Source organism: Aureispira sp. CCB-QB1 (assembly GCF_000724545.1).
GTDB lineage: Bacteria > Bacteroidota > Bacteroidia > Chitinophagales > Saprospiraceae > Aureispira.
On sequence record NZ_JHBV01000027.1, the window covers coordinates 57,672 to 115,342 of the forward strand.

Sequence of the window (57,671 nt, forward strand, 5' to 3'; positions counted from 1 at the left end):
TAAACGTATTCGTTATAAAGGTATTGTATGTGATCGTTGTGGGGTTGAAGTAACAGAGAAAAAAGTACGTCGTGAACGTATGGGACACATCAAGTTGGTCGTTCCTGTTGTTCATATTTGGTACTTCAAATCATTACCAAATAAGATTGGTTACTTACTAGGCTATTCTTCTAAGAAATTAGAGACAATTATCTATTACGAGCGTTACGTGGTGATTCAACCAGGTATTGTTGCGGATAGAGAAATTAATGGTAGTGAAGTTAAAGACTTGATTACAGAAGAAGAGTATTTGGACATCATGGAATCTCTTCCTAAGGAGAACCACTTACTTCCTGATGATGATCCAAATAAATTTATCGCTAAAATGGGAGCAGATGCTGTAAGAGAATTGTTGAGCCGTATGGAGCTAGACAAGATCGCTTACGAGTTGCGTCACAAAGCAGCGACAGAAAATTCTCAACAACGTAAATCAGAAGCATTAAAGCGTTTGCGTGTTGTTGAGGCTTTTAGAGATGGACACACTCGTATGGAAAACAAACCTGAGTGGATGGTAATTGAATATTTACCTGTCATTCCACCAGAATTGCGTCCATTGGTACCTTTAGATGGTGGTCGTTTTGCAAGTTCGGATATGAACGATTTGTATCGTCGTGTTATTATTCGTAACAACCGTTTAAAGCGTTTATTAGAAATCAAAGCTCCTGAGGTAATCTTACGTAACGAAAAACGTATGTTGCAAGAAGCTGTCGATTCTCTATTTGATAACTCACGTAAGTCAAATGCTGTAAAAGCAGAAGGTGGACGTGCTTTGAAATCTTTGTCAGATGTTCTGAAAGGTAAGCAAGGGCGTTTCCGTCAAAACTTATTGGGTAAACGTGTGGATTACTCAGGACGTTCGGTAATTGTAGTAGGACCTACTTTAAAATTGCACGAATGTGGTATTCCTAAAGGAATGGCTGCTGAGTTGTTCAAACCATTTGTTATCCGTAAGTTGATTGAACGTGGTATTGTTAAGACTGTAAAATCGGCTAAGAAATTAGTTGATCGAAAAGACCCCATTATTTGGGATATTTTGGAGAATGTATTGAAGGGACACCCTGTTATGCTTAACCGTGCTCCTACGCTTCACCGTTTGTCAATTCAGGCTTTTCAGCCAACGTTGATTGAAGGGAAAGCAATTCAATTACATCCTTTGGTTTGTTCTGCATTTAACGCGGATTTTGATGGTGACCAGATGGCGGTACACGTTCCATTGGGGAACCAAGCAATCTTAGAGGCTCAAATGTTGATGCTTTCGGCACACAATATGTTGAATCCTCAAAATGGTACGCCAATCACACTTCCTTCACAGGATATGGTTTTGGGATTGTATTACCTAACCAAAGAAAAACGCAGTACTGACGATGTAAAAGTAAAAGGAGAAGGTCGTGCGTTTTATTCATCTGAAGAGGTCATCATTGCCTATAATGAGGGGAATGTTGATTTGCATGCTATTATCAAAGTTCGTGCAAGAACAGAAGACGAAAATGGTAACTTGACTTATGGTAAGCGTATAGAGACAACTGTTGGTCGTGTTATCTTCAATGAAAAAGTGCCAGAAACGGTACCTTTCATCAACCAAGAATTGTCAAAAAGAAATTTGAAGAAAGTTATCTCTAATATTCTAAAGAGAACCAATACTAGTACTACGGCACTTTTCTTGGATGATATTAAAGATATGGGATTCTATTGGGCTTACCGTGGTGGTTTGTCTTTCAACCTTCCAGATTTGATTACTCCTTCTATTCGTTCAAAACGATTGGAAACTGCGCATGACGAAATTGAAGATATTTGGAACAATTATAACATGGGACTTATTACGAATAATGAGCGTTATAACCAAATTATCGATGAATGGACGCAGGCGGATAACGAGATTACCAATGTCTTGATGGATGAAATGGCAGCACACAAACAAGGATTTAACTCGGTATATATGATGTTGGATTCTGGTGCTCGTGGATCTAAACAACAAATTAAGCAGTTGTGTGGATTGCGTGGATTGATGGCAAAACCTAGAAAATCTGGTGATACTGGGGGAGCAATTATCGAAAACCCCGTATTGGCGAACTTCGTACAAGGATTGTCGGTATTAGAGTACTTTATCTCTACGCATGGTGCTCGTAAAGGTTTGGCGGATACGGCATTAAAAACGGCAGATGCTGGATATTTGACACGTCGTTTGGTAGACGTTGCTCAAGATGTAGTGATTAACATTGATAGTTGTGGTACATTGAGAGGTATTGTACGTACTGCCTTGATTGAAAACGATAAGATTATTCAGTCTTTGAGTGATCGTATCGAAGGTCGTTATCCTTTGCATAATGTTTACCATCCAGAGACAGACGAACTATTGGTATCAACAGAGGAAGTTATTTCTCCTGAAATGGCATTGTTGATTGAAGAAGTAGGTATTGAAATGGTTATTGTACGTTCTGTCTTAACATGTGAAGCAAAACGTGGTGTTTGTCTAAAATGTTATGGTAAAAACTTAGCAACAGGTCGCTTGGCAGAGTTAGGAGATGCTGTTGGTATTATTGCTGCTCAGTCTATTGGTGAGCCGGGTACGCAGTTAACACTTCGTACGTTCCACGTAGGGGGTACGGCATCATATACGGTAGAAGAATCAAGCTTGGTTTCTAAGTTTGAAGGTCGTATCGAATTTGATGGTGTAAGAACGGTAACTTATAAAGACGAAGAGAAAGGCACAGAATTACCGATTGTTATTTCTCGTTCTGGTGAAGTACGTATTATTGATACAAAAACAAATCGCGTTTTATCTTCTAACTATATCATGTATGGTGCTGGACTATATGTCCAAGATGGTGCTATGATTACTAAAGGAGAAAAAATCTGTGATTGGGATCCATATAATGCAGCGATCATTACTGAGTTTGATGGTTCTATTGAATTTGAAAATATCGTTGAAGGTAAAACTTACCGTGTAGAACGTGATGAGCAAACAGGTCACGAGCAGTTTGTTGTTATTGAATCTAAAAACAAAAAGCAAGTACCTGCCATTAAAATTGTAGATGCTAGTGGTGAGACTCTTCGTTCTTATAACGTACCTGTAGGCGCATTCATTGATGTTAGCGACGAGCAAAAGGTAGTAAAAGGACAAGCAATTGTTAAGATTCCTCGTGTAATGGGTAAAATCCAGGATATCACGGGTGGTTTGCCTCGTGTAACAGAGTTGTTTGAGGCACGTAAACCATCTACTCCTGCTGTGGCTACTGAAATCGATGGTGTTGTTAGTTTTGGTCGTATCAAGCGTGGTAACCGTGAGTGTATCGTTACGGCTAGAGATGGTCAAAAACGCAAGTACTTAATTGGACTTTCTCGTCATATCTTGGTTCAAGAGGGAGATTTTGTTCGTGCTGGTATGCCATTATCAAATGGTAATATTGCACCACATGATATCTTATCAATCGAAGGACCGTTTGCGGTACAGCAGTATTTAGTGAATGGTGTTCAAGAAGTTTATCGTGCACAAGGTATTACAATTAATGACAAACATATTGAGGTAATTGTGCGTCAAATGATGCGCAAGGTTCAAATCTTGGATGCTGGTGATACTAAGTTCTTGGAAAAAGAGGCTGTACTAAAAAGCGATTTCTTAGAAGAGAACGAAGATATTTACGATAAGTTAATCGTTGAGGATGCTGGAGGTTCTAGCAAAATTGTAGCGGGTATGTTGATTACTGAGCGTCAATTCCAAGAAGAAAAGGCTTATTTGAAACGTAACGATCGTAAAGTTTTACAAGCACGTGCAGCTATTCCTGCTACCGCAAAACCATTGTTACAAGGGATTACAAAATCTTCTTTGGGTACGAAGAGCTGGATTTCAGCTGCATCGTTCCAAGAAACTACAAAAGTATTGAGTACAGCTTCTATTTCTGCTTCTGCTGATACTTTGCAAGGTCTAAAAGAAAATGTAATTGTTGGTAAGAAAATTCCAGCGGGTACAGGTCTTAGACATTTTGATAATCTTATTGTTGCAGACATGGAAAAAATGGAAGCAATTGAAGCGAAACGTAGAGCAGAAGCTGCTGCTGCGGAAGAAGAGGTTATTATTGGAGAATAACAATTTTCTCTGAAAGATAAATTAAAGGAGCTGTTCTTAGTTGAGCAGCTCCTTTTTGTTTACACTTAACTTAATCTTGTCTAAAAGGAAAAAGAAAACTTCAATTGTTGTTCTTTATTGTCAAAATCAAAAGATGCTATAAAGTCTTTAAGATAAGGTTGGAGCAACGCCTTTAAACTATCTCTATCTGGATAGAGCAACCCTAGTTGAAGGATAGCTTTATTATGCCTATATTCTATACTAGGGTAGGGGCGAATTATCAAATTAGAGACTTGTTCGAACGCAATAATAAGCCCTACCAAATGCCCTTCGACCCAACCACAAGCCTGGTTTAATTGCTCCAAACTTTTAGCTTTTATGTTTATCGTTAGATTTATTGTAGAGGAAGTATCAATAGCCATAAACAAAGATTTCCAAGAAATAGCTCCTTTCTTTTGATTTTTTAAAATTTCATTGCCTCTATTCAATTCTTGTTGCAATATACTAGCAGTAGATCGAGTCACATTTCTAGCACTGTTATAATAAGGTTTGATCGTTGTTAGAATTGGCATTCGATCTTGTTTCTCCCTCAGATGATAGCGAGGCTCTTTTATTAAAGTAATAGGTTGCGTCCAGTTGTATTGAGATAAGAGAGAGAAAAAATAAGGCATCAGTGTACTAATGTCCTCTAAATCTTCCTGCTTTGGAATACGATCGAGCACCCAAAGAGCTAAGATAGTCCATGAATAGGTTCCCAAAAAACCAAAGGCATTTCCCTTTATTTTCCTAGCGGTTGCCCATATTTTTATGGCTTTTACAAACCAGCGAAAACTATCTAGCGAAATTTTTCTTTGACTGTAGGTCAGAATGGAATTTGCTTCCAAAATTCCAGTTACTGCTTGCCAGTCTTGTGCACTGAAATAGTACCGATGTTTTTCCGATAGGTTATCCAATGATATGAATGCTGTAGGATAGGCTACACACAACAAATCGATAGAAATGCCCTCCATTTTTAGTTTTAAAATAGGAACTTGGGCATCTTGTATTAATCGAGCTGTTTCATACCAGCCTTTTAGTTGTGTTTGTACTCTTTCTAAAAAAGCTAGAGGGTCTAATTCGTTAGGAATTGCAGCCAAGATATCTAAATCGCTTGTGCTGGTATTGGTACCTAAAGCAGTTGAACCTAATTGATGTAGTTTGTACTCTTGACCTAATATGTTATCACAAGTAGTCTGAATTATGTCTAGTATTATTGACCTATTTTGTTGTTCTGGAAAAGATATTACAGCTTTTTTATTACTTAATAATTCAACTAAATTCTGTTCGTCTACTTTTGATGGTGCATTATTATTAATAATACCAGTTTCTAAATCAATTGTATATCTTATTTTAAATGCTTCTTGATGACAACGACTGATAAGTGCAAGACGCTTGACTTTAAAATTAGTCTTTTTCCAAGGAGGTAATGATTTCTTAGCTAGTTCAATTGACCTAAATTGACCAACACTTAAATGAGGAGTAAAGGATAGTTTTGTTTTGGGTAACCCATTTTGCCTTACAAATAAACGTTGCATCAAACGTTGTAATTTTTTCAAACGACCACCTTGATTGGTCTCAACAGGTTCTAGCCAAGCAATTATTTCTGTTTTTTGATTGAAAAATTGATATTGTTTTAATTCTAATTCAAATACTGAAAACGCTTTGAGTACAGTGCTTAATTCTTGTGCTGCTTGCTCGAAATATCGATCTGGTAAAAAGCCATACAATAATGTAATATGAGGCATCCATCGATTGTATTTTCGATCAAACTGTTGCCGTATTGTTTGGACTTTTTTCGAAGTATGCTCATCTGGAAGAATAACAATAGCACTGCGATAGGTCGAAGCAATCGTATTCCAAAAATTGCTTGGTGGCTCAATTTTTTCCGTCGCCTTTTGATGAATAATATTTAACGATAAACCATAGTGATCAGAAGGCAAAGACATAGGAGAGGACATTGTTGTCATTTGATTGGCGAATAAAGCTGCTTGCTCTATTTTCCAATATTGTTCTTGGCTCGTTCGAATATAAAAGCGATCAAAGCGTGCAGGCAGACCTGTTAGGGTAGATATTGCTGCTAGAGGATTATAACTTGGTTCAAAGGTATATCCATCTTTATGAGGATGTTGAGTGCTCCACGCATCCCAAAACTGTTCTTTGTCTAATAATTCTAATCCTTCTTGTCCTCGACTATTAAAATCACCTCCTATCAAAATAGTCCCTTCTAAGCGATTCAAATACTGTAATAGAATACGTAACTGTTCTTGCCGAACAGTTGTGGCATTGTTGGTGCGATTACTAGACAAATGTACGTTCGCAACGTGAAATGGCTGACCGTTAAATTTCCAACTAGCAATTGGAAACTTTTTATTCGTAGTATATTGAAATTCTACCCATGAAAAAGGGTATTTTGATAGAACAACTAGCTCTTGATAATAAGTAGCTGCTTTTCGTTTGATATCCGAAGTATAAATCGGCTGTTTCCAATTTGCTTTTAATAATTTTTCGAGCATTGGAGCATCTACTTCTTGCAATAAAATAATATCTGCGTCTTGTTCTTGCAGATATTGAACAATAGCAGTATGCCTTGCCTCACGGTTTGCAGATATAGAATGGTATTTATCCGTTAATAAATTATAACTCACTAATTTTAGAGATTCTACAAAACAGTTTTCTATGGTAAAAATACTGGTTCTATCTTGGAGTGTTGCAACATAGGTTGGTTGAGGGACAATAGGAATGTTATCAATCAAAATAGAAGCTTGAAGATGTTGACTATCAGTTCTAAATGCCTCTGCTGGTAGCTCATTGTCCTCAAACAAATCAATACGTTTGGTTCTATCCCAAACAATCGTATTGGCGCAGCGAATATATTGCACTCTATTCCAAGGAATATCATTGCTTGCCCAGTCAATTAATAATTTTTCACCAAGAGCATCTTTTATCATACGGTCCTCATAACCGATATAGAATGCTAAGGCATTAAGTTTGGGATCCCATAAGATACGGTCGTGTACCTCCCAACTTGGTTTTAGTTTTTGTTTTGGAGTTTTCATTACGTGCCAATTTTAGATCAATTCTACTGTACTATGGCTAGAATAGAGTGGTCGTTCTCCATATAGCAATGTTTTTCTTATTAAGAAGGGAAAAAGACCTTTCTAAAAGAAAGTTATAGTACAGCGTTAAAAAAGAAAAAGTTGATATCTAAAATTGAAAATTACACGATAGAAAAATTGAAAGGATTTAAGAATGATAACCTGAAATAGTGTGCAGAATGAGCACATACCAACCAACTCTCCTTAGAACAAGAAAGTTCCATGTGAATGGAAATTAATTTATTAGCAAGAAACAAAACTTTATCTTATCAGAAGCAGATATAACAATGGTGTATTATTATAGTAGTTCGTTGATTAGTTCGCTACGCTCATGAGGGCGCAAGCTTAGTTTTTTACTTTTTTACCAAAAAGATAAAAAAGCACATTTATATTAGTTTGATAATCAAAATTTTAACACAAAATGCAATAAAGATGTAACCTATTGATTATCAAACTAATAAAGTTTAGCTTCGCTGCTACTGCGTGGTTTCAACGAACTATTGTTATTAAAAAAGAGAAGTATTCTAAACAGAATACTCCTCTTACACTATTTCATTACAAAGACTTTAAATTACCCCTTTTTTACAAATTTAATCGGCATTGGTGCATATTGTGCACCTTCTGCTTTTATAAAGTACATACCACTATCTAGTTTCTGAATATCAATTTGTAATTGTCCTTCATGACCATTGATGGCATCTATTCTTTCTACTTCAATACCATTGGCATTAAAGACACTAATGGAGATTTGATCCGGTACATTTTCAGTACTCCATGTCAGTGTAAGTTTATCACTTGCTGGGTTCGGTGTGACACCAATACGAGCCATTCTACAAACTAAAGAAGAGTGCATTTGACGACAGAATCTATGTTGACAAACTTTTCCATCTGCTTGTGTTCTCGTTACTGTCATACAAACTTCGTAGTGTCCTGTAATATGTGGATTGGTGAATGGATTATTTCCAACCGTTGACACAATAGCTGTACCATCAATAGACCAAGTTACTCGGTCACAATCTAGCAAGCCGATTGGAGTAAATACATCATTAGGACAATCTAAAACCGCATTAAATCCTAAATTAACAGCATCAAAGAAACTTTCGTCACACAAACAATCGTCTTTACAAGGTGGCAACTGAATGAAAATTTCTTCTCTCCAACAATCTTGTTGATTGGCATCCAAAGACTGATATTCGAATTGGAAGGGACTACAAGTTCCGTTAGAAACAACCGTTAAATTATAAACTCCTGCTGTAGGAACAGACAAAGAAGATGGAGAAATAGTACCACAAGTTGTCAAGAAGTTAAGTATGCCAGGATTATCAACAAAAATTTCAATGTTATAATCTGGTACACCGTCTCCGTTGACATCATCAATACAAGTTGTTTTGGTACTGGTAATTTTAGGACAAGGTACTGTGTCTTGAGCCGATTGGAGACAGAAGTTATCAAAACCCATATAACGAGCACCATTGATACCACTATTGTCACTGTGCGTCACAAAGAAATGTGTCATACCTGAGGCTGGAAAACCACCCCCAGTACTAGAGCTAAATGTTAAGCTATGATTGACTTTGACATTACTAGTACAGGTAGTGTTATTGATACTAATGGTACCTAGTAATATCGTATTAGCAGCTCCAAATAAGGCTGTATTGGAAGGAGTAAAGGCGCCTGTTGGTGTCAAACCAGTTGTGTTGGATGGATTGTTAATCCCATAAACAGCCACTTCTGAATTTCCCCAACCACCAAGGCAAGCCATATCAAAGTTAAGTGTATAAGAACCTGTGTTAGGTAAAATGGTAGCGACCAATTTAGATTGAAATCCTTCTCTATAAGTTGTACCACCGCCAGCATAGTTGGCAATCCAACAACTGGCATAGTTTCCAGAAGGTGGAGTTGGAGGACTAAAAGGACCTGTTGTAGCGGTATAATAATCTGCCCAGCTTCCTGTTGCCCAAATACGACCAAAATCAGTTGCATTGTCAATATCTTGGTGAGATGCTGTTGGTGTTCCCGATTCTAAGTCACCATTGCTCACATAACTACCAGGACAATCACTGGAAACAGACAGACAGAAATTATCAAAGCCCATATAACGAGCCCCATTAATGCTGCTATTGTCGCTATGAGTAATAAAAATATGCGTCATTCCTCCTGCAGGATAGTTTGGATCATTAGTATCAATAATAACCGCTTGATTGGTTTTTACATTGGAGGAACAGGTGCTTGCATTAACAGGGATTGTATTCAGCAGAAAAGTAGTTCCTGTTGGGAACAAGCTCATATTGTCAGGCGTAAAAGCTCCTGTGGGTGAAAATGGAGCATCACCTCCCGATGGGTTGTGTAGTGCATAAACGGCTACTTCTGAATTTCCCCAACCACCAAGGCAAGCCATGTCAAAAGTGAGGGTATAGGTTCCTGTGTTGGGTGGTAGGGTAACATTGAGTTCTCCCTTAAAACCTTCTCGGTAAGTCGTGCCACCACCAGCATAGTTGGCAATCCAACAGCTGGCATAATTTCCTGTTGCAGGACTTGGAGGAGTAAAAGGACCTGTTGTAGCGGTATAATAATCAGCCCAACTACCAGGAGCCCAAATGCGGCTATAACCAACGGCATTGGCAATGTCTTGGTGTGAAGCGGTTGGTGTCCCATTTTCTAAATCTCCATTCACAAATATATTGTCTGGACATAAACTACTTTGGGAGGATGCTATTGGTATCAAAAAGAGGGAAAGAATAAATAGCAATAATAAGTTTTTCATAATAATAATTTGGTTAAAATTGTTGATGCCTCATAGGCAATTAATGATTGTTACACACTCAATGGGGTATCAAAAGAGTGCGTACAGAATCGTATGTAATGAAATTTTGTGCTATTAGAAGTGATAGCTATGCTTATCACATATTAGGAAACAAGCCCTAATAAGCTAGTAGAGAGGATTTGAAGAAGTATATTTCTATTGTTATACCTGTTATACCATCTTGAGGGGACGTAGCACGTAGTCGTACTAGATGTGGTACCAACGAATAATAATGTAACTAATCTTATTTAGTAATTTAGTTGGATACTAAGTTATTGATTTTTTTTGAATAATTTTAAACCATAAATTATTGGTTTTTTACAAGTGTAAGTACTTGTTTATACTAAGGGAACTTAGTATTGGTAGGTTGTTAGGTCAGGTTTTAACTTACAGTTGAGAGCAAGGTAATCTTTATTTTGTTCTAAGATTTGCTTTAAGAGATAAGTAGATAGAAAAGAAATACCTATTAATAAAAGAAGCCCTGCAAGCGATTTACTTACAGGGCTTTACTTTTTGTTGGTGTGGTCCCACCTGGACTCGAACCAGGGACCAGCGGGTTATGAGTCCGCTGCTCTAACCAACTGAGCTATAAGACCATTTACATCAAATTAATTGAAAGTTAATTTTTGGAATCCAAGAATTCATACTTTCTTCTTATCTTGTGCGACACAAAAATAAGCATTTGTATTTAATAAAACAATTTTTCTAAAAAATAATTCCATGGAGGCGATAAAAAATATAATTTTTGATTTGGGAGGTGTATTAATCCACTTACAACCACAGTGGACAGAGGCAGCTTTTTGTGCCTTAGCGGGCAGCAAAGCCGAATATGCTCGTATTTCTACTTTACTTCATCAGGAAAATATTTTTAATGATTTTGAAATTGGGGCAATTGATGCCACTAAATTTATAGGAGCGTTGCAACAATACAATCAAAATGCAGTGACTAAAGAACAGCTAGAAACGGCTTGGAACGCCATGTTATTGGATATTCCTGCTAAGGGATTGACACTAATTCAAGATCTAAAAGAACGAGGATACAACGTTTATTTATTGAGCAACACCAATAGCATTCATTTAACAGCGTTTACGGATATTGCCAAGCAGGAGCATGGTATTACAGATTTTGATGCTTTGTTTGATAAAGCGTATTATTCTCATTTGATTGGTGCTCGTAAGCCAAATGTAGAAGCTTTTGAGTATGTGTTGAAGGATGCACAGTTGAAGGCTAGTGAGACACTTTTTATAGACGACAATGCTCCTAATTTGGTTGGTGCTCGACAAGCAGGAATACACACTTTATGGCACCCAGCGAATACGGATATAACAAATCACCTGAAAGGGTTTTTAGCTTTGGTATAAATATAGTCTGAAAACATGTACCTAAAACCGAATATGAGTGTAAATAGGATAGTGGTCAGATGAAGTATTAGAAACGACTCGAAAGGCTTCAACGCTATTGATTGGACTGGTAAAAATGTAGTCGATACGCAAAAAGGGAAGCAAACCTGCGTAGGTGCTTCCTAAACCACTTCCTTTTTCTCGAAAAGCATCGGTCAAATTTTGAGCAAGTTGCCCATAAGCATAAGAACTTGGGGTGTCATTCATGTCACCGCAAACCAAAACAGGGTAGGGGCTATTGTGAATATGTTGTGCTATAAAATTGGCTTGTTCTTCTCGTTGCAAAAATGCTTCTTTTAATTTATTATTAATGCGTTGATATTTTTTTTGTGTAGCGTTTTGACCTAGTGTTGATAAGTTGTCTTCGTCAAAAAGCTCATGTTCATCACTCCCCAATCCAATAGATTGTAAGTGAAAACAATAGACCCGAATTGTTTTACCATGGTATTTTAAATCAGCATAAATAGCACCATTGTAACTATTGGGAAAGTCAATGGTTCCTTTTTTTAGAATTGGATATTTGGAGAAAATAGCTAAGCTGCTGCCTCCTCCTTGAAAATGGTACGTTAAGCCCATTTTGTCTTCCAAAAATTGTTTGGCGGTTTGGTTGTATCGAGCTGTTTTTCCTGAAAACTCTTGACCACAAAAAATATCAATCGCTTGGGCTTCTATGGTACGCAATATTTTTTGTTGCGCTTGTTCTAATTTCTTTTTATCGGATAAGGCGGTAGCATTAAAGTAACGCACATTATAACTCATGATTCGGACACTATTTTCTGATGGTGCTGTATTGGACCAATTGAACCCAATTAAATTAAATAAATGTGAACCACCTAAAAAGATAGCAATCAGAGAAAGGTAAAAATAGCGTTTGCGTCGATAGAGCCAAAGAAAAGCAAACAGCAGGTTGATTAACAGCAAAAAAGGATAACCATTTGCCAAAAGAGCAAACCAGTAAAAGGTAGAAGGAGGAATCCATATTGCCAAATAAGAACAAAGTAGGAGTAAACTAACAATAATATTTGCTCCAAATAATAACTTAGTAAAGGTATTCTTTAACCAACGAAACATGAATAAAGTAGGAGTTCTCAGTAATTTGAGTAGATTAGGAAATGGGATGGTACAAAAGAGTTAGCGATAGCGATCTAAGAATACTTTCTCATCTTCTGAAAGGCTGTCGTATCCAGAGCGTTTGATTTTATCCAGAATAGCATCTAGGCATTCTTCTCTAGACATTTCCTTATATTTTTGCATAAAAGAGCGACCGTACTCATTGCCATAATAATCTGATTTTTGGCTTCCTTTATAAACCTTCATTTTGGCTTTGTAAGGACTTTCGGCTCTTTGATGTGTTTTTTTCTTTTTAGATGTAGGCTGTCTTCTCTTTCTCAAAAACCAATCTCCTACATTGCGAATCGGTTTTGATAAGTCTACTCCTCGGCGTAATTGATAAATAAAAAACCATCCCATAAAAGCACCGCCCAAGTGTGCTAATGCGCCACCTGGATTATCACCAGGAATGACAATTAGATTATAAATAACCCAAGCTAAAGCAATGTATTGTAATTCAACGTCTCCAATCAGAAAAAAGCGCATGCGCCCTTTGGGATTGAGGGTAGCGGCGGCCAAAACAATGGCCATCACACTCGCCGATGCCCCTACTAGATTGCCAGTGGAATTCCAAAATGGAGGAAAAATATTATACCCAATGACAAAAAATAAGGCTCCTACAACACCGCCCCAAATATAGATGGGAAAAATTTTATCGTTTGAAATTAAACTATTGAGTTGACTACCAAACCAGAATAACACAAGCATATTCATCAGAATATGAAAAATACCCCGTAAGTCATGCAAAAACATATAGGTAAAAATACTCCAAAAGCGAAAAGGGATTTTTTCAATTTCTGAAGGGAAATAAAACCACTCTCTGATAAAGCTGAAATAAGGCTCTGTGGTTGCGGTTGCCAAATAAAATACCACGGAGACGAGCAGTATAATAACATGCACGGCAACATTGGCCATAATCAGACGAATTATGGTATTTCCTTGATAATAACGCAGCTTTAAATCTTCCCAGATGTTTGTTGCCATGGTTGCTGTTGAGTTCTTGTGTTATTTGCTAAATAGATATGTCTCAAAATACTTGTAAAAACAGTGACTTTTGGTACAACATACTAAGTTCTTGATAAAGTTGCAGACTTCCGAATATTCGAGCCTGTTTTTTTTGTTTTTAAGATTCTCTTAAAATCTAGCCCCTTGTTTTCGCCAGAACCAAACCAAAAGAACTGCAATAGCTGCTCCCGACAAGTGAACAAAGTGGCCAATATTGGTATTGATTCCATAAACTTGTTGATACAACTCCATACAGGCAAACCCAATGGCTAAATATTTGGCTTTGACAGGCATGGGAGGGATAATTAGGTAGAGAATCCTATTGGGATACAACATGGCAAAGGTAAACAATACGCCATACGTTGCACCCGATGCACCTAATGACGGAGTATACCAAATTTTGCCCGCTGTTGCTTGGATGCTATCTAATTCAGGACTGTACAAGGTGGTTGCAATTTGATTGATTTGTCCAGTTGCAAAGGCAAATTGTTCTGGAGACAAACCTTGTGTCAAATATTGAACATAGCCATAATTAGCTAGTAAATAGAGCAAATTGGCTCCGAAGCCTGCTGAAAGGTACAAAAATAAAAACTTTTTTGGTCCCAAGGTTCGCTCTGTATCTGCCCCAAACATAAATAAAACCAGCATATTAAAAAATATATGCATAATTCCACCGTGCATGAAAAAGGAAGTTACTAGTTGGAAGGGTTGAAACATGGGATTTTGCACATAATAAATCATTAGATGAGGAGCAATAGCATTGCCTAATGTTTGTGCCGCTAAGAACATCAAAAGGTTCAAGATGATGAGGTTCTTAGTAATAACGGGGATCGCACTAAATTGTGATTGCATGTTGTCGTGTCTTTTTAAATCGAGCCCAAATGAAGGTTCATTTGAGCTCGGTTTTGCATGAAAGCAAGTGAATAATTCTATATGGAAATTATACCTTAGCCCATGATTGCTTCTACTGATTTAACCTCGGGAACCATGCGTTTGAGCATTCCTTCGATGCCTACTTTTAGTGTCCCTGACGAAGATGGGCAGCCGCTACAAGATCCTTGTAAGACCACATTGACCACACCATTTTCAAAAGAATGAAATTTGATGTTCCCGCCATCCATTTCTACGGCTGGGCGAACGTATTTATCCAATAGTTGTTTGATTTTTCCAACCAATTCGGCATCGTCACCCGTATATTGTTCTTCTTCCTCAGCTTCCAATTGGGCTTTAATATCTTCAAAGCCTTCTTTCATGATCACATTTCCTTCTTCTACATAAGCTTTGATAAATGTTTTTAACTCCATCATGACTGTTGCCCACTCTGTTTCTGGAGATTTGGTGACCGTTACAAAGTTATTACAAATATAAACCCCTTGAACGTAGTCAAATTTGAACAAGGCTGTTGCTAATGGAGACCACTCGGCAGCCAACTCTTGTTGATCAGCAGGAAAATCAGCCATTTTGCGAGGGTACAACATTTGGTTGGTGACAAATTTTAATGTCTCAGGATTGGGTGTTTGCTCTGTATAAAGCATTACCGGTGGTTTAGTCATTTTTTTATCTTCCATTGTTGTTTGCTATTTTATGATATAAATTAATACTCCGTTGATTTTTTAGTTTTCCTACGAACCCGCAGGCTCACGAAGTAAAAACGTAAAAAAGCATCTTGCTGATAATCAAACTAATACGATTTAGCTGCGCTGCTACTACGTGGTTTCAACGGAGTAATGATAAATACTTCTAGAGTATTATTGGATAGAACAGAATTTTTTATCTAAAAATTCCATTTCTTTAGTCTTAAAAATTGATTGCACAAAAATAACAAAAAAAGCCCTTTTTTGTTGCTGTGTTTGAAATTTTAGTGTTTTTATGAGAATATTATGATAATTGAAATGAGCAAATAAAAAGCCCTTTCGGATTTCTTGTTTATAATCCCCTCAATAAATTTCCTTTATACGAAGAAAACACTATTTTTGTAGTTAGAGCCTGTTTAAATTCTATCTTCAAGTTACAAATACTTGATTTTGCCTTTATGGGCAGTTTTTTTGAGCCTTGATAGTGTTACTATCAGCCTAAAAAAGGATGAATTGGCAACCTCAAAACCATATTATACAGAATTAAAAGAATTTGTATAAGTAATGTTAGATGTGGTCGGTATGCATTCAGACGTTCCTCTACAAAACATTACCCAATACCAAGCCTCAAATTATTATGTACTTAGATTTAAGAGCCTTATAAGTATTCTACTTGGCGACTCAAATTTAAGTTTTAAAAATAGGATGTATAAATGTACAGGAGACAAATTCTTTTTAGTATGATTTTCTAACAAATTATTGTAAAATCAAACCATGCAATTTTCTATTTCTTCAGCAGACCTTAAGGAGCAACTTCAAATTATTAATGGGGCAATTAGCTCTAATCCTATCTTGCCAATATTGGAAGATTTTTTATTCAAAATAGAAGGAGATACCTTGACCATTACGGCTACCGATAACCAAACTTTTATGACGGCTGCTTTGCATGTAGATGCAGATGAAGACGGATGTGTCGCAATTCCTGCTCGAATTTTGTTGGATACTTTAAAGCAATTGCCTACACAACCTTTAAAATTTTCTATTGACTTAGAAACATTTGCTGTTGCTGTTACGTCTCAGTTTGGCCAATATAAGTTGGCAGGAGAAGATGGAAATGATTTTCCAAAAATCCCATCTCCTGATAAGGTGGATAATATTGATATTCCTGCAACGGTATTGTTAGAAGGAATCAACAAAACATTGTTTGCAACAAGTACGAATGAGTCGCAAGTGGCAATGACAGGGGTATTTGTTCAAATCAATAGCGAAGGGTTGACTTTTGTAGCAACGGATGCACACAAGCTGGTTAAATATAGCTTTACGGATATTGACACAGAACTTGATGGGGCTTTTATTTTGCCCAAAAAAGCATTAAATTTGTTGAAAAATGCCTTGTCTAATAGCAATCAAAGTGTGAATATCACTTATAATGATACCAATGCGATTTTCTATTTTGGAAACCAAGTATTGTCTTGTCGCCTTATTGATGAAAATTATCCTAATTATGGAGCGGTTATTCCTTCGGATAATCCCAATACAATGAGCATTACAAGAACGGATTTCTTAAATTCGTTGAAACGTATTGCAAACTATGCCAACAAAACAACCAATCAGGTCAAATTGGAAATATCGGACAGCAGCTTGACAATAGAGGCAGAAGATTTGGATTTTTCTAACCGAGCTACCGAACAATTGCCTTGTTTTTATGATGGCGATGCGATGACAATTGGTTTCAATGCAAAGTTTTTAATTGAAATGTTGAACACAATTGGTGGAGATAACGTGCGTATTGAGTTGTCTAGCCCCAATCGTGCTGGTATCCTTAGAACAGAAGAACAAGCCCCCAACGAAGATTTGTTGATGCTTGTGATGCCTGTTATGTTAAATGTATAAGACTTGCTCTTATAGAGAGAGAATAATAGAATGAGGCTGTTCCTTTGAGGAACAGCCTTTTTTGTTTGGGATAGTATTTTTATTAGAAAAATGGTATTTTGTAACAAAACAATAAAATATTTGCTTGAATTTTAGAAGCTTGAAAATAATTATTCTAATACCAATTGCCAATGAGAGAAAACCAAAATACAGAATGGAAACTTTTGTGGAAAGATGAATATCTAAAATGGATTTGTGGTTTTGCCAATGCACAAGGAGGGCGTATCTATTTGGGAATTGACGACGATGGCAAAGTGGTGGGGTTGCGTAAGTATCGACATCGGATGGAAAGCCTACCTGGCAAGATTCTTAGTAATCTAGGGATTTTGTGTGATGTTAACTTACTTTTGGAGCAGGATAAATATTATATCGAAATTGTTGTCGATGCTTATGATGTTCCAATTTCTTATCAAGGAAAATATTATTATCGTTCAGGGAGTACCAAACAAATTTTACAAGGAACAGCTTTGAATGATTTTTTGATGCGTAAGTCTGGAAAAACTTGGGATGCGATTTTAGAGCCTCAGGCTACTTTGGATGATTTGTCTGAAGAGACGATCCAATTGTTTAAGCAAGGAGCTATTTCTAGTCAACGACTTCCTTCTATTGGTTCGGATACGATGGAAGAGGTCTTAAAGAACCTTCGCTTACAAAAAAAAGGACGTTTAAAAAGAGCTGCTATTTTGTTATTTGGCGATGACCCGAGAGATTTTTACCCTACAGCGTATATCAAAATTGGAAAGTTTGGCACTTCCGATTCGGAATTATTATCACAAGAAACCGTAGAGGGCAACATCATAGAATTGGCAGATAAGGTAATGGCGATTTTGGATGCCAAATATATTACGGCTACGATTTCTTATAAGGGATTGCAACGACAGGAACGCCCAGAGTATCCTCCTTTGGCAATACGAGAAATTTTATTAAATGCCTTGGTACATCGAACTTACATTCAAGCCCCTATTCAGATTAGTTTGTACAAGGATAAAATGATGGTCTGGAACGAAGGTAGCTTGCCGTCGGGCTTGACAATAGAGAATCTAAAAGAGAAACATCCTTCTTTGCCCAAAAATCCTATCTTGGCAGAAGTGTGTTTTAAGGGAGGTTTGATTGAGGCTTGGGGAAGAGGAATCCCTAAGGTAATTGAGGAGTGTCAAAAGTGGGCATTGCCAGAACCTAAGATTGAACTATTGGGTGGAGGCATTGCCATTACCCTGTATAAAAATAAATACACGGAGGATTACTTGGATAGCCTTGATTTGAGTGAGCGGCAGCTGAAAGGACTCGAATACGTAAAAGAGCATGGGCAAATTACCAATAGTATCTATCAAGAGATTAATACGATAACAGACCGAACTGCCAGAAGAGATATTAATGAATTGGTAGAAGTACATCAGTTGTTAGTAAAACATGGTACTACGAAAGGCGCTTTTTATACTTTTCTTGGAGATAATAAGGTCAAGGATTCTAAGCTATAATTGGTCATAATTGTCCGAATAAAAAGTGCTTTGTCTGAATAATGTCCGAATAATTGGGTTTTTGTCCGAATAAAAGGCAACAAAACTAAAACGGTCTCATTTTTGATTTTTAGAGAAAATATATTGAGCTCTTAGATAAAAACTTACAATATGAAATACCTTACTTTATTCTTTGCAATGATTGTTGTTAATAATGTTTTTGGGCAAACCGCCAAAGCGTATTATCAAAAAGGGAATGTATTCTTTAAAGAAAAAAAATATGCTGAAGCAGTCGATAGCTATAATGCAGCTTTGGAAATAGATTCTCTATACGTATTTGCGTTGACAAATAAGGGGCGGGCTTTGTTTGAACAAAATAAACATGAAGCATCAAAAGAAGTTTTTGATAAGGTAGTAGAACTAAGTCCCGAAGATATGGATGCTTATTATAATCGAGCCAAGTGCTATCGAGCGATGGATTATTTTGAAAATGCCATTATGGATTATAGTACCGTACTGGAGTTAAGTCCTAAACATTTAGATGCTTATTACAATAGAGGATTGACATACCAAGAGGTTAACCGCAATCAAGAAGCGATCAAGGATTTTGAGAAAGTGTTGGAACTAAAGGAACTTCGAACGACTACTAGCGAACAGTATCGTGATATTTATACTTTGTTGGGCTTTTCGAAACGATTGTTGGGAGAGTTTGATGCTGCCTTGGTTGATTTGGAAAAGGCAATTTCCTTAAATTCTAAGGATGCAGCGGCTTACTACCATCGTGGTACCATTCGAGTAGGGACGGATGCCATAGAAGCTGGTTTGTTAGACCTAACCAAAGCAATTCAGTTGAAGCCCGATTTTGCAAAAGCTTATTATCAAAGGGGCTTGACTTATCGGATGCAAAAAGATTATAAAAATGCGATTAAAGATTTTTCTAAAGTAATAGAAATTAACCCAACAGCTAATATGGGGTATATTTCGAGAGGCTATACTTATGCCAATATGGGCAAGGCGAAAGAGGCCATTAAGGATTATGATAAAGCAATAGCAATTAACCCCAAAGATGCTGCAACGCATATCCGAAGAGGTTATGCCAATATTGATTTGAAAGCTTATGAAGATGCAGTGGTAGATTTTACAACCGCCGCAGATTTAAAAACACCTTTTTCAAGCTATGCCTATAACAATAGGGGAAATGCTAGGCGTCTTTTGAAAGATTATGATGGTGCCTTGGAAGATGTCAATTTATCGCTTCAAATGGATTCTTTAAATGCTTTTGGGTATAGTAATCGTGGCTTGATTTGGATGGATAAAGGAGTGACCAATAATGCCTTGGAAGATTTTAACCGAGCAATAGAATTGAATAATCAAATTGCAGAATTCTATTATAATCGTGGTACTTACTATCTGAATTTGAAAATATACGACAAGGCGACAGCAGACTTTAGTAAATCGGTAGAACTGGCTCCTGAATACAAACAAAAAGAAATTCCTAAATTGCTAAAAATTGCTAAAAGAGGTTTTTTATCTGGGGATTGATGAGGGGTGATGTTTAAGTGACTATTTTAATAGGATTATGCCAGCCTTATTAAAACTTTCCATTTGGTAGGAAGGAATAGTCAAGTTTTGGCATTGATAGCAGGATATAAACTTTAATTTGGGAAGATTTAGTAGCTCATTGGGTAGCTTTTTGATAGGATTTTCTTGAATAGAAAAATAATCTAAATGTTCAAATTGTTGAATGGATGGCGGAATTTTATGTAGGTTACAGTTTTCCAACTCTAATCTTTCGAGCCAATTCATTTCCCATATTGAACTCTTTTCAGATAAATCAGGACAATGCGTAATTTCTAAGGATTTTAATTTCTTTAAAGCCCATAAATTAGATGGTAGTGTAGAGGTATAGTTTTTAATTTGTAGAATAGTCAAATTCTCAAGCTTAGATAATGCATTGGATAAATGTCCTTCTTGGTTTTCAAAATCAAGGGATAACTTAATTAGATGTTTTAGTAGGTATACATTTTCAGGTATACATCCTAATTTTCCAGCTAATTCTATTGTTTTTTTAGTAGTAAATGCTGTGATAACTTTGGCATCAATTTCAAAATTGGTCGGAAGTGCTTCGAGCTTAAAGACGTGGCGTAGAATCCATTGAACAGTGGGAAGTTGTTCTATTGGCATGCCTTCATTCTTGGCTAGAATTAACGCTAATTCTACATTGTTAATATTAGGAGAGAATAAGAGTTTTTCAATTTTATCTTCCATATTTGAATAAAGCAATTTATCATCAGATTACTGCACAACCAACTTAGGACGTCTCAATATATGATGAATTTTGATAGAAACATCTAGGAATAAAATTCTAGGATTGCCATTGCGTTCTATATGGAACGCTGTTTCATCAAAAAGCGTAATCAGTTCTTGAAGTTGATCCACTCCAATTACTTTTAGCATATTTTGAGCGGTTGTCAGTTCTGCCTTTTGAAGGCGTACTTTTAATTGACCACCTCCTAGTTGTAAGCTCAAGAATTCTTTTAGAAAGTAAAGTGCATATTGCAAAAAAACGACCTGATCCTTGCGCCCCATTTTAGTGAAAAAGTCTTTTTGAGGATGTTTGCCACTCACAATACCTTCCACCCATTGTACCATCTCTTGTGGTTTGCCTTGGTAACAAACCCGTAGCCAATCGACAAATAGGGTTGCATTGTTATCATCCATATCTTCTACCAAAGCGCAAGCTTTGTTGTAGTTGCCTTCAACCAAATATGCGATTGTCTGTGCTTTTTGAGCACTTAAATTTTTGTTTTGTTCCAGCGCTTTGGCAATTTGCTCGTCTTCTAATCGAGGAATATTCACTAGTTGACAACGAGATAAAATGGTATTCAATATTTTACCTTCTTCTTCAGAAATCAATAAAAATACAGTATTGGGACGAGGCTCTTCGATGAGTTTTAGCAAGCGATTTCCTTCTTTACCTAAGTATTCAGGAAGCCATAAAATCATAATTTTGAAGCGCCCTTCTAGTGCTTTGTAACTTAGGCGTTGGACGATAGAAACACATTCATCTTTGGTAATGTTTCCTTGTTTATTTTCTGCTCCTAAGTATTCAAGCCATTGATTGGCATTGAGATAAGGATTTTCGGTGATAGCAGCACGCCATTCTTTTATAAAATTGGTACTAATTGCCTTTGAACCAACGGTTGGATAAGAAAAGTGTAAATCAGGGTGGACGTATTTATTGGTTTTGCGGCAAGCACCACAAGTGCCACATGCATCTTGGTCGGCGGGTTGTTCACACAGCAAAAACTGAGCATAAGCTAAAGCTAATGCCAGTGCTCCATTTCCTTCTTTACCTAAGAAAATTTGAGCGTGTGCTGTTCGTTCTGCACGATAACTCTCGACAAGGTGCTGCTTTATTTTTTCATGCCCAAATACTTCCTTAAATAGCATACTAATTGATTGGTCAACTTTGATAAATTATGTTTTGGTACTTTAAACTTCCACACAATTTATCAAAGTACCAAATTTATTTGGATTGAAAAGAAATAAATTTTGAGGAGACATTCAAACTAGCTTATGCCGAAACACCTAAAGCCGATAGTACCTCATCAGAAGCAGGTTCTGTTTGAGGATCGAAAACATGGGTCAAAAAACCTTGTTCATCAAAAACATATTTTTGAAAATTCCAGCTTACTTCAGAATCTTGAACACCGTTTTGTGCTTTTTCTGTTACAAAGGAGTACAAATAATGCTTATCGTCTCCCTTTACAGAAATTTTTGTTGTCATTGGAAAACTAATATGATAAGTAAATCTACAAAATTTTTCAATGTCTTCATTAGAGCCTGGTTCTTGTCCACCAAAGTTGTTGGCAGGACAACCAACAATGACAAATTTATCAGAAAACTCTCGATACATTTCTTCTAATTGTGCATATTGTGGTGTCAAACCACATTCTGAAGCTACATTTACGAGCAAGATTTTTTTTCCAGCATAGTCAGAAAAGTTAATTTCATTGCCTTTTAAACCTTTAAGGGTCAATTTATGGATGCTTTGAGGTGTGTTCATAATTTTATTTAGATATTATTAAGTAATAGTTAGCGACACGACTACTCGGTAGTTTGTAAGTTTAATAGTCCGTCAATTATTAGTTAATTTGGATATTACTTGCGTTCTTGTTGATAATATATTTACTTATTTAACAACATATTTCTAGCGTTTTAGTTATTAATAGTTCATGAATTTTTTGTTTTTTTTGTCAAAGGAAATGAAAAACAATCTTGTTTTGTATGGATTATTAGTTAAATATGGTTTTGATTGATGGTTAGGATGCTACTCGTTTTGGTAATGTTTAAGATTTTAGAATAGGAAGTGGCTAAAAACGAATAGTTTACGAATTAATAAAGAACCAAAATAAATTTTTTTTGAAAAGATATGTATATTTCAGTATTTCGAAAAGCACATTTTAATGCCGCTCATCGGTTGCACAATCCTAATTGGTCAGAAGAAAAGAATGAAGCTATTTTTGGATTGTGTAATAATAGTTATTACCATGGGCATAATTATGAATTAGAGGTCAAAGTAAGTGGAGAAGTAGATCCTGAAACGGGGTATTTGATCGACTTGAAGCTGTTGTCGGATATAATTAAGGAGCATGTAGAGGACAAACTGGATCATAAAAACCTAAATTTACAAGTAGAAGAATTCAAAAATTTAAACCCTACTGCAGAAAATATTGCGTTTGTAATTTGGCAAATTTTAAGAAACGAACTGGATGAAAAATACGATTTGATGGTTCGTTTGTACGAAACGCCACGGAATTATGTGGAGTATGAAGGTAAATAGGTATTGAAACTGTTGAAAAAAGATTATATTTGTTAAATGTGCCCCTCTATCCTGTAGTCAAAGGACTATGGACCAAAACTTGTTTTGTGCAAAAACTATGATTTGTTATCATTTGTTGTTAAATGGAAAATAATTAATGTAATCAATCCATACAAACTCGATAGCAAGATTTTACACAAATCAATGCCAAACAAAGCGCAATAGAATTGAGTTTAGGGTTGTTTTGCTGTCAACAAAACAAACAAAACTCACTCAATGCTTATACAATGTGCATTCACGAACAAAAAATAGAGCGTTCCTGTGGTGCCATAAGCAATATTTAGCGATCTAATGAAGATATCGCTTCGTAGAAAACACGCAGTAGCAGCGTAGTAAACTAAGCAAAGCGCGTTAGTTGACTAGGTGTGTGCTGCGCAGTTGATTATTAATAAAATTTGGTTTTATTATTTTGATTTTTAAAGTTTTGATAATCATCTTTTGGGTAAGGTGTCTTGTGAAAGCTAAAAGATCTACGAAGTATTAATGAAGAAAATACATCTTGCAAAAATAATTAGTATACTTTTCTGTAAATGAAAACTAAGTCCAAGTATCTGATAACAATATGTCTTATTTTGTCCAGTCAGATTACGATACTTATAGCACAACCTTCGTTTACACTAAATGGTTCTACCATAGTCATGTCGGAGAATTGTTATCGTTTAACATCTCACGAATCATCTAATGACGTTGGTAGCCTTTGGTGCGAATTTCCTATTGATTTAACGAATGCCATTAATTTGCGTTTTGCCATTAATTTGGGCTGTTCGAAATATGCTGGAGAAGGGATCGCTTTTGTTATGCATACGGATTCTAACAGCTATGATGCGCTAGGATGCAATGGTTCGGTAATGGGGTTCGGAAAATCAAGCAACTGTGAAGGGATCGCTCCTTCTTTGGCTTTGGAAATTGATACCCGCTTTAATAGAAACCACAAAGATTTGTACCAACCTCACTTAGCGTTGGTGAAAGATGGTAATTTAGGAAAACCATTGACTGCACCTATTCGAGCAAAAGAATACGGCAAAGATGTGCGAGATTGTGAATACCATGATGTTCAGATTACGTGGTTTCCATCCAAACAAGAACTTTGCATTTATTTTGACGGAGAAGTTCGAATCACGTACAAAAAAGACTTGATCAATGAGATTTTTGGTGGTACTCAAAGTGTCTATTTTGGTTTTACAGGAAGTACTAGTAGCCGAGCGAATATGCAGATGGTTTGTGTCCAATCTCTGGTCATTGAAGTTGATGGAGATTTTGAGCGAAAACGGAATTTTGAAGATGCAATAGGTATTTATCCAAATCCTTTAAAAGAGAAAATAACAATTGATGTTGATTTATCAGAAGAGCAAGATGTACAAATGCAGTTGTACGATAGCACGGGTAAATTGATTTATGAAATACCAACCCATGCTACTCAATCTAAAAAGTATTATTTTAATATGCCTGGTTTACCTTCAGGAGTCTATTATGTGACCGTTACCAATGGAACCAATCGGGTTAGTAAAAAAATTGTGCACATCTCTTCTATTCGTGCCTAGTGTGGTGTAGGGCTGAAATGAGCTTATTGAACCACTCGTTTGTATAGTCTAAATGACGTTAGATTTAAATCAATTTCTTCGTATTCTGTTGTATTTAATATTTTTCTTTTGGGAAGAATTAGGTAATCTTGATGGGTAAATACAGTGGATAAATCAATATAAAAATAGCGATACATATAAGCATGCAAATTCCAAATTTTGTATAAAGAAGGAGGAATATGTACAATTGTATTAGGTGGGATTACCTGACCAATTGCCATACTATCGGGCAAGACATCATAACTTCGAGCATATTTTCCCATATTTCTGATACTTAGACCAACACACAGTACTAACCCTAGCATAAGGCCTATTTTTAACAACTTATTGAGGGATTCAAATTTCACAAAATAGTGCATCAAAGCTTTAAAGGTAGGAAAAATAAAAGTTGCCATACTCAGACAGTAAAAAAGCATAGAAGGCACAATATAAAAACGTAGTTGTTTAGGGCTAATGAGCATAGGCAAAGAAGCCGAACAAGCAATAAGAAACCATAAAAAAAACAACCGCCAATTGATTTTTTCTTGAACAGGAATGGCGAAAATCTTAGTGAGTAAGTGCATACCAACTAATAAACTAACAACAATAAGGGATTCTTCTATAATTGCTTGAAGGAGAAAAAAACGGTGTTCTGCTAAGCTATCCATGCCCGATAAAGACCCTTTTAACTGAAGTTCTAAATAGACTTCGAAGAACGTTAGCGCTCTAGGGCTGGTTATAAAAAGCAACCAATAATAAAGAGCCATAAAAACCCCTGTAGCAGTAGTAGCTAAGATTGCTTTGCCTAGTAAATTTCGTTGATACAGCAAGGCATAAATAATATAGGTAGCCAAGGGATACAAGGCAACAGGACCTTTGACTAAAGTGCCTCCAAATATCAATAAACTGGAAAGGAAAACAGAACCAATCCAATGTTTATCAGTCGATATATTTTTCAGATGAATCCAAATGGCTGTAGTCGTGAATAAAGTTAAAGTATTTTCAAGCATATTGTTACCGTAACTCCATCCAATGATAGGAATACACGTCCAAAAAAAAATAGCTAAACTACTGCCCGATTTGTAAAATAATTGCCAACATTGGTGTATCAGAAAAATGGTCAAACAAGCCATGAGCAGAGAAAACGTACGCTCTAGCCAATAGACGTCTCCGAGTACCCAAAAGAACAAGCTTTGAATCCAGAAAGCCATAGGAGGGTGACCATTAAAACTATTATCTAATGTATTGGAAACTTTTAAATCCCAAATTGTTGCTTGAGCATCAAATACAAGGTTGCGGGAAATAGCAGAATAAAACATCCCATCGTCAAATACGCCATACATCCATAAAGGAACTACCCACCAAGCAAAAATCATCACTAAGTTAGACAATTTCATAATGCTTAAAGATTGGAGACGTTTGTTCAACATAATAAGTTTTATCCTATTTTTAGCGGACAATTGGTTGTTGATAAAAGAAAAAAACGAAGCTTGCCGAGTAGGCTTGTGCTAGTAGCACAAAAGCCCAAGGTCATGAGCCTAGCGAACTAATCCATAACCACATAGTAGTAGTGCAGCTAAATATTAAAATCTAAGGTACTCAATTTTTTTTACCAAACTTAATACGTACTAAAATTACGTAGTATGAATGGTAGATTAACAAGAAAGGGCTGAAACAAAGTAATTACCTCAACGTTTTATCTTTCTTTTTGTTCTCTTTAGTAGAACGGAAATTGCTAGAAAAGGAATCAATAAAAATGCCGAAAAAACGAAGCTTTTTCGGCATCTATGATTTAAGGAGAACTTGTTGCCAAGAGAATCTCAATACAACTACTTATTCTACAATAACTTGTTTGGTAATTTGTTGTTCTCCATGCATCAAGTTGATGAGATAAGTACCAGAAGGATATTTAGATAAGTCAATTTGATCATTGTAATTTCCTTCAAAATTTTGAATGTTTTTACTAAACATGGTTCGACCGTCTAAGCCAAGCACCTGAATTGTTAATGGGGCTTTTTCTCCTTCAAATCGAATGTTAACAATATCGGCAGTTGGGTTAGGGAACACCTCCATAACAGCTTTGGTTTCAAAAGTTGGAAGAACCAAGTCTTTCATATTTTGAGGCAAATCTTCTTTGGGTGCTTCTATTGGTGTTTCTTCTTGAATAAAAGTATTGGTTTCGCAGTATTCTTCTAGTTTCGTAATTTTAGCAGCAGTTCTAGGGTTATTTGCCCAAGAGCCGAGTGTTGCCTCAATCAGCATGGTTTTGTTGTTTCTGACAACTTGAATTTGAATTTGGTCACCAGGTTTTTTACTTTGAATAAATTGAATAGCTTCTTTAGTACTGCTAATAGGAGTTTGATCCATTTTAGTAATTTTATCCTCTGCTTTTAATACCGCAGCAGCGGCACCTGTTCCTTTGATGATAGAAGACAGCCGAGCACCACTACCGTCTTCATTGGAAGCATGATTAAGATAGACTCCCAAAAAAGGCTTGTTATACATTTCAGCTAATCTTTCGCAAGCACTTTCTTGCATTTCTTGTTCTTCTTGTTGATTTTCTGCGCAATATTCTTCTAATTTAGTGATTTTAGCAGCAGTTCTAGGGTTATTTGCCCAAGAGCCGAGTGTTGCTTCAATTAGCATGGTTTTGTTGTCTCTGACAACTTGAATTTGAATTTGGTCACCAGGTTTTTTACTTTGAATAAACTGAATGGCTTCTTTGCTGCTCTGAATAGGAGTTTGATCCATTTTAGTAATTTTATCTTCTGCTTTTAATACTGCAGCTTCAGCACCCGTTCCTTTGATAATAGAAGACAATCTAGCACCATCGCCTCCATCTGTATGAGGGCTACTAAGGTAAACTCCCAAGAACGGTTTGCCGTATAGTTTTTCTAACTTTTCGCAAGCATTTTCTTTTAAGTACCCATCAGAATTAGAACTCCAAGAGTAGGTATAATTGTAATTTTGACGGTGATTTAGATAATGATTTTGGGAAGTAGAGCGAAGAATAGAAGCAGCTGTATGCGTTGCTCCATCTCGTTCGTATTGGACTACAATAGCATCCCCAACTTGATGACCTTGAATTATCTCATGTAGATTCGCAATGTTAGCGGTCTTTTTTCCATCAATACTTATAATTTTATCATTTTCTTGTAGCCCAATTTCTGCGGCAGTAGTATTGGGGAATGTTTTTAATACCACAACTCCCGATTCGTTTCCTTTTAGCAAAACACCTAACTTCGGCTTGTTATCTATTACTTCTATTTCTTCTTCTTGGGAAGGTTCCCAGTGGTAAGCAATCTGCCCTTCATAACTTTCAGAAGGAGCATTATTTACAAAAACTCGAACATTTTTATTCAAATTTTTCTCAATGGTTGTAACTTTGTGGTCTGTACTAGTATTGCTATCTTGTGCAAAAATAGAGTTGGAAGAGCTAGAGGTGATCATAGTTAAACTCAATCCATAAATCCAAGCTTTTCGATTAAAAAAAGTTTTCATATTAGTATAATTTTTACAAGTGGTTGAACAGAATTATTAGCGGTAATTGGTTTGACCACTTTTGTTAAAATGATAAAAGGTTTAAACCATCCAAGTACAGAAGGAATGGAGTTATAAGTGGTGGTTTGTCAATCTCTTGTAAATTTAAGGAACGAATGGCGTTATTCTTCTTAAGGAAAGGTTAATAAGGCGTTAAGTATTAAAAACAAAATAAAATAAGGTAGTGCAAATGAAAATAGAAATTTTATTACTTGTCTGTGGCGGGCTTTTTCTCGGTACAAGTTGTGGAACAACAAAAAAAGTACAAAAGAACGACGACAAAGAAATAACAACAGTAACAACTACGGACACTATCCCTCCTCAAGTAATTTCTCACCCTCCTGTATATATTGAAGGTGGAACTAGAAAAAAGATCTTTTATGTAGGGATGCCGAGTACCGTCAAGGTTTATGCTGAAGGAGGGAATACTGCTCATTTAGATGTATCTGTAAGTGGAGGAGAGTTAATACCTGCTGATTTGACCAAAGGTTTGTACAGTTATACCGAAAAAATACCAGGAATCGCTGTAGAGGTCGTTGCCAAAGATACTTCTAAGGGAATTGTTGTTTCTGAAATTTTTGATGTTGTAGAGATACCTGCTCCCGATGCTTATGTCGGTAAATATCGAAAGCCAGTAGATACCAAACGAGTAGAATTTACGGTAGAGGAGTTTAAGCAACAAGACGTACTCATGTTAAAACACGATGAGAGGGTACCTGCTCGTTGCGATGCGGAAAGTTATACATTGATTCACATCAATAAAGAGGGTAAGAGGGCTGTCCATGCCAATCAAAATAAACGAGGAATGTTTGATGAAACAACGCAAGCAATGATTTCAAATGCTCAACAAGGAGATATTTTTATTTTTGAAAATATAAAATCAACCTGTTCGCCATACCCTGTTAAAAATATAGTCTATCTGCTAAAATAGAATTGTTTTTGAGGGCAATATGTAGAGTCCTCTAGGGGGCTTTTTTTTGAAAAAGAGGCGTTTTGAAGATTTTTTATAAAAAAAATAAAAAAAAAATCACATAATGTTCACACTTTTAATTAGGGCTGCATTAAGAAGTGTAGTTAAGAATAACAACAATGTTTTTCCAAACTATATTCAACTTCAATAACCATGAAGTTTCAACCTTGAATTAAGATGTGTGTTTTTATAGATTAGATAGTATGTTTTAAACCTAACTTGGCTCCCACCGAGTTAGGTTTCTTTTTTTTAGTAACTATCCCTAAATATCCCCCAATTGAGGACGCAATAAAATTTCTTCTACAACTGTTCGATCACTCAGATTATAAATGTCGAGTAGTGTTTGTGCAACGTCTTCTGCTTTCATAAAACGTTCCTCAGGTAAATCTGTTCCTTCCCAAGATGCTGTATAGGTAGCTCCTGGCATGACAGCCGTAACTCGAATGCCTTTATCTTTTACTTCTTCTCTCAAAACTTTAGAAAAACCCAACATAGCATGTTTAGAAACAGCATAGGCACCATAAGGCATGATACTAGCAATAGAACACATGTTAAAAATATGCCCTTTTTTTTGCGTAATCATACTAGGAAGTATGCTTTGAGTCATGTAATAAGTGCTATATAGGTTTAAATCCATCATCATTTCGAACGCAGATTCATTTTCAGATTGCGCTAACTCACAAGGAATAAATACGCCTGCATTGTTCACCAAAATATCAATGCTAGCCCATTGTTTAACAATAGCAGCAGCAAAGTTTTTGACAGCATCTTTTTTAGACATATCAACAACTTGACCAATAACCTCAATAGAGTAGGTGTCTTCTAAGTGTTTTTTTAACGCATCAACGTCGGTTTGTGTGCGAGAACAAATAGCAACATTAAAGCCATTTTGAGCAAATAATTCGGCTACAGCACGACCAATTCCTTTAGTAGCTCCTGTTATAATTGCATTCATTATATTCGTTTATTTAGTGAATGATATATTGCAGCCAATATATAAATTATTACAACAGCAACAAAAATAGCAACACTTAATCTAAACTAGTCATACCATGTTTAATGGCATACTTGACCAATTGAGCATTGTTGCTAATATCCAATTTTTTAAAAATGGTTTGTTTGTGACTTTCTACTGTTCTAGGAGAAATAAACAATTGTTCTCCAATTTGTTTGTATCCGAGTCCTTCACAAAGCAACTGAATGATAGAAACCTCTCGTTCGGATAGTTTTGAGTGTTGATTTTGTTGAGTATTGGCGACATAACCCTTAAAAATGGTTGATAAAATAGAAGAACCAAAGTAATTTTGATTTTTGACAACGGTTTCAATTGCTTCTACCAATTCTTCTTTGGTACAATCCTTAGGTAAAAAGCCCATAGCCCCTTTCTGTACTGCTTGTTGAATGCGTTGTTCTTCTGTTTCGGCAGAAAACATTAAAACAGGAATATCAGCATATTCTTTTCTTAGTTGTTCTAAGACTTCAAGACCGTTCCTATTAGGCATGATAATATCTAACAAAATTAAGTCGGGTTGTTGTGTTTTGAGGCGTTCAAAAAGTTCCAAAGATCCTGAAAAGTCTGCTAGAACCTGAATATTTGTTCCTAATAATAATGCACGAATTCCATCTCTTAAAATCTCGTGATCGTCAACAATGAAAATAGATATTTTACGCATTTTGAGGTGATTGTTGTAATGAAAAACTAAAAATGGTGCCTTTGCCTAGAGTGCTATTCACTTTGATAGTGCTACTAAGACGTTCGGCTAATTCTTTGCAAAGAAGCAGCCCAATTCCTGTTCCTTTTTGAGGGATATGATGCTCAACTGTTGGTACAGTCTGTTGGAATAAATTACTTTGCTCTATTTCAGACATACCTTTGCCAGTGTCTTTGACCAAAACTTCAATTGTGTTACCAATGGTTTTGGCTTGTACATATACTTTGCCACCTTTGGAAGTAAATTTGATCGCGTTATCAATTAAATTTCTAAGAATAGTTTGGGTTATTTTTAAATCGGCATACACGATACTATTGGGAGGGACTGCGTTAATTAACGCAATTTGTTCTCGATCTGCATTGATCTTAAATAAATTAAAGACATCTGCAACCAGCTGCTCTAAAGCAAAATGCTGTGGGGTATTACTTAATTTCCCGCTTTGATTAATAGCCCATTGCAATAAGTTTTGGATGAGCAAATACAACTCATTGGATGATTTTTCTAATTTTTGAATAAAATATAAAATAGAGCTTTTATCCATAGACTCTAAGTTGCTCGATAGAGATTGAGTGATAGAGCGAAAACCGATTAAAGGATTTTTGAGATCGTGTCCAATAATGGTAAATAATTTATCTTTAGTAGAATTGAGTATTTCTAGTTCTTTATTGGTTTTAGAACGATACCGATACAATGAAATAAGAACACTAATAATTATGACCAGTAAAAAAAGGACACTAAAAATCCACTTTCGTTGAGTTTGGATGCGCTCTAACTCTAAGCTAGAAATAATATTTTGTTGCTTGAGCAATTTGATTTCTTGCTCTTTTTTCTCTGATTCGTACTTTGTTTCCAGCTCAGCAATGAAATTAGCATTTTTCTCTTGTTCGATACTATCGGCGATGGCTTTGTATTGTAGATAATAAAAAGAGGCCTTTTCGCTGTTATTCATTAGGTTGTAATAGTCAGCATAAATCTGATAAACTCGAAAGGTGTTGATATCAAGTTGATGTTCTCGAATGATTCGCTCCGCTCGTTGAATGTGTTGTAGTGCTTCAGGAAATTGATGAGCTTTTAAGTGCATTTCTGCAATGTCAAGTAAAATTTCGCCAATTAATTGAGGGTTACCTTGTATCATCCTCAATTCAAGTGCTTTGTTATAATACGCTATAGAACGCTCATAGTCATCCTGCCAATACGCTAGTTGCCCGATAGAAACATAGTTATTGATAATGCCCACAGAATCTTTTAGTTTTAAATTAAGCTCCAAGGCTTGTTGATAATACTGCCTTGCTTGTTGGTAGTTCTTTATTTGCCTATAAACGAGTCCTATATTAGATAAACTCTTACTAATTCCTGATTGATTATTAATTTTTCGTTTTAAGGCTAAAGATTTTTTGTAATACTCTAGTGCTTTATCGTGCTTCTCAAACTTCATATAAACAATTCCTATGTTATTATAAGTAGAATGAATAGAAGGCGAGTTGAGTTGTTCTTTAATTTTTAGAGCTTTAAAATAATATGTCAGAGCAGTGGGGTAGTCTTTTAACTGATTATAAGCAAACCCCATATCATTATAAAGCCAAGCAAATATTTCTTCTTTTAGTTCTTCTTGTTTTGTTTTAGCCCATTCTAGAGTTTTTAAGCCATAGACAACAGCACTATCAGGTTGTCGAAGGTAAATGAAAGCATCAACGACTTTAGTTGAAAAAACAAAAAGCGTGTGGTCGAAATTATTTTTTTTAGCTAGTTTGCAAATAAATTTTCTATAAAATAAAACTTCTTCTGGATGAAAACGCCCCAATTCAGCACAGATAGCGTCCAATAACTCTATTTTTAAAGAATCACTTGGCGTGTCTAATATATATTGAGGAATCTTAAACGTTGAATTGTTTTGTGCAGCAGTTGTGGAGAAAAACAATGTTGTTAAAAAAAAACAATAAAGGACTGTTTTAATGGGAGCAAAAGTTTTCATTTTGAATCAATTAAGAAAAGAAGGAATAAGATACAAAATATAGAAATTTTTATAAAAAAAAGGTCAACCTCATGTTAGAAGTTGACCTTTTATGATTAGAACTTAAGATAAGTTTACCTAGTTTGTTCATTATTTTTTTTGCGAGCAATATTAGCACTAGCACGATTTTGTTTGTGTTTAATAACCGCTTTTTCTTTTCTAGTCACAACACCATCTGCTTTAGCTGCTCTTTTAGTTCGATTAATATCACGCTGTTGCTGTTTTAATTTTTTTGCTTCGGCAGGAGTTAATTCTCCAGAGCGAACACCGTCATTAATTCTGGCATTTTGTTTTACCTGTTTGGTAACAACTTCCTTTTGGGTTGTTTGAGCATTAGCGTTGAAGCCTAATCCAAATAAAGCAATCAGTACGAATAACAAATTTTGAATCTTCATGATCGTTACAATTTTTAATGTTTGGAGAATTTTGTTGATAACATTAAGACTTCAGTACTTATCAAAGGTTTAATTCAAAGGAAAAAAATTTACTTTATTGCTGCTTAGTTGGATCGTATTCTGGGTCAATTTTCTTCCATCGTTGGTGATATTCCTCTACTTTCTCTGGTTGATTTAATTGGCGATAAGCAATTTCTAAATTGTAAAGAATAGGAACTGCATTGGGTGTTATCTCTAACGCTTTCTCTAGGTTTTTGATGGCTGTATAGTGAGAATTGGTTGCTTCTTGGAGGCGACCTGCTTGTTGCAATTGCATGCCCTTTATACCATAAGCAATCCCCAACAAACGGAAGCTTTCAAAGTCTTTATTTGAATAAGTCAAAGACTTTTCAATCGAAGCAATCGAAGCATCTATTTGCCCTAAATGTTGCCCCAATAAATTACCACGATCTCTATAAACAACGCCTAAGTTGCGGTGAACATCTGGGTGGTCTGGGCGCAAGCGAAGTACTTCGTTATAAGCCTGTATACCCGCATCATAGTACTTCAATGCTTCTTCAAAAAGACTTCGTTTGGCTTGAGGATTGGTATTATTGGCACCTTCTTGTTTTTTTACGCCACCTAACATCACATTAGCATTACCACGCAACAACCAAGCATTGTTATAGGTAGGGTGCAGTTGTGTCGCTGTAATTGAATGTCCCAATGCTTTTTCAATCAGCATTTTACGCTCTATAGAGTTATTGGAGCGATTGGCTTTATCTTGTAGCACACCCGAAACGGCATTGTTTAATTTTGCACTATGAGGAGAGTGTACAATATCTGTGGTAAATAATGTATAGTCATCATACCAAGCAAGGTTTCGAGTACATGTTTTGATAGAATATAGAACGACTAGAACTCCTAATACAGCTGTTGGAATTCTCAAGGCATCCACCCAACTTTTACCTCGGTCTGAAGCTCGTTGAACTAGTTCGTATAATCCCATGGCACAGAGCGTACTAAAGCCAACTGAAGGTAGGAACATGAAGCGTTCGGCCATATTGGTTCCAATCGGAAAAATTAAATTTGAAACAACTGAGAAAGTTGCCAAATAAAATAGAATAAAGAACGCATATGCTTTTCGTTTGAGGGTACCCAAGATTAATAAAATACCTAAAATAAAATGCAGCAATACAGAAAGTAAGACCTCAGGCATTGAAAAGGTCGGAATAACATCCATATTGGTACGAATATGCTTTGGGTAATAATCATTTGTCAGTGGATCTGGATAAATGAGTAGTTTGACGTACTTGCCCCAAGTGTACAATACTGTTGCCAAACGCTCTTCGTTAGTATAAGAAACGTAGCGGTTGTTTTCAATTTTTAGGAACGGATCATTCATTAATTCGGTTGCAGGGGCGTTGTTCGTACTCACAACAGAGGCGGCATCTCCTAAAATTGGACCTCGGATTCCAAACCAAAAAATACCAACAATAACAATATAAGGAACTGTTTTTATTAAGATTTCTGGAAGTTCTTTCTTGGTAAAGAAGTAAAGCGCAGCAGGAATAATAGCTAGGAAGGTAACCGCATTTTCTTTTGAAAAAATCGCAAAAATGAAAGCCAAAATAGCACCAACTTCATAGAAAAGTGCTTTGTTTTGTTCTGCTACAGCAGCTTTTAAGACCCAATAGACAGCCAATACAGAGCCTAACAAAACCATAATTTCATCTCGACCTTTGATGTTGGCCACTGCTTCAGTATGAATTGGGTGTGTCGCATAAAGTAAGGCACCTGCTAAGGCTATAAAATAACCTTTTAAATTATTTTGAGTCCTTTTAGGATTAAACATTTGCAACAACATCAAGTAAATAACTACACAAAGCCAAGCATACAACAGCATATTGACAAAATGACTAATCCACGGTTTGCCCCGATAGTTTTTATCTCCATCTTTGTCCAAAGCAGGTTGCCCGTCTGAGCTTGTTACCACCTCACCGAACAGTTGCAATTCAATAGCAAAAGTTGCTAGAGAAAGAGGACGATAACGACCACCTGCAACTAAGTTTCGCTTGCTCCCAAAAAAACCTGTAAATGTATCTTCAGTCCAAATACCATGCATTCCCTTAAATCCCTTTTTGGTAAATTCGTTGCGGAGAATAACAATGCTATCATCAACAGCATACTGATGCCCTAGCGTGTTGGCATACAAAGCTGCACTTAGAAAGAAGACAAGAATCAAATGCATTTTATGATTGACCCAAAAAGAATTTTTTACTTGTAATTCTTGGGAGGAGTTAGAATTTTTGTCTTTTTGAGTGCTAGCTTTAGAAGTAGAAGGCGTAGCTTTTTTAGATGGTGATTTTTTTTTCTTACTCATAACTTGCTTTTGGTAAAGTGGCACGAAGTACTAAAATTAAGAATTCAAAAGAAATAAGTACAGCTAGAAGAGCTTTATTTCTTTTGAGTTCTTAAATAAATGGTAAAATGAAAGTTCTTTACGATGCTGTTGAAGGAGCATCAATGACTTTTACAACCATGCGAATATCTTCTACTGGACGATCAGGCCAAGTTGGTTCAATAGAGCGATAGGTTTTGGCAGATACGATTTTTTCTAAGACAGGCATACCTTTTATCACTTGTCCAAATATCGTATACATATTATCGTATTGCGGTGTACCACCATACATCTCGTAAAGCTCGATTTGTTCGGGCGTGTAATCGACTTTTGTTTTTAATGATAACTCCTTTACTTGATATTGTTTAAGAGGTTGCCCATGAATAATCATAAACTGGGAGCCATTAGAAGACTTATCGGGGTGGTGCCCAATGCCTTTATGAAAACCACACAAAGCACCTTGGCGCATGATAAATTTGGTCGATATTTCAGCAGGGATACGATGCTCAGCGTTCCCCATGCCAAGATACTGTTCTGGTGGGACAGAATCTCTAGAGTCGGGGTCCCCTCCTTGAATCATAAAATTGGGTTGTACTCGATGAAACAGTAGCCCATCGTAAAAACCTTCTCGAGCTAGTTTTAAGAAATTATCTCGGTGTTTGGGGGTTTCATTAAATAATTCAATAATCATCTCCCCATATTGTGTTGTAATGGAGACTTTGGGTCTAGGAAGTGTGGCAATAGTATCTTCTTCTTCTGTGGAGTCAGCAGTAGGAGAACCACAGGCACTTATCAAAAGACCGATTAATAGCAATAAATAAACTTGTTTGTGCATGGATTAACTGTTCTTTACGTGTTCGATATATTCGGCAATTTTTCTTCTTAACAAAACTTCTTGTTGAGCACGTCCAGCAGGTGGAATCGCCATTTGTTTCCAATGAGGCCAACCATCTTCGTCATAGCCTTCTAGTTCGTAATAACCATCATAACTCAACAATCGGCAGACAGCAATATGCATCAAGTCCTGTCTCTCTTCTTTAGTGAATTCGTCTCGAATTTGCCCAAGCTCTTGCAAACCAATTGCAAATAAAATGCCTTGTAAGTCAGGTAGTTTGTTTAATCCTAACATGGTTTTGATCTCAAATCTTGTGTTGAGCCATATTGCATCTCCTTCTTGACTGTCATCATAAAGTTCGTCTTCGATAATATCTATACCGTCAAATTTTGCCATAGTATGTTATTTAAATTCATTCGTTATCAAGGTTTATTGATTGAAGAGAATCTGTCTCTGAATTATTATCAATAACGAAAATAATCACAAAGATATGTCTATGAGAGGAGTTTTTTATGCATACAATCAGAATAATTTAGAGCTAGGATATAAAAAAAGGTAACAACCGTCTATTTACTTGTTGTTACCTAAGGGGAAAATAAGCCAGCCCAAAATTATTCAGAATCGTTTGGAGCTTTGTTTTGCTGATAAGCGAGCACTAAGTCAGCTACTTCTATCTCATTCAGATCTACTTTGAGGGTATCTTTGATGGCAAGTTCGTCAGGAGTTAAAACTGTACTGTCTTTTGGTTTGTTGTTATTAATAATATTTTTATAAGCTGTCATAAAATTGACAATGTCTAATAAGGGGTAATAGGCTGTTGTGTGTTGTGTGGCAGCCTGAGCTACAAAACGAGTGAATTGACTAATCACTGGTAAGTAGGCATCTTTTAGATTTTTTGGTAAGTTCAAAGCACTGACAAAGGCAATGGCTGCAATAGCTTTCAAATCGACTGAATTGTCAAATGTTCCTTGCAAAGGAGTCGAAGGTTGAATTTGCTGATAGGGATTTTTGTGGGGAACAACCACAATTTTGTCTGCCATAGCGATAAAAGAAGCAAGTGTCACAAGGCTGCCTAAAATAGATTGATTGGGTGTATCCGCACTAGAAGGTTTTATATGTTGCTCATAAAAAGTTGGAATTTGAGCTAGGTCACTTCTTTGCCATGCGTGTGGAACAACATCAATCGTGTTGTATTTGCTATGATAAGCGATTTTATTGGCTTTGATTTGTTTTTGATAATAGGTGGCAAAGTCCTTGTCGCCAGGAGTCGGACCAGCAGTTGGATAAGTGGAGAGCTGTGCCTTATTGGAAGGGTCCCAAGTTGCTTTTTTGTCTGATAGGTAAAGAGCTAATGTTGGGGCTAGGGCACCTCCTAGGCTATGCCCCGTAACAGCTATTTCTATACCCGTTGGAATCGTATTGCTTACAATATACGAGCGCAAACTTTCTAGGAGTGTATTGCCCGTATCATCTTTCATACTCAATAAAATTTGTAAACCAATACTGGTGCCTTTGGCAATGTGCCCAGAGTAAGAAACACCAGTGATGGATTCCCATTCTACCAAACTATTGACCGAGAAGTCTTGAACCAACCAACCATAGGTCGAGATAGAATTGGTACCAGCAATAGAAATTACCAACAGCTGCTCTGATGGATTGTAGTAGGCACCCATTGTATTGTCTGCATGAACAGAGTTGGAGGTAGGATTTTGAGCATAAACAACAGGTCCCCAAACGGAATTCCATGTTCCAATGAGTGTCGTTGTTTGGGCAAGAACATCTTTGGATACTTTGGTTACATAGGACTGCATAGCAGCCATACCACTTTTACAATCACTTTGCGGCCAAGATAGCCCAAAGGCAGAATTGGTCGAAAAAGAAAGGCTATAAATTTGTTGTTCTCTAGAATAAGTAGGAGTCATAATAGAAGCTTTATTAGAGGTTCATTGAAAATAAGCACAAAAACAACTAGTTGTTTTTGTGCTCTAAGGGCATGTTAGACTAGCAGACAGTTTTGTCACAAGCTAATTCACAAAGTTGTCTGGCACCAATAGGTAAAACTTGACAAGCTGTTTTGCAAAGAGTACAGGCAATTCCTGAAGTAGTGATTCCTTTTGAGGAACTGTTGTAATTGGTTTTAATGCCAATAGGCATAGATTGCATTGGAGTTTTCATAATACGTTGGTTTTTGTAGACCACTATTTTTTGTCATTAGACCTGTATTGTTATAGCGTTAGCAGTCTATGAAGGATTTTTAGTGGACTATTAATTAGAATAAAAGCACAAAAACTAGATTGAAAGCTTTTGTGCTCAGAAAATAATTCTAGCAGACAGTTTTATCACAGGCTAGTAGACAAAGTGTTTTGGCGACGCCAGATAACTGGTTACAAGCTAACTTACAAAGTGTGCAAGGAAGACCAGATTCGTTAACACCAGTTGCTTTAGCATTGTAATTAAGCTGATTGCCAATAGGCATGGATTGCATTGGAATTCTCATGATTAAAAGAATTTAAAAGTGAATAATAAATTAATAAAGTTTTAATATTTATTGATAGCTCTATTGATTGGAGGCTTAGTAGGTAGACCAAGAGCGAACTTCACCAATAGATACAGGGATCGCATAACTGACATCAATTGTAAATCGGAAAACCAATTTTGCTTTATCTGTATCAGAAGGCGTAAAGAAGGTTAATTTGACATCCCAACAATCTGAGTTTGGCTCGCAAATAGGACTACGAGCTACATCAATAGAAAGCAATTCCATCCCTTCTTTGGCTGTAGACGAAAAGACTTGTTCCGCTTGCCAAGCATTGGTTGCTGCGAAGTTGATGGCACGTTCTTCTGGGGTTCTGCCTGTGTTTCTCAATTCATAATAGATACGATCTAGGAAGTTTCCTAAAGCTCCAGCACTTAGTTCTTCGGATGCAATGTCTGTAGTTTTCCAACCATACATTTGATGACCTACAGGAACTAAAACAGGAACTGATAATCCATTCATCAAGGTAACTGACCCCGCTATGATTCCAGGAATAGATATGCGGTGGATTTTGCCATCGTGTAAATCGTCTAGTGCTTCACGAAGCTGTTCGTACGTTTCTCGAACATATCCTCCAACAGGATGAACCGCATAGATTGGTGTTTCGTCCAATTTGACAATCCAAAGCAGATCTTCTGATTTTTCTGGATTTTTTTTCAAAAAAGAAATAACATCTTTGGCGTTGTTGATGCTTTTTCTATCTCCCATTGCTTGGTCAAATGCATTTTGTCTAGAGGTGCTCTGGAAGGTGTAACTCAAGGTTCCTATGGTATAAACATTTTCAATGGCTTTGCTTTTTCCACTGTTACATCCACACGATTTGTTTTCGCCACAAGATGGTGTGATACCTTGATTGGTAGAAACTGTTTCTGGAGCTGTTGGTTGTTGGTCTAGAGAAGTTGGGATATTAGCAGATAAATTGACTTCTGCTACTTCGATGCCTTGATTGTTTTCTAACATGATTTCTTTTGTTTGATTTGAATTAATAAAATGGTTGGAAGTTGATGATTTTAGATTATTAATCTGACTAGGCGATAGTTGATCTCCTAGAATTATTTGGAGGGCTGCTGCAATATTGATGGTACCAACAAGCGTTTTTTCGCAGTTGTCTTGTTGGTTAGCATCGCATTTAGTAGCCGATTGTAGTAGTAGATGAAAAATGTCTTGTGCTGTGTGAGATAGATTTTGTTGTCGTGAAAGACTGAGAAGCAGCGCAACGATACCCGATGCAATAGGAGTGGCATAACTGGTACCTGATTTGTGACTAAATTTATTCTCAAAAATCGCAACAGGGATATTGTTACCTGGAAAAAGCAATCCATTTCTTTGATAGGCTTTGCCCCAATTGCTAAAATCAGAGGGCTGTTGGTTGTGATCCATTGCGCCTACTGCTAAGACAGAAGGTTCTGCCGCTGGCAGATGCAAACACTCACAACCATCATTGCCTGCTGCTGCAACAACTAATATGCCTTTGTCTTGGCATTTTTTTAGGACTTTGGATAGCAATAAATCCGCTACGCTGGAATTAGAGAACTGCCCTCCACTGATATTGATAATTTCTGCTCCTTCTGCTATGGCAAGCTCTATACATTGCGCTAGCTTCATCTGGGAGGTAGGCTGCAACTGTTGGTCTTTTTCGGCATATATGCTAATGCCAATTCCTCGGCATAGAGGAGCAATACCTTGTAATTCCACATCTTGGCTAAAAATAATACTGGCAACACTTGTGCCATGTTCTGAGAGCAACTGATCGCTAGAATCAGCTGTATTGATTATGGATAGATTAGAACTGGCAAAACAAGCATGTTGTTGATCTATTGCGCTGTCTAAGACTGCAATACAAATGGAAGGATCTCCCTTGGTTTGGTTCCACAAACGATCAAGATCAGGGAGTAAGTCATTAAGGGAACTAGTTTTGGGTGTCGCTAGACCTGAGTTGGGAATACTCGAAGTCGAGGTGGAATCGCTCTTCATAATGGATGGTTATTTAACTGGGATAAATGAACAATCCAAAGATGCAAACTTTTGTTATGGGAGAACAGAGTAAAAATACCTGTTCTAAAAAAGTAGGTATTTTTACAACTTTTTAATATTTATTTTGTTTTAATGTATTTTTCAGAGAGAGGACAAAAAGTAGATGAGATGTTGTTACAACACATTGAGAGAATTGATATCAACGATTTTTTCTTTAATAGCATAAATAATCAGTCCTGCTGTATTTTTAACCCCTACCTTAGATAACAAGTTGTTCTTATGCCCCTCAACGGTTCGTTTGGTAATAAAAAGTTTGTCAGCAATTTCTTGAGCTGTTTTTTGGTGGCAAATCAATTCCAAAATTTCTTTTTCTCTGTTAGTTAGCGTTGTTTGCAGTGTCAGTTTTGGTCTAGGGGCTTTGGGAGCAATTTGAGTACGCATTACTTCGATTTGCTCAGGTAAGAAATAAAAGCCTTTTTGATGAACTGTCTTTACAATTTCCAAAAGTTGTTGTGGCAAAATTCCCTTAGGCAAAAAAGCACTAACACCTGTTTTTAGCATATAGCCCATAAAGGACTTTTGGTAGTGAGAAGAAATGACGATAACATGAATATTGGGGTAGTTGTCTTTTAGTATGGTAGCAACTTCAATACCATCCATATCTTTCATCTTTAAATCAAGTAGAACAATATCAATAGGAGTCGTTTGTGTGGCTAATTGCTGCAAAAAGTCTTTGCCCCCAAAAGCAGACAGTGCTACAGTGGTTGCTTGTTGTTGAGAAAAAAAGCCTTCTAATAGTTTTACGATTAGTTGTTCATCATCGACAATTGCTAATTGAATAGTGGTAGATTCTAAATTCATATATGGTGTTTTTTGAAAAATAAAAAAGAACTCCCTTGCTGAGGCTTAGAGTTAAATCGGAATACTCCTTTCAAGCTTTGACTTCTAAGTGTGATATTTTTTAAACCGAGACCTTGTGTGTTCTGATTGATATCAAACCCAATTCCATTATCTATAATTTTTAGCCCAACAAAATATTTTCCTTGATGCAAATGAATGTTTAAGGTAGTCGATTGGGCATGTTTTAGAATATTATTAATAACCTCTTGAGCAATTCTAAAAATTTGCAATTTAGTAGGATTAGACAAGTCTTTTTCTATTGTACACGAGTAGGATAAATTGATTTTAAGATGTTCTTGTATGGGATCTAGAAAGCCCTCTAATAGCTCATACAAATTGCTTTGCTCCAATAGGGGCGGACTTAGGTCGTGTGAAATGCGTCTTGCTAAAATAATACTATCTTGCAACATAGTGCTAAGATCGTCTAAGTTGGGCGCAGTATGTAGGCTTAATAAAGAAATATTAAGTTTAGAAATCAAATCGTCGTGCAGGTCGGCAGCAATTCGATTGCGTTCTCGTTCTTGCACCAGAATGCTATCTTCCAACAACTGCTGTTGATGGGCAACAATGGTTTTTTGTAGTTTCTGTTGTTCTCTTAATATCCGAACGAAATAGAGCCTAGTGAAATAGACAAATGTTCCAATTAGGGCTATGACGAAAGCGAATACAATACTCAACCATAGGGCGAAGTTTTCTGGGTTTTGCCATGCTGCCATATCATATAGGTCAAAAATGAATAAAGTAATAGTGCACTTAATGCATTCAGCATCCAAAAAGGGGTGACTAAATACAAGGATTCATTGACTAAAAAATTAATTGATAAAAATATAATGCTATTGATAGAAAAATATCCAATAAACATAGAATTGAGCAACAATCGTTCTTTATCAATAGGTGTTTTTTCCTTTAATATAGTCCAATAATATCTTAAGCAAAGTAGTATAATGGCAATGTCTGCAACAACTTTACTAAAAGCATAAAATGTTTCTGCATTAAATAGGTCGCACAAGAACAGAATATCTAAAATAATGAGCCCATGTGCCAATAATAACAAATTTCTTAAAGTGCTCTTTTCTTCTTCGAAAAAGAAACAGAGGTATATCGTTGAGAATATGGCTAATTCGGCAAAGCTATAAACTGGCAATAAAAATAAATTATAGCCTGTACTACTCATAAAATAGGTCGTTAGTAGTTCGACTAAAATACTTAAGCCAATATAACTCCCTATTAATTTGTATAAGTGAGATAGTTGCTTGAGATAATAACAAACGGTAACCCCAGCAATGAACATCGAAAGTTCTGTTACGGTTAATAAAGCGTTGAAAAAATGGAGCATATTATCATAAAGCATACTTTATAAGTTGAAAATTGGATGGAAAGGAAAAAGGAGGAGCAGGTCTGAGAAAATCCATTGATCGATTCCAGGTAACTCCATTAGAATTATAACCCCAAAGGATTAGATCAATTGCAAATGCATTGGGTGTTTCTTGTTCTTTTAGAGCAGGAGAAAGAATGATATAATCTGCGAATTCTTCTTCAAATAATACGGATAGATCACTAAAGGGAATTTCAAACACTTGGACTAAGTCGTTTTGTTTCTCAATCCATAAATCTTTGTGCAAAGCCCATTGAATTGAACGGGTTAACCCTTCAAGAGGGGTGATGATAGGAGAACTATCTATTAAATTCATACTTGGGTCTGGAATGATCGCAGCTCGATAAGGATTGTGTTTCAGGTTGGTTTCAAAGGCTTCCCAGTTTGTTTCGACAGGAGTTTTGTCGGTAATGCTGTCCACAGAAAACATACTTAAAGAAAAGTGGGCTTTTGTAGGAGGTTGCACCAATCCCAAATAAGCGTGTATATAACTGGGTTTACGTGATTTCCAAGTTGTATAATCTTCTTTAAAAAGTTGAAAATAAGCTCCTTGGTTGAAATAATTAATAACGGCAGTAGGGTTTTTTCTGACTTCATTCCAAATTCGAATAGCTTGACTTGCCTTGGATATTATTGAGCTCATAATGTATTGTTTTGGGTGTAAATGTGATGTTTAAATAATGCAGTTATTCCTCTAGTGATAAAAACTACTTAGAACTTAAGGCATAATCAAGTAGCTGGAAATTTGAGGGAGTATCATAAGGGGGATTGGCACGAACCCCATCAACAGGATAGTTGGCTAACATACCTTCTAAAGTATGTCCCCAAAGTATTAGATGGAGCTCAAAATCATTCTCACCAACTTCATTCAATGCTGGTAAAAGAACAATGTTGGTAACATTTTCATTTGCAAAGAGGTGACTTAAGTTTTCAAAGGGAATAATAAAAACTTGAACAAAATCTTTCTGTCGAAGCAACCAATGGTCTTTGTGTAGAATCCATTTTTTGGAATCTTTTAACGCTGTTAAAGTATCTATCTGTGGCTTTACAGGGTCAGGAGGATCTTTCTCAAATATAAAATGAGCATTGGGAAGGACCGATCGTTGGTAAATGCTTTGTTTAATATTAGTGTTGAATTCAACTAGATGATTAGGAACAGGCTTTGAATCGGTGATATTATCCACACAATATAATGCAAGCGAAAAATTGGTTTGCCCAATTGCTTGAGTTAGTCCCATGTAAGCATGTAAGCTACTAGGTGCGTTTAAATTCCATTGATTAAAATTATCTCTAGATATTTGAAAGTAAGCTCCTTGATTAAAGTAATTTCGAGTGGCGGCACCATCGTTACGAACTTCGTTCCAAGTTTGTAGGGAAAGAACGGCCGTTTCTAAAATAGTGGACATTGGTATATACTTTTTGAGGTTAAAAAAAGGGTGTTTGGTTTGTTATAATATTAATGGGAGTATTTTATGTTACTAGTTTGCTGATTTTTTTATCAAAAAGATAAAAAATGTATATTTATATTAGCTTGATAATTGAAGCTTTGCTTTTAGTTAGCTGCGTTGCTACTGCGTGGTTTCAATGAACTATAATCATATGTCGATAGGCAACGTCTCAAAAAGAGCTATTTGTTAAGCTATTTTTGCTGAAATATAGATGTCAATATTTCGTAGAATCAGGACAAAAAACAACTGTAAAAGAGCAATATAGTAAAAAAAAATATAGAAGCCCTTGTTACTTATTTAAAAAAATATTGTTTTTATACTAAATATTAAGTCCTGAAAGAGCTGTATTTTGTTGAGTATAAGTGTGGTAGATTTAAATTTTGTTATCCTTTGTGGCTACTGTGTTTTTGAGATAGTAAACTTCGTTAATACTTTTGGGATGTATGTGAAAGGAGGGGCAAAAACTTACTAGTTAAGTGATCGCTCATGATAGGATGTACGGACAATCGTATATAGTGCCTTTAATGATATAGAAATTCAATTAGTTAATCGCATTGGCACTGCCACTTTTGAACACCATCATGTTCTGAACAAGTACCTCTTCCTGTTGCATGACTCTTAAAACCATCGTTACAAATAGCTCCAACTCTATCCGATTGACTATCGTTTTCGTCACAGTCACACATAGGAGTATAATATTGATAATTCCATTCGGAGAGAAGGATGTGATAGGTTCCTATTGGAATGATGAAGAGAAATAAGAAAATCCAAACTAGTGAACGTTGATGATCAGAATCTATTTGTTGTTCAAACTTTCGTTCTATAGCAAACCAAGCTAAAATCAAAGGCAGAGCAACAATAAAGGCTATTCCATATTTGACCCCAAAAGAAGTGTACTGCCCAACATGTTGTACAATTATAAAACTAAGGACAAGAATAGTGCTGAGTAACAAAATTTTAAACTTAGTTTTTAAATAATTGAATATTTTGATAAAGGGGCTCATGTCAAGTAGTGTATTAAAATAAAAATAGATAGTTGGAACTTTAGTAAAAAGTCCAAAGACGCATAAAATTTAATTTAAACTAATATTGCTTTTTGATTGGAGGTTTTTTTTGTGTAGAAAATCGAACAACGTTTATAATTCTAACCCTAGGAAATTCAAGTATTAAAAATACAAAATAACGAGCAAGGTTGACCATTTAAAATTAATAATTTTAGAATAGAACAAGCATAAAAGTAGAACAAGCATTGTTTTTTTGGTAGCTTAACTTCTTGCCTAGAACATGTTAAAGATAGAATTGTTATCTTTGCAATTCTTATCCAGAAATAATAAGCCAGTATGAATTTAGAGCAACTTTTTAAGCAATATACAACGGATTCTCGCAGTACCCAAATAGCCACTGCACTGAATCAAACAAAACGTCCAACTTTACAACTAAAAGGATTGGTAGGGGCGCAACCTGCCTTTGTAATATCTGCGATTAATCAAATGAGTCAAAAGCCTTTTTTAGTTATTGCCTCAGACAAAGAAGAAGCAGCGTATTGGCAGAATGACATTACTTCTTTGTTGCCTAAAAAAAGAGAAGCACTTTTTTTTCCAGACTCTTATCGCCGTCCAATGGGATTCGATAAACTAGATCGAACCAATGTTTTGCAACGAACAGAAACAGTAAGTAAGTTGGTCGAGCATCCTAATGCGCCTGCCGTTGTGGTTACTTATCCTGAAGCTTTATTTGAAAAAGTAGTAGCTCCTTCTAATTTAAAGGATGCAGCTATTGAAATTAAAGTAGGAACAGAATTGGATGTGCCTTTCTTAGTCGAAATACTGGTTGAATATGGCTTTTCAAGAGTTGATTTTGTGTATGAACCAGGGCAATTTTCTGTGCGTGGAGGGATTATTGATATTTATTCTTATGGCAATGAGCATCCGTATCGAGTAGAGTTGTTTGATGTAGAGGTCGAGAGTATTCGAACGTTTGATCCAACCTCTCAATTATCTACGCGCAAGATTGCCTTTGTAACGATTGTGCCCAATGTGAATACAGAGTTTGAAGCCCAGCAAAAAGTTTCTTTATTAGAAGTGCTTCCCTCAGAAACGGCTGTTTGGGTAGCCAACGGGCAAATGTTATTGGATAAGTTGCAAATCTGTTTTGAAAAATCGTCAGAATTTAATTTAACAGAGGATGAAGTCGTGACTAAATCTCGAGAAGAAGAAGCATTGTTGCTCAAAGGTGCCGCATTTTTGTACCCACGAGAAGTTGTTGGAGCATTGCAGCAGTATTCTGTCTTAGAGTTGAGCAACGAGACGCTTTTGGAGCCAACAACAGTTATTAATTACAAAACAGCACCACAGCCAAGTTTTAATAAAAACTTTAAGGTGCTCATCCAGAATCTAACAGAAAATACAGAGAAAGGCATTACCAATTATATTTTTGCAGAGAACAGCAAGCAAATTGAGCGTTTCTATAGTATTTTTGAAGATATGGAGGTGCAGATCAATTGGCATGCAGTTCCCAATGCCATCCACCAAGGTTTTGTTGATCATCACTTAAAAGTTGCTGCTTATACCGATCATCAAATATTTGAACGCTACCATCGTTCTCGTTTGCGTCAAGGGTTCGACAAAAATACAGCCTTAAAAATAAAAGCACTTAGTGAGCTAAAACCTGGGGATTATGTGACGCATATTGACCATGGTGTAGGGCGTTATGGTGGATTAGAAAAAATTGAATTGCAAGGAAAAGAACAAGAGGCAGTTAAGTTGGTTTATAAGGATAATGACATTCTATATGTTGGTATTCAATCCCTACACAAAATCTCTAAATTTACAGGAAAAGAAGGGACTTCTCCTAGCATTCATAAATTGGGTTCCAATGCTTGGGCAAATACGAAGCGTAAGACCAAGAAGAAGATCAAAGAATTGGCTTTTGATTTGATTAAATTGTATGCCAAACGAAAGTCTACGCAAGGAATCGAGTTTCCTGCCGATAGCTATTTGCAAAATGAACTAGAGGCTTCTTTTATTTATGAAGATACCCCTGATCAAGCCAAAGCAACACAGGAAGTTAAAGAAGATATGATGAAACCTTATCCAATGGATCGCTTAATCTGCGGTGATGTTGGATTTGGTAAAACAGAAATTGCCGTTCGTGCTGCTTTTAAAGCTGTTGTTGCTGGCAAACAGGTTGCCGTTTTAGTTCCAACAACTATATTGGCTTTGCAGCATGCACAAACATTTCGAGAACGCCTCCGAAAGTTTGATGTGAAGGTAGAATATATCAATCGTTTTAGAACCTCTAAAGAGAAAACGGCTATTTATAAAGCCTTGGAAGCTGGTGATATTGATTTGTTAATTGGTACGCATGCCATCTTAAACAAAAAAGTCAAGTTTAAAGACTTAGGCTTGTTGATTGTAGATGAGGAGCAAAAGTTTGGTGTAGGGGCAAAAGAGAAACTGAGAAACATGCGTGTTAATGTAGATACATTAACCTTAACAGCAACACCTATTCCAAGAACATTGCAGTTTTCTTTGATGGCAGCTAGAGATTTGTCGGTTATCAATACGCCTCCACCTAATCGTCAACCTATCGAAACAGAAGTTCGAGTATTTAGTGGCGATATGATAAAGGAAGCTATTGAGAATGAGGTCAATCGAGGTGGTCAAGTATTCTTTGTTCATAATAGAGTACAAAGTTTGGCGGATATGGCCTCTATGATAAAGCAATTGTGTCCGAATACAGATATTGCAATGGCACATGGCAAAATGGATGCGACAGCTTTGGAACAAACCCTGATGGATTTTATCAAAGGGTATTATGAGGTGTTGGTGTGTACCAATATTATTGAAACAGGATTGGATATTTCGAATGCTAATACCATTATTATTAATAATGCCCATCATTTTGGGTTGAGTGATTTGCATCAATTGCGTGGTCGGGTTGGGCGTTCTAACAAAAAAGCCTATTGCTATCTTTTAGCACCACCACTTTCTACATTGACTTCTGATGCAAGAAAACGACTGCAAGTAGTAGAGCAATTTTCGGAGCTGGGAAGCGGTTTTAATATTGCGATGAGAGACTTGGATATTCGGGGTGCAGGAAATATGTTGGGAGGAGAGCAAAGTGGTTTTGTTATGAATATGGGATATGAGACGTATCAAAAAATTCTAAATGAAGCGATCCAAGAGTTAAAGCAGACAGATTACAAGGATTTGTTCAAAGAAGAGTTAGAGCAAAAACGGGAGTTTGTACAAGATGTCAATATTGAATCTGATTTGGATTTAATGATTCCAGATGAGTATGTTGTCAGTATTCAAGAACGATTGAGTTTGTATCAAGAGCTGAATAAAATAGAAAATGAAGCTGGTATTGCTAAGTTTAAAGCTATGTTGGAAGATCGGTTTGGGCAAATACCAAAAGCTGTCAACAATCTCTTTGAAGCTATTCGCATTCGTTGGAAAGCTAAGGGGCTAGGATTTGAACGAATTATGCTTAAAAATCGCAAGCTACGTTGCTATTTTTTGAGTGATCAACAGTCAAGCTTCTTTGATAGCGATTTCTTTGGAACTTTACTAGCTTACATTCAAAAAAAGAGCGATCATCGCTTCTTTTTGAAACAATCCACGCGTTATTTAATGTTGGTTTGTGAGAATGTCAAAAATTTTCAAGAAACCTACCAAATTTTGGAGCGTTTGGAGAAAGAGGTACTAGAGGTGGTTGAATTGAAGAAGGTGGAGTGATCTCCTTTATCTTTTGTAATCAAGTAGATAGTGTAGTAGAAAAATTTCGACTTTGTCTTGTTGTGTACAATTAGTTGATTAGTAATGTGCTATGTTTGTTTAGAGAAAGCTATTGTTATCTTTTTCGAATTGGCAGGTAAGGTAATTATATGGATGGATAAAATTTTTCAAAAGTCAACTAATTTATTATATTTGTTAGTATGAAAGAAGAAGAATTATTAGAGATTGTCAAAGAATATTTTAAAGAGAGTATATTTGATACACATAGAACAAATGTAGAAAAAGTACATTGTAAATTAAAGTCGTATAGAATCAATCCAATTGTAGTTAAATACTTATCAAAGGTATTAGAAAATGATTTTACACCTATTGGAATAGCAAAAGCATTATTCTATCCAAGAGTACTTGGTACATCTATCAATACATCTTTTGGAACAAGAATTCAAAATATGTTTGTAGCTATTGGACTTGCCAAAGGTTCTCTCATCAAAGGAATGGATATTGAGTTTATAGATAAAGTTGAGAATCGAAAAAAATGGTGCCAACTGAAGTCTGGTCCCAACACCATAAATTCTGAAGATGTTAAACCTTTGATCAATAAATTTACAAAGGTGGCTAATCTTGCCCGCACAAATTCTATACAACTAAATAATAGTGATTTAATTTTAGGAGTATTATATGGTGAGGAAAAACAGCTTAGCCAGCATTACAAAAATATTGATAAGACATATCCTGTAATCGTTGGAAGAGACCTTTGGCACCGAATCACTGGTTTTCCTAATTTCTATCCTAAATTAGTTTCGGAACTAGACACACTTATATTGAATCTTGAGACAAAAGATTTTTTTAAAGAAGGCTATCTAGCACTTTCCAAAGAAATAGAATCTTCAAATTTATTTGATTTATCGTAATATTGATTCAAAAAATTTATCAAAGAATAACCAATTTCTTGACCTAAATTACAAGGAACTGCATTTCCTATTTGTTTATACTGCTGAGAAACAGACCCTATAAATTTCCAAGTATCAGGAAACGTTTGAATCCTTGCATACTCTCGAATGGTAAATGGTCTTGTAAAATCGGGATGACATCTTTCCGTTTGTTTTTGGGCAGGGCTGCAAGTAAGTGTCAAGCATGGTTCATCCCAGCCTATTCTTCTAGCCATTCCTGTTTTCCCTCCTCCTAGATAGAAGCTTTTTCCCATATAACTTTTTTGAAGTTCTATAGGGAGATCACGCCAATAACCTTTTGGAGGAACTAGTTTTAATACTTCTTCTTTGTGTTTCGGATATTTTGTGCCTTCAGATATAGGGACATCAGTATTATAAAGTGCTCCTTTTTTTAAAGCATCAGCCAAGGTGTATATTTTGCTATTTGGTTTTGGGTATGAATATTGAATATTTATATCCTTTCTTACGCCTACTAAAATGACCCGTTCCCTTTTTTGAGGCACACGATAGTGAATAGCTTTTAGAACTTTAACAGGAACAACATTGTATCCAATTTCATCCAAAATAGATACCATTCCTGCTAGTGTTTTTCCTTTCTCATGAGAGAGCAACCCTCTAACATTTTCTCCCACACATATCAAGGGGTTAACTTCTTTAACAACTCTTGCAAATTCATAGAACAATGTTCCTCGTGCGTCTTTGAGACCCAACTTTTTCCCAGCATAACTAAAGGCCTGGCAAGGAAAGCCTCCTGTTACAATATCAACCTTATCTCTATACTCTTTAAAGGAAAAGGATTTTATATCCCCTTCTAATACATCCCATAAAGGTCTATTATGTCTCAGTGTTTGGCAGGCCCATTTATCTATCTCATTTAATGCGACACATTTAATGCCTGCATTTTCTAAGCCAATAGCTAATCCTCCTGCCCCTGCAAATAGTTCAAGAACAGTATAATCATGATTGGGGACAATGTAATTACTAATATTATCTTCTAAATTGTTCATTAAAAAATTATTAAACAAAGACAGTTGTTGTTTTTTGTAAAGTCTATAATTATTAAGAGGATCTCTTATGGCAGGAAGCTTCCCATTTCTATCCCCCCGCCTTAGGGTCTCTTTGCTTTTACCAAGAATGTTAGATGCCTCTGATAAGGTATAGTATTTTTTCATGTTTCTGGGGGAATCATTCTAAAAACCTTACACAATGGTTATAAAGTTAAAGCAAAATTAGTCTTATTACAAGTTTTTGGTCTGCAAATAAACTATTTTGTTTCAAATAAAGGGGCTCAGTCAAGTCAATATTAGTAATTTCTATCTTGTATTAGTAGTTTGTTCATTACCTTCGGTGCTACTACGTGGTAGTTCGCTACGTTCATGAGGGCGCAAGCTTAGATTTTTACTAAAAAGATAAAAAGTCTCATTTATATTATTTTGATAATCATGGCTTTAGTGTGAAATGTAATGAATTTACAACTTATTGATTAGCAAGCTAATAAAGTTTAGCTTCGCTGCTACTGCGTGGTTTCAACGAACTATTGTTGTATAAAACCTTGTATTAAGCCTGATAGACAAGTATATGCATATGATGTAATTGTGTTATATGAATGTGAGGTTATAAATGAATGACGAATTGCTTAAAAAAAGCATAAAAAAAAGCATCCTGAACGAATTCAAGATGCTTTGTGGCCTCTGGCAGACTCGAACTGCCGACACACGGATTTTCAGTCCGATGCTCTACCAACTGAGCTAAGAAGCCAATACCTTTCCTTTGAAAGCGACACAAATATACGACATATCCTTTCAGTTTTCCAAATTTTTTCTCAAAAAAAAGGAAATTATTTTTTCTTCAAAGCAATAATGTTTATTTTATTAGGGTATTTTATATATAAATGCTCTTGTGCAATACAGAGTTGCTCTAGTTTTTCGCTCAATATTGGTAATTTAATTTCTTTTGTTAAAAAAGATAAAAGATGATACGTTTTAAACTTTTTATGCTCAACATAGAAAATTTGCCCTTCGTAAACTTGAAAATAATCCAAATCAAGAATTTCAATTGTCTTGATATAGTTGCCAAAAATATCAAATACTAAGATGCCTATATTCGGAGAGTTGAGATATACCCTAGCATTTGCTTCGATTAATCGGTTGGGATCTATCCCTTCTGTTAACAGTAAACTCAAATCAGGGCTTTCGGCAATCACTTGATTTTGGCTGTCTACTTTTTTTAGGGTATAGGTATTGTTATCGAATATCCAGATATTGTTGTCAGAAGCAGTTCCTAACGCACGAACTTCTGGAATATCCAAATCAGATAAATCATGCCTTTGGATTTCGCTAAGGGTGCGATCTAAAAAAATGACGGTTGCATAATCATTGTAGTAGACCAAAATACGAAACGGGTTGCTAACATCAATATAAGAAATTTCACCAAGGCTATTTTCATTAAATTGGTACAGCAATTCTCCTTCTGGACTATACTTGAGTAAGGTATGGGCATTTTCAACCAAATACAATTGTTTCATTTTGTCAACTTCCATCCAGCGACTAGTTTTCGGAATACTCTTCAGTTCTTTGAAGGTATAATCCTGAGCATAGCCAATGGTTGAGTAACTAAAACATAGCAAAAAAAGTAGTATCGGCATGATGTACATATTTAACGTTATAGGAATTAACGAATGGTGGTTATCTTAAAAGAAGGATTCTCAAATGCTTTTAAATGCAGTTCTTGCCCATCAAATTCTGCATAGGTACATTGGTTGAACCATTCTCCTAAATTGATATAACGACTGTGCTGGTTGTCTAGTAAAATATCTAAGGGCAAATGTCGATGTCCAAAAATAAAGTAATCTATAAAGGGCAATTGTTTGATTTTATAATTAGCATATAGCAACAACCATTCCTTATCTTTTCCTAAAAAATACTCAGGCTCTATTTGTGCGGTACGACTAGCTGAAGACGAACGGTTGGCAATGCGCATGCCTATGTCAGGGTGCAGCCATCCAAAAAGCCATTGGCAGAATCGATTGGTAAAGATTTTTTTTAGTCGTTTGTAGCCATAATCTTCTGGACCTAAACCATCGCCGTGCCCTATGAAAAAATACTTGCCACCTAACTCCAACTGAATGGGGTGGTGGTGTACGGTTACTCCTAACTCATTGGGAAAGTAGTCAAACATCCAAATATCGTGATTGCCAACAAAAAAGTGAATATCAATGCCCCGATCACTTAACTCAGCTATTTTTCCCAGTAGGCGAATGGCTCCTTTAGGAACAACTGTTTTATATTCAAACCAAAAATCAAAGATGTCTCCAACTAAAAAAATTGCTTTTGCATCATGCTCAATCCTATTTAGCCAACGTAAAATTTTTTGTTCTCGAAGTCTGCTTGCTTCGGGGGTTGGTACCCCAATGTGAAAATCGGACGCAAAATAAATTTTTTTCATAGTAGCTTCAAAGGCAAACTTTTTGGATGAAATAATGTTAGTTAGTATATGGAAAATGTATTACGTTTGCAATGTTTTGAGAAAGGTTTGATTCAATATTATTATTTAACAAGATAAAAATTGTAAAAATAATACTTTAGCGGTAATAAAAAGCCAATAATTGTCGTTAAGGAACAAATATCAAAAACAAACGTTAATGTTTCTTAAAAAAAAGAATTTATATCTAATGAGGATAGCAATTAGCTTCACTACTTAGTTCAATAAAATAAAAAATTGCTATCAGATGTATTTGCAAAATTACACGCAACTATCACAATCAAAATCAATAATTATAGATGCTTATAGGGAAGAGTATCTAATATTTTCTTAATAAAAAATTAGTATACAGAATCGCTTAAACAATAGTCAATTAGGTATTTTACTATAGTTTTTAATAGGAATTGTATATATTTGCGCTATGAAACTTAATAACCTTATTAAGTCGCAGAATATTAGTCTTTTATGGCTGTTTCTTGTGACAATGTTGACATTAGGAGTGGTTGTTCCATTGGATACAACTGCCAACTATTTTTTGTCTAGTCATGCTATAACAATTATGTTGTTGTTTCTAGGGACTGGATTTGTTGGGTTTGTACTTCGAAATAACACCATTATTTTTCCTAGTTTTTTGGCTTGTATTGTCCTTTGTACTTTTATAAAGGAATCGCTAACGCAAGAATTTACCTATTCGACCCCTACAGACGATATAGAGGTTCGGGTAGCACATCTAGTTTTAGATGACAAAGAAAGTATTACAGCTTTTGCACAGTCATTTTCGGGATTAGAGGCTGATTTTTTGTCCATACAAACGCCAATAGAACCTACATTAGAACTTCGATTAACACAGGAGTTGGGCAAGAAAATGCCTTACTGGAACAAAACAATTTGCAATAATAATACAGCCATGTTTATCTTTTCTAGTTATGAATTAAAAGATTTGGACACGGTTTATTATAATGGCAACCAAGCAGTGAGCTTAGTTGGATCAATGTTTATTGATAGTACACACGATCAAATTTCTTTTTTGAGTACGAGAGTTCCTGTAGACCGAGGTTTGCGCCAAGAAACAGAGAAACATCTTGAACGATTGAGTCAGTACATTAACAATAACTTCCAAGATAAACCGCTTTTGACGCTAAGTGGTACTAAATTGGCTTCTTGGACACCAGAATTGCAAGAGTTTAGAACAGCGCACCGTCTAAATGATAGTGAAATGGATCTGGAACTAAGAACTAGAGACGAACATATTTTCTATTCCAAAGATCTCGTTTGCACAGGGTTTTCAAATATTTTGGATGGAAACGGTGTTTTGGCAACTTATCAATTTAGAACGCCGAAAAAAACAGCATACAATTATAAAAATGATACAAAAGGGGCGGCACTGTAAAGAACAGCATGTCCTCTTTGGAAAGCCTGTTAGATATCTGGTCTAACAGGCTTTTTATTTATAATTGGCGGCATTAGCTATCAAAAAAAGCCGTATTATTGCAGGATAAATGATGTATTGAACTTTGGGGCTTTGGGTATTTTTAATCATGAAAAAGTGATATTGATTGATAATCAATTGAATAGGATGTAAGGTTGAAGGAGTCAAAATGTCGTAGAGTTTTAAAATAATAGAAATATGAAAAATATGCAGGTGGTCTCTTCTTCATGGACCTTAACCTTAAAGTTACTTTTGCCCACCTTTTGGTTTTGCTTTTTTGGTGGTTTAACCTTGGCTTTACTTTTTTATCCACTAGAAAATTTAAAGGAACCTTTTACTCCTACAACAGCTCGTTTGATGATGGTTTCCTTTGTTTTGTCAACCGCTGGAATTTACTACCTTGTGTTTTTGCCAATAAAATGGGTGGCAATGGATGCGGAACATCTTTATGTTTCTAACTTTATGAAATCGTATCAGTATACCTATGATAGTATTGCTAGAGTAGAAGAAAATCGCTTGTTGTTTTGGAATAAAGTTACCATTCATTTTCACCAACCGACTCAATTTGGAAAGACAATTGTTTTCTTTGGAAGCTACTATTGGTATTATTTTTTGAAAAAGCATCCAGAAGTTTTGCAACAATTGTTGCCCCAAGAAATACTTGAAAATTTAGAAAAAAATAAATCACAGGATTAAATTATCACACAATGAGTACATTAAGAGAATCAATAGAAGCCGCTTGGTTAGATCGAGGACTGTTGAAAGAGGCAGCAACACAAGCAAATATTCGTGAAGTATTAAATTTGTTAGACAAAGGGGAGCTTCGTGTCGCAGAACCGACAGAGGATGGATGGAAAGTCAATGAGTGGGTTAAAAAGGCTGTTGTTATGTATTTTCCTATTCAAAAAATGGAAACTATAGAGGTGCCACCTTTTGAGTTTCATGACAAAATTCCATTAAAGAAGAATTATGCAGAATTAGGGGTTAGAGTAGTGCCTCATGCGATAGCAAGACATGGCGCATTTGTAGCACCAGGTGTGATTATGATGCCAAGTTATGTGAATATTGGTGCATATGTAGATTCTGGAACAATGGTAGATACTTGGGCGACAGTTGGTTCTTGTGCTCAAATAGGCAAGAATGTGCACCTGAGTGGTGGTGTTGGAATTGGTGGCGTTTTAGAGCCTTTGCAAGCCGCACCTGTCATTGTTGAAGATAATTGTTTTATAGGATCACGATGTATTGTTGTAGAGGGTGTTCATATTGAAAAAGAGGCGGTTTTGGGAGCCAATGTCACGATTACTCAATCTACTAAAATTATTGATGTATCGGGAAGTGAACCTATTATATACAAAGGGCGTGTGCCTGCTCGTTCTGTTGTAATTCCTGGTAGTTACACTAAAAAATTCCCAGCAGGTGATTATCAAGTCTCTTGTGCTTTAATCATCGGACAAAGAAAAGAAAGTACCAATAAGAAAACTTCTCTAAATGATGCTTTAAGGGATTTTGACGTAGCTGTGTAGTAGAGCAAATAGATAAAAATGAAAGCGATTTCCAAACTTGTAGAGGGGATCGCTTTTTATTTGTCCATTCATTAGCTGAAATGGTCTATTCAGGGGGTATTTTGTATTGCTCATTAACTCGACTTGCAAAGTTGCATCTAGCTGATTATATTAGCTGTATATTTTATCGATTTTAGGTGCTCAAATTATGTAAATGATAATTTATTGATCATTGATAATACGAATTTTGGTTGTTGTTTAATTTAAAACCTAAGATATATTTCGTTCAGAAATTATGAGGGGACGCTTGTTATTTAGTTTCTACTTACTAGTATGTTACATCTTGACGATTCAAGGACAGCACCCCTATGCCTGGAATTTAACCATAGAGGATGGATTACCTAGCTCAGAAGTATACGATTTGTACCAAGACACCAAGGGATATATATGGATAGGCACCAATAAAGGTTTGTGTAAGTATAATGGCAATAAGTTTTTTTATTACCAAAATAGTGAGGAATTAAGCGAGGCGG

The 57,671-nt window shown here is 36.0% G+C and carries 45 protein-coding genes, 2 tRNA genes and 1 pseudogene (2 of these 48 cut by a window edge); 14 read left to right on the forward strand and 34 right to left on the reverse strand.

Annotated features, from left to right (window positions below; translation table 11 throughout):
- Positions 1-4,123, forward strand: the 3' portion of a protein-coding gene (gene rpoC, locus CG11_RS13165) for a DNA-directed RNA polymerase subunit beta' (RefSeq protein ID WP_052596893.1). It extends 218 nt beyond the left edge of the window; the window shows 4,123 of its 4,341 coding nt (coding positions 219-4,341); its start codon lies off the left edge, out of view; its stop codon occupies positions 4,121-4,123.
- 80 nt (positions 4,124-4,203) lie between these two features.
- On the opposite strand, the gene CG11_RS13170 is transcribed toward rpoC, so the two are convergent.
- The 3 genes from CG11_RS13170 to CG11_RS13180 all read right to left on the reverse strand — a co-directional run bounded on the left by CG11_RS13170 (position 4,204) and on the right by CG11_RS13180 (position 10,635).
- Positions 4,204-7,197, reverse strand: coding sequence for a poly(A) polymerase (locus CG11_RS13170; RefSeq protein ID WP_052596895.1), 2,994 nt, complete (start codon positions 7,195-7,197; stop codon positions 4,204-4,206).
- A 610-nt stretch (positions 7,198-7,807) separates the two neighbouring features.
- Positions 7,808-10,000: a T9SS type A sorting domain-containing protein gene (locus tag CG11_RS13175; RefSeq protein WP_052596897.1), complete on the reverse strand. Its 2,193-nt coding sequence runs from the start codon at positions 9,998-10,000 to the stop codon at positions 7,808-7,810.
- Positions 10,001-10,561: 561 nt separating this feature from the next.
- Positions 10,562-10,635 (reverse strand) — tRNA-Ile (locus CG11_RS13180).
- Between the two features lie 124 nt (positions 10,636-10,759).
- Between CG11_RS13180 and CG11_RS13185 the strand changes: the two genes are divergently transcribed.
- The gene (locus CG11_RS13185; protein ID WP_052596900.1) at positions 10,760-11,401 is read left to right on the forward strand and encodes an HAD family phosphatase; all 642 of its coding nucleotides are present in this window, start codon (positions 10,760-10,762) and stop codon (positions 11,399-11,401) included.
- 21 nt (positions 11,402-11,422) lie between these two features.
- Here CG11_RS13185 and CG11_RS13190 read toward each other — a convergent pair whose 3' ends face one another.
- The 4 genes from CG11_RS13190 to CG11_RS13205 form a co-directional block, all read right to left on the reverse strand.
- On the reverse strand, positions 11,423-12,511 hold the full coding sequence (locus CG11_RS13190) for an endonuclease/exonuclease/phosphatase family protein (RefSeq protein WP_052596902.1): 1,089 nt from the start codon (positions 12,509-12,511) through the stop codon (positions 11,423-11,425).
- Between the two features lie 60 nt (positions 12,512-12,571).
- Entirely contained in the window at positions 12,572-13,534 is a 963-nt protein-coding gene (locus tag CG11_RS13195) for a rhomboid family intramembrane serine protease (protein WP_052596904.1), read from the reverse strand.
- Between the two features lie 150 nt (positions 13,535-13,684).
- The gene (locus CG11_RS13200; RefSeq protein WP_052596906.1) at positions 13,685-14,407 is read right to left on the reverse strand and encodes a rhomboid family intramembrane serine protease; all 723 of its coding nucleotides are present in this window, start codon (positions 14,405-14,407) and stop codon (positions 13,685-13,687) included.
- 95 nt (positions 14,408-14,502) lie between these two features.
- Positions 14,503-15,123, reverse strand: a complete 621-nt coding sequence (locus CG11_RS13205) for a NifU family protein (RefSeq protein WP_081909548.1) — start codon at positions 15,121-15,123, stop codon at positions 14,503-14,505.
- Positions 15,124-15,903: 780 nt separating this feature from the next.
- Between CG11_RS13205 and dnaN the strand changes: the two genes are divergently transcribed.
- From dnaN to CG11_RS13220, 3 genes are all read left to right on the forward strand, one after another.
- A complete protein-coding gene (gene dnaN / locus CG11_RS13210) occupies positions 15,904-17,022 on the forward strand; it encodes a DNA polymerase III subunit beta (protein ID WP_052596908.1) in 1,119 nt (372 codons plus the stop codon).
- A gap of 170 nt (positions 17,023-17,192) precedes the next feature.
- A complete protein-coding gene (locus CG11_RS13215) occupies positions 17,193-18,539 on the forward strand; it encodes an ATP-binding protein (RefSeq protein ID WP_052596910.1) in 1,347 nt (448 codons plus the stop codon).
- Between the two features lie 150 nt (positions 18,540-18,689).
- Positions 18,690-20,060 carry a tetratricopeptide repeat protein gene (locus tag CG11_RS13220; protein WP_052596912.1) on the forward strand — a complete coding sequence of 457 codons (1,371 nt, stop codon included), beginning with the start codon at positions 18,690-18,692 and terminating at the stop codon, positions 20,058-20,060.
- 21 nt (positions 20,061-20,081) lie between these two features.
- Here the strand turns inward: CG11_RS13220 and CG11_RS13225 are convergent, their stop codons facing one another.
- From CG11_RS13225 to CG11_RS13235, 3 genes are all read right to left on the reverse strand, one after another.
- A complete protein-coding gene (locus CG11_RS13225) occupies positions 20,082-20,786 on the reverse strand; it encodes a leucine-rich repeat domain-containing protein (RefSeq protein WP_052596914.1) in 705 nt (234 codons plus the stop codon).
- Between the two features lie 27 nt (positions 20,787-20,813).
- A complete protein-coding gene (locus tag CG11_RS13230; protein WP_052596915.1) occupies positions 20,814-21,971 on the reverse strand; it encodes a DNA polymerase III subunit gamma/tau in 1,158 nt (385 codons plus the stop codon).
- Between the two features lie 124 nt (positions 21,972-22,095).
- On the reverse strand, positions 22,096-22,587 hold the full coding sequence (locus CG11_RS13235; RefSeq protein WP_052596916.1) for a glutathione peroxidase: 492 nt from the start codon (positions 22,585-22,587) through the stop codon (positions 22,096-22,098).
- A 366-nt stretch (positions 22,588-22,953) separates the two neighbouring features.
- Between CG11_RS13235 and CG11_RS13240 the strand changes: the two genes are divergently transcribed.
- Both CG11_RS13240 and CG11_RS13245 read left to right on the forward strand, forming a co-directional pair.
- Positions 22,954-23,364: a 6-carboxytetrahydropterin synthase gene (locus CG11_RS13240; protein WP_052596917.1), complete on the forward strand. Its 411-nt coding sequence runs from the start codon at positions 22,954-22,956 to the stop codon at positions 23,362-23,364.
- A 611-nt stretch (positions 23,365-23,975) separates the two neighbouring features.
- Positions 23,976-24,944, forward strand: coding sequence for a T9SS type A sorting domain-containing protein (locus tag CG11_RS13245; RefSeq protein WP_231512797.1), 969 nt, complete (start codon positions 23,976-23,978; stop codon positions 24,942-24,944).
- Between the two features lie 489 nt (positions 24,945-25,433).
- Here the strand turns inward: CG11_RS13245 and CG11_RS31050 are convergent, their stop codons facing one another.
- From CG11_RS31050 to CG11_RS13255, 3 genes and pseudogenes are all read right to left on the reverse strand, one after another.
- Complete coding sequence (locus tag CG11_RS31050) at positions 25,434-25,496, reverse strand: hypothetical protein (RefSeq protein WP_368667160.1); 63 nt, start codon at positions 25,494-25,496, stop codon at positions 25,434-25,436.
- 236 nt (positions 25,497-25,732) lie between these two features.
- Positions 25,733-26,392, reverse strand: a pseudogene (locus tag CG11_RS31055) (ArnT family glycosyltransferase); the annotation flags it as partial.
- A 403-nt stretch (positions 26,393-26,795) separates the two neighbouring features.
- Positions 26,796-28,463 (reverse strand): PDZ domain-containing protein, encoded by a 1,668-nt coding sequence (locus CG11_RS13255; protein WP_052596921.1) that lies wholly within the window; start codon positions 28,461-28,463, stop codon positions 26,796-26,798.
- Positions 28,464-28,692: 229 nt separating this feature from the next.
- On the opposite strand from CG11_RS13255, the gene CG11_RS13260 reads away from it, so the two are divergent.
- The gene (locus CG11_RS13260) at positions 28,693-29,433 is read left to right on the forward strand and encodes a GldM family protein (RefSeq protein ID WP_052596924.1); all 741 of its coding nucleotides are present in this window, start codon (positions 28,693-28,695) and stop codon (positions 29,431-29,433) included.
- Positions 29,434-29,734: 301 nt separating this feature from the next.
- Here the strand turns inward: CG11_RS13260 and CG11_RS13265 are convergent, their stop codons facing one another.
- The 17 genes from CG11_RS13265 to CG11_RS13335 all read right to left on the reverse strand — a co-directional run bounded on the left by CG11_RS13265 (position 29,735) and on the right by CG11_RS13335 (position 45,991).
- Positions 29,735-30,427 carry an SDR family oxidoreductase gene (locus CG11_RS13265; RefSeq protein WP_052596926.1) on the reverse strand — a complete coding sequence of 231 codons (693 nt, stop codon included), beginning with the start codon at positions 30,425-30,427 and terminating at the stop codon, positions 29,735-29,737.
- Positions 30,428-30,503: 76 nt separating this feature from the next.
- Positions 30,504-31,145 carry a response regulator transcription factor gene (locus tag CG11_RS13270; RefSeq protein WP_052596928.1) on the reverse strand — a complete coding sequence of 214 codons (642 nt, stop codon included), beginning with the start codon at positions 31,143-31,145 and terminating at the stop codon, positions 30,504-30,506.
- Positions 31,138-33,156: a tetratricopeptide repeat-containing sensor histidine kinase gene (locus tag CG11_RS13275; RefSeq protein ID WP_052596930.1), complete on the reverse strand. Its 2,019-nt coding sequence runs from the start codon at positions 33,154-33,156 to the stop codon at positions 31,138-31,140. The genes CG11_RS13270 and CG11_RS13275 overlap by 8 nt, the downstream gene beginning before the upstream one ends.
- Before the next feature lie 113 nt (positions 33,157-33,269).
- Complete coding sequence (locus tag CG11_RS13280) at positions 33,270-33,590, reverse strand: hypothetical protein (protein ID WP_197043844.1); 321 nt, start codon at positions 33,588-33,590, stop codon at positions 33,270-33,272.
- Positions 33,591-33,684: 94 nt separating this feature from the next.
- Complete coding sequence (locus CG11_RS13285; protein WP_052596932.1) at positions 33,685-35,952, reverse strand: tetratricopeptide repeat protein; 2,268 nt, start codon at positions 35,950-35,952, stop codon at positions 33,685-33,687.
- Positions 35,953-36,070: 118 nt separating this feature from the next.
- A complete protein-coding gene (locus CG11_RS13290; RefSeq protein WP_052596934.1) occupies positions 36,071-36,805 on the reverse strand; it encodes a peptidylprolyl isomerase in 735 nt (244 codons plus the stop codon).
- Positions 36,806-36,808: 3 nt separating this feature from the next.
- Complete coding sequence (locus tag CG11_RS13295; RefSeq protein WP_197043845.1) at positions 36,809-37,201, reverse strand: hypothetical protein; 393 nt, start codon at positions 37,199-37,201, stop codon at positions 36,809-36,811.
- 215 nt (positions 37,202-37,416) lie between these two features.
- Entirely contained in the window at positions 37,417-38,727 is a 1,311-nt protein-coding gene (locus CG11_RS13300; RefSeq protein ID WP_052596937.1) for a hypothetical protein, read from the reverse strand.
- 79 nt (positions 38,728-38,806) lie between these two features.
- Positions 38,807-38,980: a hypothetical protein gene (locus CG11_RS30195; protein WP_156039762.1), complete on the reverse strand. Its 174-nt coding sequence runs from the start codon at positions 38,978-38,980 to the stop codon at positions 38,807-38,809.
- 148 nt (positions 38,981-39,128) lie between these two features.
- Complete coding sequence (locus tag CG11_RS30200; protein ID WP_156039763.1) at positions 39,129-39,302, reverse strand: hypothetical protein; 174 nt, start codon at positions 39,300-39,302, stop codon at positions 39,129-39,131.
- Positions 39,303-39,377: 75 nt separating this feature from the next.
- A complete protein-coding gene (locus tag CG11_RS13305; RefSeq protein WP_052596938.1) occupies positions 39,378-41,315 on the reverse strand; it encodes a PatA/PatG family cyanobactin maturation protease in 1,938 nt (645 codons plus the stop codon).
- A 174-nt stretch (positions 41,316-41,489) separates the two neighbouring features.
- A complete protein-coding gene (locus CG11_RS13310; protein WP_052596940.1) occupies positions 41,490-42,176 on the reverse strand; it encodes a response regulator transcription factor in 687 nt (228 codons plus the stop codon).
- Positions 42,173-42,931 carry a sensor histidine kinase gene (locus CG11_RS13315; RefSeq protein ID WP_156039764.1) on the reverse strand — a complete coding sequence of 253 codons (759 nt, stop codon included), beginning with the start codon at positions 42,929-42,931 and terminating at the stop codon, positions 42,173-42,175. The genes CG11_RS13310 and CG11_RS13315 overlap by 4 nt, the downstream gene beginning before the upstream one ends.
- Positions 42,889-43,566, reverse strand: coding sequence for a hypothetical protein (locus CG11_RS13320; protein WP_052596944.1), 678 nt, complete (start codon positions 43,564-43,566; stop codon positions 42,889-42,891). Before CG11_RS13320 ends, CG11_RS13315 begins: the two co-directional genes overlap by 43 nt.
- Positions 43,556-44,233, reverse strand: coding sequence for a hypothetical protein (locus CG11_RS13325; protein ID WP_052596946.1), 678 nt, complete (start codon positions 44,231-44,233; stop codon positions 43,556-43,558). Before CG11_RS13325 ends, CG11_RS13320 begins: the two co-directional genes overlap by 11 nt.
- Positions 44,234-44,297: 64 nt before the next feature.
- Positions 44,298-44,996, reverse strand: a complete 699-nt coding sequence (locus CG11_RS13330; RefSeq protein WP_052596948.1) for a hypothetical protein — start codon at positions 44,994-44,996, stop codon at positions 44,298-44,300.
- A gap of 587 nt (positions 44,997-45,583) precedes the next feature.
- Entirely contained in the window at positions 45,584-45,991 is a 408-nt protein-coding gene (locus tag CG11_RS13335; protein ID WP_156039765.1) for a hypothetical protein, read from the reverse strand.
- Between the two features lie 387 nt (positions 45,992-46,378).
- On the opposite strand from CG11_RS13335, the gene mfd reads away from it, so the two are divergent.
- Together mfd and CG11_RS13345 are read left to right on the forward strand one after the other, a co-directional pair.
- Positions 46,379-49,777 (forward strand): transcription-repair coupling factor, encoded by a 3,399-nt coding sequence (gene mfd, locus CG11_RS13340; RefSeq protein WP_052596952.1) that lies wholly within the window; start codon positions 46,379-46,381, stop codon positions 49,775-49,777.
- A 200-nt stretch (positions 49,778-49,977) separates the two neighbouring features.
- On the forward strand, positions 49,978-50,688 hold the full coding sequence (locus CG11_RS13345) for a PmeII family type II restriction endonuclease (protein WP_052596954.1): 711 nt from the start codon (positions 49,978-49,980) through the stop codon (positions 50,686-50,688).
- Here the strand turns inward: CG11_RS13345 and dcm are convergent.
- From dcm to CG11_RS13365, 4 genes are all read right to left on the reverse strand, one after another.
- The gene (dcm, locus tag CG11_RS13350) at positions 50,634-51,899 is read right to left on the reverse strand and encodes a DNA (cytosine-5-)-methyltransferase (protein ID WP_052596956.1); all 1,266 of its coding nucleotides are present in this window, start codon (positions 51,897-51,899) and stop codon (positions 50,634-50,636) included. The genes CG11_RS13345 and dcm overlap by 55 nt on opposite strands.
- 513 nt (positions 51,900-52,412) lie before the next feature.
- Positions 52,413-52,485, reverse strand: a tRNA-Phe gene (locus tag CG11_RS13355).
- A gap of 79 nt (positions 52,486-52,564) precedes the next feature.
- On the reverse strand, positions 52,565-53,371 hold the full coding sequence (locus tag CG11_RS13360; RefSeq protein ID WP_156039766.1) for a hypothetical protein: 807 nt from the start codon (positions 53,369-53,371) through the stop codon (positions 52,565-52,567).
- A gap of 26 nt (positions 53,372-53,397) precedes the next feature.
- Positions 53,398-54,171: a UDP-2,3-diacylglucosamine diphosphatase gene (locus CG11_RS13365; protein ID WP_052596960.1), complete on the reverse strand. Its 774-nt coding sequence runs from the start codon at positions 54,169-54,171 to the stop codon at positions 53,398-53,400.
- 457 nt (positions 54,172-54,628) lie between these two features.
- On the opposite strand from CG11_RS13365, the gene CG11_RS13370 reads away from it, so the two are divergent.
- The 4 genes from CG11_RS13370 to CG11_RS13385 all read left to right on the forward strand — a co-directional run.
- Positions 54,629-55,597, forward strand: coding sequence for a hypothetical protein (locus CG11_RS13370; RefSeq protein ID WP_156039767.1), 969 nt, complete (start codon positions 54,629-54,631; stop codon positions 55,595-55,597).
- 237 nt (positions 55,598-55,834) lie between these two features.
- Positions 55,835-56,332 (forward strand): hypothetical protein, encoded by a 498-nt coding sequence (locus tag CG11_RS13375; protein ID WP_052596965.1) that lies wholly within the window; start codon positions 55,835-55,837, stop codon positions 56,330-56,332.
- Between the two features lie 11 nt (positions 56,333-56,343).
- On the forward strand, positions 56,344-57,159 hold the full coding sequence (locus tag CG11_RS13380) for a 2,3,4,5-tetrahydropyridine-2,6-dicarboxylate N-succinyltransferase (RefSeq protein ID WP_052596966.1): 816 nt from the start codon (positions 56,344-56,346) through the stop codon (positions 57,157-57,159).
- Between the two features lie 322 nt (positions 57,160-57,481).
- Positions 57,482-57,671: the 5' portion of a histidine kinase gene (locus CG11_RS13385; protein WP_197043846.1), read on the forward strand. 2,810 nt of this gene lie beyond the right edge of the window; the window shows 190 of its 3,000 coding nt (coding positions 1-190); the start codon lies at positions 57,482-57,484; its stop codon lies off the right edge, out of view.

Bases quoted from the DNA above. Each gene is read 5' to 3' on its own strand.
- CG11_RS13360 (WP_156039766.1), bottom strand. From the start codon at position 53,371: ATGCCGATACTACTTTTTTTGCTATGTTTTAGTTACTCAACCATTGGC.
- CG11_RS13205 (WP_081909548.1), bottom strand. From the start codon at position 15,123: ATGGAAGATAAAAAAATGACTAAACCACCGGTAATGCTTTATACAGAG.
- CG11_RS13265 (WP_052596926.1), bottom strand. From the start codon at position 30,427: ATGAATGCAATTATAACAGGAGCTACTAAAGGAATTGGTCGTGCTGTA.
- CG11_RS13225 (WP_052596914.1), bottom strand. From the start codon at position 20,786: ATGGAAGATAAAATTGAAAAACTCTTATTCTCTCCTAATATTAACAAT.
- CG11_RS13315 (WP_156039764.1), bottom strand. From the start codon at position 42,931: ATGGCAGCATGGCAAAACCCAGAAAACTTCGCCCTATGGTTGAGTATT.
- CG11_RS13185 (WP_052596900.1), top strand. From the start codon at position 10,760: ATGGAGGCGATAAAAAATATAATTTTTGATTTGGGAGGTGTATTAATC.
- dcm (WP_052596956.1), bottom strand. From the start codon at position 51,899: ATGAAAAAATACTATACCTTATCAGAGGCATCTAACATTCTTGGTAAA.
- CG11_RS13260 (WP_052596924.1), top strand. From the start codon at position 28,693: ATGAAAATAGAAATTTTATTACTTGTCTGTGGCGGGCTTTTTCTCGGT.
- CG11_RS13370 (WP_156039767.1), top strand. From the start codon at position 54,629: ATGAAACTTAATAACCTTATTAAGTCGCAGAATATTAGTCTTTTATGG.
- CG11_RS13170 (WP_052596895.1), bottom strand. From the start codon at position 7,197: ATGAAAACTCCAAAACAAAAACTAAAACCAAGTTGGGAGGTACACGAC.
- CG11_RS13190 (WP_052596902.1), bottom strand. From the start codon at position 12,511: ATGTTTCGTTGGTTAAAGAATACCTTTACTAAGTTATTATTTGGAGCA.
- CG11_RS13320 (WP_052596944.1), bottom strand. From the start codon at position 43,566: ATGCTTTATGATAATATGCTCCATTTTTTCAACGCTTTATTAACCGTA.
- CG11_RS13290 (WP_052596934.1), bottom strand. From the start codon at position 36,805: ATGCACAAACAAGTTTATTTATTGCTATTAATCGGTCTTTTGATAAGT.
- CG11_RS13235 (WP_052596916.1), bottom strand. From the start codon at position 22,587: ATGAACACACCTCAAAGCATCCATAAATTGACCCTTAAAGGTTTAAAA.
- dnaN (WP_052596908.1), top strand. From the start codon at position 15,904: ATGCAATTTTCTATTTCTTCAGCAGACCTTAAGGAGCAACTTCAAATT.
- CG11_RS13280 (WP_197043844.1), bottom strand. From the start codon at position 33,590: ATGAAGATTCAAAATTTGTTATTCGTACTGATTGCTTTATTTGGATTA.
- CG11_RS13345 (WP_052596954.1), top strand. From the start codon at position 49,978: ATGAAAGAAGAAGAATTATTAGAGATTGTCAAAGAATATTTTAAAGAG.
- CG11_RS13195 (WP_052596904.1), bottom strand. From the start codon at position 13,534: ATGGCAACAAACATCTGGGAAGATTTAAAGCTGCGTTATTATCAAGGA.
- CG11_RS30200 (WP_156039763.1), bottom strand. From the start codon at position 39,302: ATGAGAATTCCAATGCAATCCATGCCTATTGGCAATCAGCTTAATTAC.
- CG11_RS13230 (WP_052596915.1), bottom strand. From the start codon at position 21,971: ATGCTATTTAAGGAAGTATTTGGGCATGAAAAAATAAAGCAGCACCTT.
- CG11_RS13305 (WP_052596938.1), bottom strand. From the start codon at position 41,315: ATGAAGAGCGATTCCACCTCGACTTCGAGTATTCCCAACTCAGGTCTA.
- mfd (WP_052596952.1), top strand. From the start codon at position 46,379: ATGAATTTAGAGCAACTTTTTAAGCAATATACAACGGATTCTCGCAGT.
- CG11_RS13380 (WP_052596966.1), top strand. From the start codon at position 56,344: ATGAGTACATTAAGAGAATCAATAGAAGCCGCTTGGTTAGATCGAGGA.
- CG11_RS13275 (WP_052596930.1), bottom strand. From the start codon at position 33,156: ATGAAAACTTTTGCTCCCATTAAAACAGTCCTTTATTGTTTTTTTTTA.
- CG11_RS13220 (WP_052596912.1), top strand. From the start codon at position 18,690: ATGAAATACCTTACTTTATTCTTTGCAATGATTGTTGTTAATAATGTT.
- CG11_RS13255 (WP_052596921.1), bottom strand. From the start codon at position 28,463: ATGAAAACTTTTTTTAATCGAAAAGCTTGGATTTATGGATTGAGTTTA.
- CG11_RS13330 (WP_052596948.1), bottom strand. From the start codon at position 44,996: ATGTCCACTATTTTAGAAACGGCCGTTCTTTCCCTACAAACTTGGAAC.
- CG11_RS30195 (WP_156039762.1), bottom strand. From the start codon at position 38,980: ATGAAAACTCCAATGCAATCTATGCCTATTGGCATTAAAACCAATTAC.
- CG11_RS13240 (WP_052596917.1), top strand. From the start codon at position 22,954: ATGTATATTTCAGTATTTCGAAAAGCACATTTTAATGCCGCTCATCGG.
- CG11_RS13325 (WP_052596946.1), bottom strand. From the start codon at position 44,233: ATGAGCTCAATAATATCCAAGGCAAGTCAAGCTATTCGAATTTGGAAT.
- CG11_RS13270 (WP_052596928.1), bottom strand. From the start codon at position 31,145: ATGCGTAAAATATCTATTTTCATTGTTGACGATCACGAGATTTTAAGA.
- CG11_RS13215 (WP_052596910.1), top strand. From the start codon at position 17,193: ATGAGAGAAAACCAAAATACAGAATGGAAACTTTTGTGGAAAGATGAA.
- CG11_RS13365 (WP_052596960.1), bottom strand. From the start codon at position 54,171: ATGAAAAAAATTTATTTTGCGTCCGATTTTCACATTGGGGTACCAACC.
- CG11_RS13295 (WP_197043845.1), bottom strand. From the start codon at position 37,201: ATGGCAAAATTTGACGGTATAGATATTATCGAAGACGAACTTTATGAT.
- CG11_RS13375 (WP_052596965.1), top strand. From the start codon at position 55,835: ATGAAAAATATGCAGGTGGTCTCTTCTTCATGGACCTTAACCTTAAAG.
- CG11_RS13300 (WP_052596937.1), bottom strand. From the start codon at position 38,727: ATGACTCCTACTTATTCTAGAGAACAACAAATTTATAGCCTTTCTTTT.
- CG11_RS13200 (WP_052596906.1), bottom strand. From the start codon at position 14,407: ATGCAATCACAATTTAGTGCGATCCCCGTTATTACTAAGAACCTCATC.
- CG11_RS13175 (WP_052596897.1), bottom strand. From the start codon at position 10,000: ATGAAAAACTTATTATTGCTATTTATTCTTTCCCTCTTTTTGATACCA.
- CG11_RS13310 (WP_052596940.1), bottom strand. From the start codon at position 42,176: ATGAATTTAGAATCTACCACTATTCAATTAGCAATTGTCGATGATGAA.
- CG11_RS13285 (WP_052596932.1), bottom strand. From the start codon at position 35,952: ATGAGTAAGAAAAAAAAATCACCATCTAAAAAAGCTACGCCTTCTACT.